This is a genomic window from Nonomuraea sp. B10E15 (assembly GCF_039871615.1).
In the GTDB taxonomy this organism is placed as follows: Bacteria; Actinomycetota; Actinomycetes; order Streptosporangiales; family Streptosporangiaceae; genus Nonomuraea.
On the sequence record NZ_JBDPMB010000043.1, the window covers coordinates 1 to 40,396 of the forward strand.

Below are 40,396 nucleotides of genomic sequence, written 5' to 3' on the forward strand. Positions count from 1 at the left end.
AACACACCCTCCACTGGTCGACCTGGCGACGCCGCCATCAAGCCCGCGCCCGCTGGTTCCATCACCGAGCCCGCCTGACCACCGCCTATCTCCAGGTCAACTAACGAATGGCGGCTGCCGTACTAGGTGTCCGCGCGCTCAGCCCTTGCGGGCCGTACGGGATCTGTATTCGCGAGGCGACTCGCCATAGGCGGTGCGGAAGGCACGGCTGAAGTCGCCCGCGCGGCCGAACCCCCAGCGGGCCGCGATCTGGTGGATCGGCACGCTGTCCAGGGCTGTGTCGGCGAGGTCACGACGGCTACGCCTGAGCCGCTGGTCGCGTATCCATGCTGAGACAGTCTCGCCTTGCTCGCGGAACAGCCGATGGAGGTAGCTGATGGAGATGTGGTGCTCCGCCGCGACTGCGCGGGGGGTGAGCGTGGGATCGTGCAAATGGCGCTGGATGTAGGCGCGTATACGAAGGGTCAGTGCCTGCCGGTGGGAGCCTGATCCCGGGCCCTGCCCGGATTCCAGCAGACTGGAAAAGCAGGCGGCCACGAGATCCACCAGCACGGTTCCCAGCCGTTGTCCGTCCTCAGGCTTCAGCGACAGGTTCTCGTCGGACAAATCCTCGATGAAGCCCTTGAGCAGCCTGCCCACTCCACCGTTGACGGGCACGCCGCGCCCGAGCACGTGATCCATCGCGCCGCTCCGCAGCGGCAGTAGCGGTTTAGGGATGGCGACCAGGGCCAGTTCCAGGGCATCCCGCCCGTCGCACTGCAGATTTATCTCGTCGAGTTGGGCGAGGTCGTGCGCGTAGAGGTCGCCCACGGCCACGGTGTTGTGCCGTCCGGCCCACGTCGCGTCGACGGTGCCGCACATCGGCATGATGAGCTGGACGATGTCCTCCTCTTCTGCCCGCTCCGAATAGTCCTTTCGCCGCAGGTATGCCGGGCGGAATCGCTTCACTTCCAGTGCGGCCACGCCGAGTTCGACGACCCGCCCGGAAGCGGAAACACCATCCGTGAAGGTGGCGGCGATCTCACGACACACATCGATCACGCAATCCGCCCCTTTCCCGCGCGGTGCCTGGACGTCGAAGCGATCAACGGTTGTCGTGCCGCGAGGGTGCGGCTCGTGGTTGACGGGGCCCCATGTCCTGGCGGGGTGCGGGTCGGCGGGCTCGAACGGCTGATGTGCGTCGAGGGCGGGGGTGGGGCATCACCGTTGGGCGTGCCCTGCCAGGGCGGGGTTGCGGCTTTTGCCTCCGTACTTGTGCTGGATGTACGCCTCTGCGACGACGAGGTTGACGACGAGAGCGATCCACGCGCCCGAGCTGGCGATGTCGTGGATCATCGCGACGGTGTTGCCCTGGTAGGCGGGGGAGTCGGCTTGGGCCATGACGATCAACGCCATGACGGTGCCCCACGGGCGGGAGGCGAGGATGGCGATCGTGACGGCGTAGTTGCGGATCATCCATTTGCGGTGATCGTTGAAGCGGCGTGACCTGGCGGCGCGTAGGCCGGCGACGCCGGTGATGGCCCACAGGACGAGCATGGTGTCCAGCGCGGCGACGTTGGATACGCCGGACTCGCTCATGACGGATACGGGCACTGCGAGGATCATCGCCGGGAAGATCCCGGCGTAGAAGTAGACGCGGCCCGTCCATCGATGTATGCGGGGAAACCTGTTGCGCAGCCCGGCCCAGAGCTGCAGCAGGCCGGTCACGGTGGCGACCGTGCCGAACGCGATGTGTCCTACCAGTAGCCAGTAACGCACCTGGTCGCCGTGCATGTCGGCCCGGCTCGTACGAATGTCCGGCGGGATGTACGCCGACAGCATGAAAGCCAGGAGCGCCAGCGTGGTCACCGATAGCGGGAGCATCCACCAGGCGGGACGCCGCCGCTTTCGCCGCGGTCGTGCCATCGGTGTGTCGTGCTGTGCCATTTGAGCCATCTCGTGCCGCCCCTCTCCTCTGATTAGCATCCCATGGATACTATCCCATGGATATTAATCGTGGGCGGTAGAGTCTACGAGCGTGCGCAGCAAGCCGTCCGGCAAGCCAGAACCCGAGGTGCCCGCACCGCTGAGGCGGCTGTGGCGGCTCCCCACCGGGTCGCACCGTGGCCGCCCGGCGGGGCTCGATGTCGACCGGGTGATCGGCACCGCACTGGAGCTCGCCGACCGCGGCGGACTGGCCGGCGCGACCCTGCCGAAGGTCGCCGAGGTGCTGGGCGTCACCAAGATGTCGTTGTATCGCTACGTGGGATCGAAGGAAGAGCTGTTCGATCTGATGAGCGACCTGGCCATCGGCCCGCCTCCCGAGATCAGCGAACGTGCCGGCTGGCGGGCCGGCACGCAGCAGTGGATCCTGGCCAACCGGCAGGTCTACGAGCGCCATCCCTGGCTGGCGCACCTTCCGATCAGCGGCCCGCCGCGTGGGCCGCACGCGATCGCCTGGATGGACGCCATGTTCCGCGCTCTGCGCGGGACGGGCCTCGGCTGGCAGGCGAAGGTGGGCATACTCAACCTCGTCGGCGGGTACGTCCGCTCCTCCAGCGCTCAGGAGCAGCAGCTCGCGCACGCTCGCCAGGAGATCGGGCTCGATCAGGCGCAGAGCGAGCAAGATTACGGCAGGGCCCTGGCCGGGCTCGTGGAGCCTGACCGCTATCCCGAGGCGGCCGAGCTCTTCGCCTCCGACGTCTTCGAATCACCCCTGCCTCAAGGGACGGACGGCAGCTTCAGGTTCGGGGTCGAGCTGATACTCAACGGCATCGACACCCTGATCACCGCCACACGGACACGATGACGGACCCGAGCGAACCCGTCTGGTCGGCCTGCACGAGAACGAGCTGCCGGCCGGCGGCGAGCCTGCCCCGAACATGCCGGCCGAGGCGCCGGCGTGCCGCCCGTCCACGGGACGGGCTCAGACATGCAGGGTGGGCCGGTAGACGAGCTCCTGGATGTCGCCGTCGAGCGTCCGGCTCCCGATCAGCTCGAGGTCGAAGTCGGCCGCGCCCTGGAAGATCGGGTCAAGCCCGGTCTGACCGGTGATCACGGGGAAGAGCGTCACCTGGACGCGGTCGACCAGGCCGGCGGCCATCAGCGCCCGGTTCATCGACAGGCTGCCGTGGGAGCGCAACGGCACCTCGGACTCCTCCTTGAGCCGGGCGACGACGTCGACGGCGTCACCGCTCACGAGGGTCGCGTCCGGCCAGTCGAGGGGCCCTTCCAGCGTGGTCGACACCACCGTCGCCGGCAGGTTCCGCATCCGGGTGACCCACGGGTCACGCACCTCGGAGTCCTCGGTGCTCGTGGCCAGCATCTGCGCGAACGCCCGGTACGTGTGGGCCCCGAAGACCATCCGCTGCTCCTCGCCGTACAAAGCGAGACGGTGGCCCAGCAGCTCGGGGCCCTGCTTGCCCCAGTAGCCGGTCCAGTCGCCGCCGGCGGCGCCGAAGCCGTCGAGGCTGCTGAAGACGTCGAAAGTGTAGGTGGCGGTCACGCTGCTCTCCTCGAGTGCGGTGGATCGGTGTGTGTGAATGCAGACGGGACACCTCGGCGAAACTCATCGCCGTCGCACACCTGCAACCGCGCGAACGGGATGACCTGGATCAGACCGTCCTTCCCGCCTCCTCGCCTGGCTAGATCCCGAGGACCATGCGGATGACGTCGCGGTCCTTCTCCTTCTCGGCCTCGGAGAGCAGTTCGTACGGGCGGCGCTGCTCTTCTGGGGCCCAGTCGCGGTTGCGGACGAGCCACTTGTCGTGCACCACCGAGCTCGCCTCCTCCATGAACCGCTCGCCTCTGACGTCCACGCCGCTCACCCGCGCCTCGTCGACCAGCTGTACCCCGACGCGCGCCGACTCCTGGTTCTCGCGCTTCCAGTCGGCCGGCAGGTCGCGATAGCGCGTGTTGGCGATGTCGACCTGGTCGGTGTCGTGCTTCTTGATCCAGGCCGCGTCGGTGGTGGCCTTCACCCTCGGGTCGTACGTGCCGTCGGGCAGCCTGCGCGGAGCGCGCCACGCGTCGTGGAAGCGGTCGGCGACGCTGTCGACCCTGCGGTTGGTCAGGTTCGTGGACATGCCGCGCATCAGCGCCCCGAGGCGGGCGGTGATCTCGCGCAGCCTGGTGGAGAGCTTGACGGCGATGGCTCTCAGCCGGGGCAGCAGGTGGGGCGCGTACGCGACGGCCGCCACAGCGAGCGCGGCCAGCCCGGTCAGCAGGCCGCCGACCAAGACCAGCGTCTCCCTGGTGAAGCGCAACGTGCCGGCCAGGTTGGAGAGGCGGCCGGCGAGGTCACCCGCGGTGAAGGTGATGCCGTCGCGGCCGGTCACGTGGCCGTCCACCGCGTCGGCGGCCGGGCCGCTGTTCGCCCCCGCCAGCCGGTGGGCGCGCCCGCTCTCCGCGGCGAGCCCTCGGTGGTGGGCGACCGCCGCGTCCAGATCGGCGATGTGCCTGTCGATGCCGTCCAGGTCGGGCAGCGGCGGGACGCCGAGCAGCGCCAGCCCGCCCGCCGATGCCTGTTCCGTCATACGTGCCACCCGCGGGAGTTGGCGAGTTCCGTGCTCGTGTTGGTGGCGGCCATGGTGACCTGTCCCGTTCCGGCCCGGTCGAGCGAGCCGGACAACCCTTCGCAAGCGGCGCGAAGGCCGGCCGTGAGCTCCTGGTAGCCGGCCGCGAACTCCTCGTACGGCAGCGGACTCTCGCCCCGGCCCCACCCGCCGGCTTGCCCGGGGTATTCGTCGGCCAGCGTGCCGAACGCCCGGCCCGCGGAGTCGCGCCCGCCGGCGTCGATCGTGATCCCGGTCGAGAGCCCGCTCATTCCGTGAGCCCTCTGAGAGCGTCGTCAAGCCTGCTGTTCACGTAGTCGAAATCCCTGTCCGCCCGGGCCTCGAGCTCGTCCAGCCGCTGGAGGAGTGCGTCGAGGCCGGGGGAGTCCTGGGGCGGCTGCTCGTGCTCGCGCTGCGCCGTGCGTACGGCCTCGACGACGTGTCCGGCCAGCTCCGCCGAGTAGAGCCGCATGGCCCGCGGCTCGATGTGGACGGCGGCCAGCAGCCCGTCCTCGCCCACCTCCGCCGTCACCGGCCCGTCCATCTGCACCTCCGGAAGTTGGGATCTTCGGGAGTCTAGGCACGTACCCCGCCGCTGTCGAGCGCGCACGGAACGCCACATACCGGCACCGGCAGGGCAGCCGCCGACAACATCGACGTGGGTCATCCGCGGGAGGAGACGACCTCGTCCGCGGCGGGTGCGGTGGCGCGGGTCCGCAGGGTGGTGGCGGCGACCAGGACGCCCGCGAGGGCGATGGCGGCGGCGCCTATGAAGGCGGCGGAGAAGCCATCGGTCAGCGCGGGCAGGTCGCCGAGCCGGCCGGAGCCGTTGGCGGCGGCGACGGCGGTCATCGCGGCCAGGCCGAGCGCGGAGCCGACCTGGTAGCTGGTGTTGACGATGCCGGAGGCGAGTCCACCCTCTTCCGGGCGGGCGGATGAGATGGCGGTGCCGAGGGAGGGGATGAAGGCCAGCGACATGCCGAGGGCGGCGACGAGGCTGGCAGGCAGGACGTCGGCGGCGAAGCTGCCGTCCGGGCTGATCAGCGAGAGCCAGGCCATGCCCGCGGTGAGGAGGACCAGGCCGGTGACCGTGGTCGCCTTGGGGCCGAATCGGTTGATGGCACGGGGGGCCAGGACGATCATGCCGATCATGATGAGGACGGTCATCGGCAGCAGGGCGGCGCCGCTGGGGAAGGCGCTGTAGCCGAGGACCTGCTGCAGATAGAGGTTGAGGAAGAACCACATCGGGATCCAGGCTCCGCCCAGCAGCAGCTGGGTGAGGTTGGCGGCGGCGAGGTTCGGTGTACGGAAGATCGACAGGCGCATCAGCGGCTCGCGGCGGCGGGCCTGGACGGCGACGAACGCGGCGAGCAGTGTCGCGGCGGCGGCGAGGACGATCCACGTCTCGGCGGAGCCCCAGCCGGCTTCCGGTGCGCGGACGATGGCGTAGACGGCGGCGCCGAGGCCGAGGGTGACGGTCACCGTGCCGAGGATGTCGATGGATCCGCGCCGGGGCTGGGCGGCGGGCATCAGCGGGCCGGTGGCGAGGAGCGCGATGAGGGCGATGGGGATGTTGATGTAGAAGACCCACGGCCAGCTCAGGTATTCGGTGATGACGCCGCCGAGGAAGACGCCGGCGGTGCCGCCCGCGGGCGCGGCGGCGCCGTACAGGGCGAGGGCCTTGGTCAGTTCCCTGGGGTCGTGACCGAACAACATCATCAGGAGGGTGAGGGCCGATGGGGCGATCAGGGCCGCACCGACTCCTTGTACGGCGCGGCCGGTCAGCTCGACCCACACGTCGGGGGCGATGCCGGCGAGGAGCGAGCCGGCGAGCAGGATCAGCCAGCCGGTGCTGAAGAGCCGCCGGGCGCCGAACAGGTCGGACAGGCGGCCGCCCAGGAGCAGGAGGCCGCCGAAGGCGACGACGTAGGCGTTGAAGACCCAGGACAGGTTCTCCTGGGAGAAGCCCAGGTCTTGCTGGATGCGGGGAAGGGCCACACCGATGATCGACGTGTCCATGATGACGATGAACTGGGCGGTGGCGATCAGGGCCAGAGCGGCCCAGCGTCGAGGTGATGGCTCAGACATGAGCTCTCCAGATCTTTCTCATACCCGGGAGGGGTATATAGCGGGCTCTCCTATACCCCTAAGAGGTATGTAGGGGCAGAGGTCAATCAATACCAGTGGGGGGTATATGTCAAGTCCGCTGGGGTCCGCGTCCGGCTTCCTGAAGATCGAGGGCCACGAGTGGACGGTCTGGCTCTTAGGAATTGCGAAATTTCGTAATCCATTGGTCTATCATTGTGCGAAGTGAGCTACCGATCGGAAGACATGCGAGGACAGGTGTGGTTGAGGCATTTGCCGCGGCGATCCGCCGTCGGGCCGGTGAAGCGGCAGACGCGCTGCGCACGGCCGAGCGGGATGGAGACGCCGAGGCGGCGCTGGCGGCGGCAGGGGCGCTGGACGAGATGCTGCGCATGGCGCGTGCTCACGGGGTGAGCACCGGTCCAGGCCACGAGACAGGCTCCGGATCGGGCACGATCGCGGATCCCGGCTCGCCGGACGTGGTGGCGGGGGAGGACGCACGTTGATGTCGGTGCCCTTGTATGAAGCCAAGGCCGAGTTGTTCCGGCTGCTGGGACATCCGGTGCGGATCCGCGTGCTGGAGCTGCTGCAGGACGGGCCGATGCCGGTTCGTGACCTCTTGGCCGAGATCGAGGTGGAGCCGACCGGGCTGTCGCAGCACCTGGCCGTGTTGCGCCGCTCGGAGCTGGTCACCGCGCGCCGTGACGGCTCCACCGTGGTATACGCATTGTCCGGTGGGGACGTGGCCGAGCTGCTGCGCGCGGCCCGCCACCTGCTGCAGGCCAAGTTGTCGGGCCGGCACGCGCTGCTGAACGAGCTGCTCGAGTCGGAGGCCGGCGGCCGGTGACCTCTGTGCTCCTGGCGGGCTGGGCCCGCCTGCGCTCAGTCCTGCCCGCCCGCGCCGACCTCGCCGCCTTCAACCGCCATCCGCGCCGTGATCTGCTGGCCGGGTTGACGGTGGCGGTCGTCGCGCTGCCGCTGGCGCTCGGCTTCGGCATCTCCAGCGGGCTGGGCGCGGAAGCGGGGCTGGCCACCGCGGTGGTGGCCGGCGCGCTGGCCGCCGTATTCGGCGGCTCCGCCTTGCAGGTGTCCGGGCCGACCGGGGCGATGACGGTGGTGCTGGTGCCGATCATGCACGCGCACGGCGCCACCGGCGTGCTGACCGTGGGTGTGCTGGCCGGGCTGCTGCTGCTCGGCCTCGCGCTGGCTCGGGTGGGCCGGTTCATGATGCTGGTGCCCGCGCCGGTGGTGGAGGGCTTCACCCTGGGAATCGCGTGCGTGATCGGCCTGCAGCAGGTGCCCGCCGCGCTCGGCGTTCCCACGCCTGAAGGCGACAAGGCGCTGGCCGTGGCCTGGCAGGCGGTGCTCGACTTCGCCGCCCGCCCCAACTGGGCCGCCATCGCCCTGGCCGCGGCGGTGGCGGCGGTGATCCTGGCCGGAGGGCGCTGGCGGCCCGCGGTGCCGTTCTCACTGGTCGCCGTCGCCGCCGCCACCCTCGCCGCCGAGCTGGCGGGATTGCCGGTGGCGCGTATCGACGCCCTGCCCGCCGGGCTACCCGCCCCGTCGCTCGAATTCCTGGACGTGTCCGCGCTGAGCTCCCTGATCGCTCCCGCGGTCGCGGTCGCCGCGCTGGCCGCGCTCGAATCGTTGTTGTCGGCCGCGGTCGCCGACGGCATGAGCGTCAACCACCAGCACGACCCTGACAAGGAGTTGTTCGGCCAAGGCCTGGCCAACCTGGTCGCCCCGCTCTTCGGCGGCGTGCCGGCCACGGGTGCGATCGCGCGCACCGCCGTCAACGTGCGTGCGGGTGCCTCTTCCCGGCTGGCCGCGCTCGCGCACGCCGTGATCCTGGGCGTGATCGTGTTCACCGCCGCCGGTGTGGTGGCCCGCATCCCGCTGGCGGCCCTGGCCGGGGTGCTGCTGGCCACCGCGGTACGGATGGTGGAGGTCGGCTCGGTGACGGCGATGATGCGCTCCACCCGGGCCGACGCCGTCGTCCTGGCACTGACCGCGATCGCCACTCTCGCCCTGGATCTGGTCGCCGCCGTCATCCTCGGGCTGATCGTCGCCGGCGCGCTCGCGCTGCGCGCCATCGCCAGGAACGTCCGTCTGGACACCGTGCCGCTGCAAGCGGACCTGCCGGGTGACCACGACGCCGAAGAGCACGCGTTGCTGGCCGAGCACATCGTCGCCTACCGGCTGGACGGGCCGCTGTTCTTCGCCGCGGCGCACCGGTTCCTGCTGGAGCTGTCCGAGGTCGCCGACGTCTCGGTGGTCATCCTGCGCCTGTCGCGCATCACCACGATCGACGCCAGCGGCGCGCTGGTGCTCGGCGACGCGATCGCCCGCCTCCAACGACGCGGCATCACCGTGTACGTCTCCGGCATCCGCGACGGCCACCACCGGCCGCTGCACGCCCTGGGCGTGATCGCCCGGTTGGACGAGGCAGGGCAGGTGTTCGCCTCGACCCCGGAGGCCATCGCGGCAGCCCGCCGCCATCTCCACCAGGCCGGAATCCTGCCCTCCTCCGCCGGCCCGGCCCAGGCCGCCTGCTGACTGTCGGCGCGGGTTCGGGCGGTCAGCGCAGGCGGCGCAGCAGCGGTGAGGGCGGCGGTTCGCAGGGCGCCACCCTGATGCGCGCGTCCACCGTGGTCGCGCCGTCCGGGGTGACGATGACCGGGTTGAGGTCGAGCTCGGCCACCTGCGGCAGGTCGTCGAGCAGCTGGCCGACGCGCACGATCTGGTCGGCCAGGGCGCCGGCGTCGGTGGGGGGCGAGCCGCGGTAGCCGTGGAGCAGCGGGGCGCAGCGCAGCTCGTCGATCATGTCGGCGGGGTCGGTGACGGGTGGCACCCGGAAGGTACGGTCGGCCAGCAGGCCGGCCATCACCCCGCCCATCCCGACCATGACCAGAGGCCCGAACGCCGGGTAGTTGACGCCGCCCAGGATGATCTCGACGCCCTTCGTCAGCATGGGCTGGACGATCGCGCCGGTCATCTCCTGACCGATATGGGCCGACATTTCGTGATACGCCAGCCGTACTTCGTCGTCGGTTCGCAGGTCGAGCCGGACACCGCCGACGTCGCTCTTGTGCACGGGACCGACGGCCTTGAGCACCACGGGCAACCCGGTACGCGCGGCAGCCCTGGCGGCGGCCTCGGGGCCGTTCACGTGGATCGACTCCACCAGCCTCACGCCGTAGCAGCCGAGCAGCCGTGCGGTTGTCGCGGGCGACAGCCAGCCGCCGTCCGGGAAGGCATCCAGCTCGGCCTCGATGATCTCCCGTGCTGATCTCTCGTCCGCTGGGAGCGGTGCGGCGGGTGGGCCGATGGGACGGCGTCGCCACTCGGCGTATCGCGCGACACGGACGAGGGCTTCGACGGCCTGCTCGGGGAAGGCGTAGCTGGGGACCCGGCCGTCGATCAGGCCGTCGTGGCCGACGACGCAGGCCAGCACGGTCCTGTCCACGTTCCTGGTGGCGTCCGCGATGGCCTGACGGGTCGCCTCCAGGCCGTCGCCGAAGGGCGGCGTGTACACGACGAGGAGCGCGTCCACCTCCGGCGAGGCGGCGAGCGCCGACACCGCGGCGCCCATCTCGGCGGCGGTGGCGTCCGCCGTCAGATCCACCGGATTGCCCAGCGCGGCGGCGGCGCGGGCCTCCAGCAAGCCGTGCGGCAGCTCGGGTACGACGAGGCCGCGGCGCTCGCAGGCGTCGGCGGCCATGGCCTGAGGGCCGCCCGAGTTGCCGACGATGGCCACCCGGCGTCCCCGCGGGAAGGGCTGGCCGGCCAGGAGCCTGGCGGTGTCGATCAGCTCATGGACGCTGTCGAGCCGGATGACGCCGGCGGCCTGTGCGAGCGCGTCCACCGCCACGTCAGGCGTGGCCGCGGCGGCCGTGTGCGAGCGCACCGCCCGGTCACCGGCTCCGCCACGCCCGCTCTTGACCAGCAGGATCGGCTTGCGCGCGCCGACCCTGCGGGCGATGCGGGCGAACTTGCGCGGATTGCCGAACGACTCCAGATACAAGGCGATCACGTCGGTGCCGGGGTCGTCCTCCCAGTACTCGAGGAGGTCGTTGCTGCTGACGTCCGCCTTGTTGCCGACCGACACGAACGACGACACGTCGAGCCGCTGCAGCAGCGCCGCTCCCACCGCACCGGACTGCGACATCAGTGCCACGCGCCCCTGGACAGGACGGTCGGGCAGGAAGCTGGCATTCAGCCGCGCTCCGGTGTTGATCACGCCGAGGCAGTTCGGGCCGATCAGCCGCATCCCGGCCGCGCGGCAGATCGCCAGCAGCTCCGTCTCCACGCCACGCTGCCCGGCTTCGGCGAAACCGGCGGTCAGCACCACCAGTCCGGCCACGCCGGCGATCGCGCAGTCGCGGGCCACCTCCAGTACGTGCCGGGCGGGCACCGCCACCACCGCCAGATCGACCCCCTGAGGCACCTTCGCCTGGCAGGGCAGCCCGGCCACCAGCGTGGCGTTGGGGTTGACGGGGTGGATCGGCCCGGGGAAGCCGCCGTCGAGCAGGTTGCGCAGCACCTTGTGCCCGATGGCCCGTTCGTTGCGGCTCGCGCCGATCACCGCCACCGAGCGGGGAGCGAGCACCCGCGCCAGCGATGTCCGCCCTGCCTCGTGATCGCGGGCCGCGACGGCCTCGCGCAGCCTGGATGTGGGCACCGCGGCGATGTCGAGGTGCAGCGTGCTCCCATCGAAGTGCTGGGACACGTCCAGGCCGAGATCCCGCAACACCCGCAGCATGGGCCGGTTCTCGCCCAACACGTCGGCCACCAGTTCGTTCACCCCATGCGCCGCCGCGTTCAGCACGACGTGCTCGAGCAGCAACGTGCCCAGGCCGTGCCCGTGGACGGCGTCGTCAAGGAGAATGCCCAGGTCGGCCCGGCCATCGTCGAGGGGAATGTACTCGGCGACCGCGACGAGCCGGCCTTTCAGGTGGGCCACCAGCGCGTGTCCGCGATACTCCGCGCCGGTGATGCGGTCCATGTAGGAGTGCGCGGTGTTGCGGCCGCCCGTGAAGAAGCGCAGGTACGCCGAGCGTTCAGACGCGCGCTCCACCAGCTCGTGCAGCGCGTCCCGATCGGCGGGACGCAGCGGGCGCACGTGGGCGATCCCGCCGTCGCGCAGCAACACGTCGTAACCCTCAGACATGCTTTGTCCCCCTGTCGGCCAATCAGCCGGGTTCCATCCGAGGCCGCCGGAACCGCCAGGACACGTTCGGCTCAGGCGGATGAACAGCATCGAGCGCGCGGGCCAGCGTCTGCTCCGGGGCGGTCCCCGTGTCGATCTCGATCGCGTCAGGCCACGGCGCCATGGCCGCGTCCATGGCGGAGCGCACGGCCTCGTCCGCGTCGGAGAGCTCGTGTCCCCGGGCGGTGAGCCTCGCAACGGCGATCTGTGGCATGACGGTGCACCGCAGCGGGATCAGGCTGCTCGAGGTCCGGCCGGCAACGTCCGCGGCCATCGCCCGGTGCCGCTCATCGCCCCAGGACGCGTCCAGGACGACCGACTCCCCTTGCCCGAGCAACCGTTCGGCCCGTGACAGCAGCTCGGCGTACGTGCCGGCGGTGTGCACCGGGTCGTAGATCCCCTCCTGGTAAGACGCGCTGGCGGCCTGCAGAGGGTCGAGTCCGGCCAGTTCCTTGCGGATGCGGTCACTGCGTAGCAGCGTGTAACCGAGCCGGTCGGTCAGTGAGCCGCCGACCGTCGTCTTCCCGCTACCGGGCGGCCCGCCGACCAGCACCAGAACGACCGCTCCGACCCGTAGATGACGTAGCGCGAGCTCGGCCAGCCGCCGCGTCTCCCACCCGGCGTCCACGTCGCCCTGCCAGTGGCGCAGGCAGGCCACCTTGGCGCGGACGAAGGCCCGGTACGCGACGTAGTGGTGCCACAGTGCCGTCGGCGCCGGGTCACCGCTGAACTCCACGTACCGGCGGAGGAACAGCTCGGACAGCCGCGGCGCGCCGAGCCGTTCCAGATCCATGGCGAGGAAGGCGGCGTCGTCCAGCCCGTCGAGGAAGCGCAGGCGCTCGTCGAACTCCAGGCAGTCCAGGATCCGCGGCCCGTCGTCCAGGCAGAAGATGTCCTCGGCCAGCAGGTCGCCGTGTCCGTCGACGATGCGGCCCTCGGCGACGCGTGTTTCGAGCAGGGGTTGTCTGCCGTCCAGGAACCGCAGCGTGAGGCGCTCGGTCTCGTCCAGGACGCCGGGCTCGATCGTGTGGCCGGGCAGGGCGCGCACCTGTTCGAAGCCGGCCGTCCAGCGGGCGCGCAGCGCCTGCGGGGCGCCCTCCCGATCGATCCGCGGGCCGTGCGGGGCCTTGGCGTGCAATGCGGCGATCTGGCGCGCGATCGCCCGCAAGTGCTCGTCAACGGGTCTCCCCTCGCTGACCATGGTGGCCAGGCGCCGTTCGCGCGGCATGCGGCGCATCACGACGAGATGCTCGCAGACCTCACCGTCCGGGCCGGTCACATGCGCCACGCCCTCGTAGACGTCGGGGGCGAGCCTGCGGTTGAGCTCCACCTCCCGACGGCAGGCCGCCTCTCTGGCGCGCAGGGTGCCGAAGTCGAGGAAGCCGAGGTTCACGGGCTTCTTCAGCTTGTACGCGTGCTCGCCCAGCAGGAACACCACGGCGGTATGCGTCTCCTTCGTCGTGGCGAACATGACACCATCTCCTCCGGTGCGGGAACGCATCAGGGTCGGCGGCACGGTCAAGGTCTTCCTCACACCACCGCGACAGGGCAGGGCGCGTGTTGGAGGAGGAAGTTCGCGGTGCCGAAATGCGCCGCTTGGCCGCGTCCGACGACCGTGAGGGTCGCGCGCTCGTGAGCATCGCCACGCTGCACCCGGATGCCCGGGTGGCGCGCCGCCCAGTCGGTCAGATCCGCCTGTGCGGTGACGGGGACCTGGCGTATGGCCGCCTCGCCGAACGCGAACTCGAGGACGGACGCGTCGGGTTCCTTGTCGGCCACGACGATCGGCCCGGGAGTCGCCGACGCGGGCAGCGGACCAGGGCCGCGTACGATGATCACCGGGCATTCGGCGTGGGCGGCGACATAGCCGGCCACCGAACCGACGACCACCCTGGGCAGCGCGCTCAGGCCGCGGGAGCCGACGATGACGAGTTCGGCGCCGCTGGAGAGCTCGACGAGGCGCTGGGCTGCGGACCCTTGGTGGAGGTCGGTTTCGACGCGTACACCCGAGCTGCTGGCGCGGGCGCAGTCGGCTCCGTGCCACAACACGTGCTCGGCCGCCTTGCGCAGATGTGCTTTGGCCTCCTCCTCCGCCTCGCCGTAGGGCCATTGCCAGGCGTGCGAGACGGTCAGGGGAAGTTTCCTCAGCTCTGCCTCGTCGAGCGCCCAGTCCAGGGCCTGCATCGCGAAGTCCGAGCCGTCGTAGCCGAGGACGATGTGCTTCATGTCAGTGGCCTCCCTGCGCCCAGTCTTCGCTCCGGCAGCTCCCTCTCGTAGGGCTGAGCGACCCTGGCCTCGAAGGACCTTGGTCCCGACGGAAGCCCACGAAGACCAGCAGCACGATCGTCACGGCCCGGAGCAGAAGCCGGCTGCCCAGCAGCGCGGACGGCTCAGCGGGTCGCTGGTGGGGCCGGGTGACGGCGTAGTGCCCAGCGGCGGAGCTCGTCGGTGCCCCAGACGACGAGGGGGAAGACGGCGATGAGGGCGAGGACGTCGAGAGGCAGGGCCGCGGTGCCGAACATGTGCTGCAGCGGGGGCACGTAGATCAGGGCGGCGGTGAAGGCCAGCTCGAAGGCGATGCCGCCCAACAGCAGCGGGTTGCTGGTAAGACCGACCTGGCGGAGGGAGGCATGGTCGGTGCGGGCGGCGAAGGCAGTGCCGACCTGGCAGGTGACCAGTCCGGCGAACGTGGCCGTGGTGGCGGTCAGGTAGGCGTGATGGAGCGGATGGCCGGGCCCGGTGGGGTCGCCCGGATGCCAGCCGGCCCTCCACAGCACGTAGAAGAACGCCGCCATCGCCAGCACGGCGGAGACCAGGCCGAGACAACCCCAGGCGCGGACGAGCATGGCCCGGGAGATGACGCCCTGGGACGCGGGCCGGGGCGGGCGGTTCATGAGGCCGGGCTCGGCGGGCTCACGGCCCAGCGCCAGCGCCGGGAGGGTCTCGGTGCCCAGGTCGATGGCCAGGATCTGCAGTACGGTCAGCGGCAACGGGATCAGCCCGCCGCTGAGCGCGAAGACCAGGAACGGGACGATCTCGGGGACGGCGTGGGCGAAGATGTACAAGATGAACTTGCGCACGTTGTCATAGACACGGCGGCCCGATTCGATCGCGGTGACGATGGTGGCGAAGTTGTCATCGGTGAGCACCATGGTGGAGGCCTCCCGGGCCACGTCCGTGCCCGACCGGCCCATCGCCACGCCGATGTGCGCCCGGTGCAGAGCGGGGGCGTCGTTGACGCCGTCCCCGGTCATCGCCACAACCAGCCCGTGCGCACGCAGCGCGTCAGCGATCTTCAACTTGGTCTCCGGAGAGGACCGGGCGAACACGATCTCAGCATCGCCGGTCAGCAGCTCGTCCAGATGGCGGTCGGTGAGCCGCTCAGCGTCCGCGACCACGTGCTGGCGCGGGACACCGATGCCGACCTGCGCCGCGACGGCGGCGGCGGTGGCGCCGTTGTCACCGGTCACGATGTGGACCCGCAGCCCAGCGGCGTGGCAGCGGCTCACCGCGGCCGCCACCTCCGGGCGCGGAGGGTCGTACAGGCCCACCAGCCCGATCAGCCGCAGCCCGGTCTCGGCATCCGCACGCCGTGCCGGTGGCGTGACACCGGCGGGTATGGGGCGGTCGGCGATCGCCAGCACCCGTAGCCCGCCACGGGCGAGCCGGTTGACGGCCGACAGCACGCCGGCGCGCTCGGCCTCAGGCAGGCTACTGCGCGCGAGGACCGCCTCGGGCGCGCCCTTGACGTTGACGTGCATGCCCTGCCCGCCGGCAGGAGGGCCCCGCGTGATGGTCGACATCAGGCGTAGCCGAGGATCGAAGCGGAACACCGTGACCAGCCGGGCGTCCCTGTCGGCAAGCCGGTGCGCGAGCCGGGAGGCGGCGCCATCGGTCCCGGCGTCCGGCACCGCGCCGTCCACGGCCTCGATCAGGGCGGTCTCGGTCGGATCCCCCCGCAGCCGGCCGTCCCCGTCACAGGTGGCCGTGGTGCAGTCGATCATCACCCGGGCCAGCTCGCCGGGCAACGGGAGCCGGTCCGCGTCGGTCACGACGCCGGTTTCAGGGGTCCAGATCGCCTCCAGGTGCATCCGGTTCTGGGTCAGCGTGCCTGTCTTGTCGGTGCAGATGACGTTCGTGGATCCCAGAGTCTCCACCGCACTGAGCCGTTTGACGACCGCCCCCTGGCGAGCCAGGACCCGTACGCCGATCGCCAGTGCCAGGGTGATGGTCGGCAGCAACCCTTCGGGGACGTTGGCGACCAGCAACCCGATCGCGAACATCAGCGCGTCCCGCAGCGGCAGTCCCACCCACATGCCCACCAGCAGGAACACCGCGCCCATGCCGATGGCGACCGCGGCGATCAGCCACGCCACCTTTTTGACCTGGATCTCCAGCGGACTGGGCTGGCGGCGGGTGCGCTGGCTGAGCGTGGCGATACGACCCAGTTCGGTGTGCCCGCCTGTGGCGAACACGATCCCGGTGGCCTGTCCGCCGACACAGGTCGTGCCGGAGAACACCAGGTTCGGCTCGCTCAGCAACGCCACCCCCTCCTGGGCCGGGCCGGCGACCCGCTCCACCGGCATCGACTCCCCGGTCAGCATGGACAGGTCCACCTCCACCGCCCCGTCAACCAGTCGAGCGTCGGCGGGCACCTTGTCGCCCTCCTCCAGCAGCACCAGGTCGCCCGGCACCAGCTGGCCGGCCTCCACTGTCCGGTGCTGGGCGTCGCGGATGACCGTGGCATGCTCGGGCAGATACGCCGCCAGAGCCTCCACCGCCCGCTCGGCCTGACGCTCCTGCAGCAGCGCGAACGCCGCGTTCACCGCTATCACCGCCAAGATCGCCCAGCCCAGCACCGGCATGCCCGCCACGAACGCCAGCGCACCCGCCGCCCACAACAACAACGCCAGCGGGTGAACCAGCTGGCGCGTCAACTCGCCGGCCAGCGACGTGCGCTCGCCCCGCCGGACCTGGTTGAGGCCGTACACCGCCAACCGCCGGGCCGCCTCCCGCCCCGACAAACCGCCGGGCCCGGTCCCCAGTTCCTTGCGCAACAACGGCAATGGTTCACGCGGGTCAGCAGCCTCACGCGCCGCTGACTCGCGAGACGGACGATCCCCCATACCCATCCACACTGCCCACCGTCGGCTGTCGCTAGCCGGCGGCCGTCGCGGACGCGTGCCGCTTCGAGCGGCAGCGTCTCCAGGCCAGCGGAGGCGCCGGTGGCGGCGAGCCGCGTTCACCGGTGTTCGTGACGGCAGCCTCATCAGGATCTCCACCGCATCCCGGTACGGCGCTCGCCGGCGTCGTTTCGTCGATGCCCGGCCAAAGTTCGCGCGAAAGAATGCGAAAGCTTCTAATTCGGACAAGTGTGTCCCTGTCGTCCTGCGGTGCGATCCGCCGAGAGTGGACAGGTGAACGAGACATTGGGCGTGGTCAGCGGCTATGACGGCTCCGACCACTCGATGCAGGCGCTGGACTGGGCGATGGACGAGGCCGAGCTGCGAAGGCTGCCGCTCACCGTCTGTCACGCGTGGCAGTGGCCGTACGATGACGGGGATCCGGCGGCCCGCGAGTCGCTGCGCCGCGCGGCCGAGCACGTGTTGTGGCACGGCGCCGACTGCGCGCGCGCCAGTTCCAGCGGCCTGCACGTGCGAACGGACCTGTACGAGGGCTCGCCGACCAGCCGTCTGGAGGAACTGTCGGCCGATGCCGCACTCCTCGTGGTCGGCTCCCGCGGGCTGGGCGCGATGGCGAGGGCGGTCGTCGGCTCCGTGGCGGCGCACGCCGCGTCCAACGCGCGGTGCCCGGTCATCGTCGTCCGCGGTATGGGTGCTCTGCCGCGAAAGCCCCACCCGGGGCCGATCGTGGCGGGTGTGGCGACCGACGACAAGGCCGACGCGGTGCTTGGATTCGCCTGCGCGGAAGCCGCCATGCGCGGCCTTCCCCTGGTGGTCGTGCACGCCTGGCGCCAGCCTCCGGTGGCCTGGGGAGGGATGACGTTCCCGGTCATGGATCCGCTGGCCGTTCAGCATGCGGCCGAGAGCTGGTTGGCAGAGACCCTCGCGCCATGGAGGCAGAAGCAGCCGAAGGTCGCCATCGAGGCGCGGACGCCGCAGGAACGCGCGGGCGAGGCGCTCGCCGCCGTCTCCGACGCGACCCTGGTGGTGGTCGGCAGCCCGGGCGGCAGGTTCGGCTCGGTGGCGGCGGCCATGCTGCGCAAGGCGCCCTGCCCGGTCGCGATCGTCCGCTGAGAAATCGGGGAGGCGATGATGGGACGGCCCGTACTGGTCGGCTACGACGAGTCACCCGCGAGCGCGGTGGCGTTGCGCTGGGCGGTCGAGGAGGCGCGGCTACGCGAGTCCTCCGTTCTGGTGTGCCATGCCTGGCACTGGCCGTATCCGCGCCGGCCCGTTGAGCGTGAGGTCCTGGCCCAGGTCGAACGGGTCGCCGCCCAAGTCGTGGACGAGGGCGTGCACCGTGCTCGTGGCCTGGCCCCCGGCGTGGACGTCCTTCCGCGTCTGGAGAGAGGAACGGCTTCCACGGCGCTCCTGCGGGTCGCACGCGAGGCGGAGCTGACGGTGCTGGGCCTGCGGGGGCAAGGTGGTTTCGAAGACCTGCAGGTGGGATCGGCCGCTGTGCAGGTGCCCGCGCACAGTGCCCGGCCGGTCATCGTCGTCCGGTCTGACGCGATGCCGACCGGCGACGCACCACGCGTCGTGGTCGGTGTCGATGGCTCGCCTGCCAGCCTGGCGGCGTTGGGTTTCGGCCTGGAGGAGGCCGCGCTCCGCGGCTGCGCCGTGACCGCCATCTGTTGCTGGCGAGACTACGGGCTGCCGGCCGGGCCTGACTGGCAGCCGTTCGTCGACTCCCAGGCGATCCGCAGTGGGGCGGAGGCACGGTTCCGCGACGCGACGTCCCAGCTGACCTCCAGGCACCCCACGGTTTCCGTCACCACAGAATTCGTGGCCGAACGGCCACAACGGGCGCTGATCGACGCGGCGAAGGACGCGACCCTCCTCGTGCTCGGCACCCGGGGGAACGATTCGCCTCCTCGCCTTCTGCTGGGACCAGTGACTCAGATCGCCCTGGCCGAAGCCCGATGCCCGGTGGCGGTGACCCCGCCGCCTTGATCCGCCGCCGCGCCCGCTTCGCGTCCGGCGACGTGATACCGGTGCCCCCCCGAGTCGGGCTGTGCGGGTTCTCATTCTGGTGTGTCCGATATCAAGGAAGCGGGCATGGAAAATATGTGAAGCAGCCCTTTCGATGGATTTCGTGCCCTCGCTGAACGGCGCGGGCGGCCAGGCGCCCGGCTGGTCGAGGCGCTCGCCGTCGCTGCCGCGGAACACGCGGAACCGCCGGAGAGATGGGCGCCCGAGGTGGCCCGGCGGTTCGGACTGCCCGCGGCGGCCGGGCTGGGTCCCGCGACCTTCTACGCGGATCTGGCGGCCCCGCACGGGCGTCGTCACGTGCGGCTCTGCGGCGCGACGGCGTGTTTCGCGGCCCAGGAGGGCCGCCACCTGAGCGCCGTCGAGGGCGTGCTCGGCGTCAGGGCCGACGATGATCGCAATCCGGACCCTGAGGTGTCCCTGCAAACCGTCCGCTGTCTCGGATACTGCTACGGAGGGCCGGCCGCACTGGACGGTACGACGCCCTGCGCGGGACCGGACGTCGTCGATCAGGTGGCGGGACGCGTCCGACCGCACGCGCCGCCCATCCCCGTGGCCGATGCCACGAACGATCCGGTGGTGCTCGCCGGAATCGCGGCCGGTGAACTCCCGTGGCGGACATGGGTGGAAACCGTCGGCCGGCGGACTCCGGAGCTGGTCCGGTCCGAGGTGGCGGCCTCCGGACTGCGAGGCAGGGGCGGCGCGGGTTTCCCCGTTGCGGCCAAGTGGGCGGCGGCGAGTGGTTCCCCGGACACCGTGGTGATCGCCAACGGCGACGAGGGAGATCCGGGGTCCTTCGCCGACCGGCTGCTGATGGAGGTCGACCCGGCGCGGGTGCTGGAAGGGCTGGCACTCGCCTGCTTCGCCTGCGGGGCGCGTCGCGGTGTGGTGCTGGTGCGCTCGGAGTATCCGCTGGCGCTCGCGCAGATGCGGGAGGCCGCGGAGCGGGCGCACGCGGACGGTCATCTCGGCCGAGGGGTGCATGGCAGCGGCACCGACCTGGAGGTCGAGGTGGTGGCGGGTGCCGGCTCGTACGTCGCGGGCGAGGAGACGGCGTTGATCGCGGGAATGGAGGGCGGCAGGGGCTGCGCGCGGGCGCGCCCGCCGTACCCGACCGACCGGGGGTTGTGGGATGCCCCGACCGTGGTCAACAACGTCGAGACACTGGCCGCTGTGCCGTGGATCGTCAGCCGTGGCGGCGCGGCCTACGCTCGCCGCGGCGCGCCCGGCGAGGCCGGCACGAAGCTGGTCTGCCTGTCGGAGCGTTTCGCCCGTCCCGGCTGCTACGAGGTCGAGCTCGGCACTCCGGTACGCCGGATCGTCTCGGAGCTGGGCGGCGGGCTGCGGGACGGGGCAGAGCTGGGCGTCCTGCAGGTCGGTGGCCCGCTGGGCGGGTTCTTGCCGGAGCAGGACCTTGACGTGCCTCTGACCGAAGCGGCGTTGGAGCGCCATGGTGCGGCGCTCGGCCATGCCGGGTTGGTGGCCATCGACCAGCGGATGGAGCCGCTGGAGGTGCTGCGGCACGTGTGGGCGTTCGCCGCCGCGGAGAGCTGCGGCGCCTGCTCGCCCTGCCGGGTCGGCTCCCGCCGCGGGCTGGAGCAGGCCAGGACCGGCGAGCCGCCCGGCGACGCCTACGCCCGGATGCTGCGCGTGATGAGCGAGGCCAGCCTGTGCGCGTTCGGCCGCCGGCTGCCGCCCGCTGTCCGGAGCCTGGCCCGCGCATACGGAGACCGTCTGCGGGGGTGGGGCGGATGAGGGTCACCGTGGACGGCGTGCCCGTCGACCTGCCGGAAGGGGCGACGCTGCTGTCCGCCGTACGTGCCGCCGGACTCGACGTGCCCACGCTCTGCCACGACGACCGGCTGACACCCGTCGGCTCCTGCCGGGCCTGCCTGGTACGGGTCGACGGGCGCCTGGCGGCGGCCTGCGTGACCCCGGCGGCGGAGGGCACGCACATACGCGTCGAGCAGGAGGATCTGCGCGGGTTGCGGCGCGACGCCGTGGAAGTGATCGTCTCAGCGCTTCCGCCCTACGCGCTGGAAGGGGACGGTGAGCTGGCGCGGCTCTGCCAAGAAATCGGCATCGAACCGGAAGCCGCTGAAGGAGGAGCCGGAAGGGGCCGCGACGACAGTCATCCTTTCGTCCGTCTCGACCGGGACCTGTGCATCGCCTGCGGCCGATGTGTACGCATGTGCGCCGAGGTCCAGGGGACGTTCGCGCTCACACTGGTAGGACGGGGCTCCGAGACCATGGTCGCGCCGGGCACGGGCGGCCACTGGGCCGAATCCGATTGCGTCGCGTGCGGAGGATGTGTCGACACCTGCCCCACCGGCGCTCTCGCCGAGCCGGGACTACCCATCGGGACTCACCTGGCCACGCTCACCCGCACGCGCACCACCTGCGGATACTGCGGCGTCGGCTGCGCACTGGACGTGCTGGTCCGTGACGGCGAGGTCGCCGCGGTACGGCCGGCCAGAGGCGGCCCGGTCAACCGTGGCCACGCCTGCGTCAAGGGCCGTTTCGCCCACGGATACCTCCGGTCCCCGGAGCGGCTCACCCAGCCCTTGCTGCGCCGACGTTCCGGCCTGGAGCCCGTGAGCTGGGCAGAAGCACTTGACCATGTCGCCCGTGGGCTCCGGGCAGCCATCGCCGAGGCCGGCCCTGACACGGTGGCGGCGATCTCCTCGGCACGCGCCACCAACGAGGAGAACTACCTGATCCAGAAGTTCATGAGAGTGGTCGTGGGCACCAACAACGTCGACAACTGCTCGCGGTTGTGCCACTCCCCGTCGGCCGCCGGGCTCACCGCCGCGTTCGGCCTGTCTGGGGGCACCGACGCCTTCGACGACGTCGAGCGGGCCGACTGCCTGCTCGTCGTGGGCGCCAACCCCGTCGAGGCGCACCCGGTCGTCGGCGCACGCCTGCTCCAGCAGGTGTTGCACGGCACGCGGCTGATCGTCGCCGACCCGCGCTCCGTCGGGCTCGCCGAACACGCCGACGTGCACCTGCGACCGCGGCCGGGAACCAACGTCGCCCTGTTCAACGGGCTCGCTCACATCCTGTCCGCCGAAGGCATGGTCGACGGCGAGTTCCTGCGCCACCGCGCCACTGGGCTGCCCGAGCTCACCGCGACCCTCAAGGACTACACACCCGACCATGTCGCCGCGATCACCGGCGTGCCGGCGACGGATCTGGTCGCCGCCGCACGGCTCTACGGACGGGCCGAACGTCCCGCGATCGTCTACGGGCTCGGCGTGACCGAACACCGGCACGGCACCGACGGCGTACGGACCCTGGCGAACCTGGCGATTCTGCGCGGGGCGGTCGGCACCGACCGCGGCTACGGCGTCAACCCGCTGCGCGGCCAGAACAACGTCCAGGGCGCCTCCGACATGGGCGCTCTGCCGGATCTGCTGCCCGGCTACGGAAAAGTGCGCGATCCGGTGGCGCGCGGCCGGGCCGAGCAGGTGTGGGGCACCCGCCTGCCGGAGCAGGACGGCCTGCGCATCCCGCAGATGTTCGCGGCGGCACGCTCAGGACACCTGCGCGTCCTGTGGATCGTCGGCGAGGACGTGGCCACCACCGACCCCGACGCCAACCGTGTCATCGAGGCCCTGGACGCCTGCCCCCTCGTCATCAGCCAGGAGCTCTTCCTCTCGGAGACCGCCCGTCACGCCGACGTGGTGCTGCCCGCCGCGTCCTGGCTGGAGAAGGACGGCACTTTCGTCAACTTCGACCGTCGTTTCCAGCGGGTGCGCCCCGCGCTCGCCCCGCCCGGTCAGGCCCGGACCGACTTCGCCATCGTGCACGCGCTCGCCGCAGCCTGTGGAGCCGACCTGGGCTGCGCGACACCAGCGGCGGCGCTCGCCGAGTGCGGGCGAGTAGCTCCCGTCTTCGCCGGGATCTCCCACGAGCGGCTGGACCGGGAAGGCGCCGTCCCCTGGCCGTGTCCCGAGCCCGGCCGTCCCGGGCAGGCCAGGCTCTATCAGGACCGGTTCGCCACCGCGGACGGGCTGGCGCACCTCGCCGCCCGCCCCTACCTGCCCCCTGGCGAGAGCACGGACGACGACTATCCACTGACCCTCATCACGGGCCGACGCTGGGCCCATTACAACTCCGGGAACATGACCCGGCGATCCGGCGCCATCGAGCTCGACCCCGTGGATCGGCTGGACGTCCATCCCGCCGACGCCGCCCGCCTGGCCGTCCGCGACGGTGCCCCGGTGGTCGTGGAGAGCCGGCACGGGCAGGCCGTGCTGCCGGCGCGCATCACCGAGGACGTCTCGCAGGGCCAGCTCTTCTGCGCCTTCCACTTCCCGGCCAGCCGGGTCAACGCCCTCACCTCAAGCCACGCGGACACCGTCACCTCATGCCCGGAATACAAGGTCACCGCCGTACGGCTGCGCGTCCAACCGGAGTCCCAGGAATAGCGTGACCCCGTCGCCCCGTGTCATGCACCGCCCCACACGGGCAGGTCCACGATGTCGTCGTGCTTCCACGTCAGGTTGTTGATCACGTCGACGACGCCGTTGACGCGGGCGGTCATGCGCGCCGCGACCCTGGTTTCGGTGCGGCGGTCCATCTGACCGGACAGCGTCACGACACCTTGGCGAACCTCCACTCGTACGCCGGAGGTGTCCACCCACAGGCTCTGGTCGAGGACGTCGTCGCGAACCTCGGCGGCGATCTCCTCGTCGCCGCGCAGGAACACTTTGACGAGGTCGCGGCGGCTGACGATGCCCCGCAGGCGGCCGTTGCAGTCGACGACTGCGAGCCGCTTGACGCCGTGGGCGTCCATGAGGCGGGCGGCCGAGACCGTCGACGCCTCGGGAGAGATGGTGATCGCAGGGCTGGTCATGAGGTCGGCGGCGGTGTCGCCCTCGGCCTTGCGCCGGCCTTTGGGATGGCGGAGCCGGGCACGCAGCGGGGGCCGGTAGCCCTCGCGGTAGAACTCCTCCCGGAACTCCTCCTTGCACAGCAGGTCGGCCTCCGACACCATGCCGATCACGTGGTTGTCGTCGTCTGTCACCGGGACGGCGCTGATGCCGCCGTCGATCAGCGTTTGGGCGATGTCCTTGAACGGGGTGGCGGCGGTGATGGAGACGACCTTGACGGTCATCACGTCCGCGACGGTCATGCGCATGGCGGTCAGCTCCTTTATGGCCCTCGTGCGGCGAGGCGCCTTTTCTGGTTGCTTCCATCGCATCTCGCGGGAAGGCGAGGTTTCAGGGCCGGAAGTCCCGAGCCGGGCAGTCGTTGGTCAGCGGACGCGACATGGCCGGCGGATGGATGGGACCAATGGCGCCGTCGTTGAGGACTTCCGCCTCCGGCGCTCGGTTCCCCGCTTCGCGAGAGTGGAGCCAGGAACGCGACCCGCGTAAAGGACGACGCACCGGTCACGCGACCAGGGCCGAGGAGGAGTCATGAGGATCGAGTCGCTCACGGCGCGGCAGGTGATGAGCCGCGTTCTGGTGGCGGTCAAGCTGGACGAGTCGCCGCTCATGGCCTGGGAGCTGATGCGCCGAGCCCAGGTGCACCACCTCCCCGTCCTGGACGGTGCCGACGTGCTCGGGATCCTCTCGCGGGAGGATCTGGCGGCCTCCTGGTCAGGCAGCCTGCGGGAGCAGTCGAACCGTCAGGTGCGGGAGCTGCTGACGGGTGAACGCCGGCCGCGCGTCCATCCGGACACGCCGCTGGAACGCGTCGCGGCGGTCATGGTCGACGCGGATTGTGATGCCCTGCCCGTGCTGTCCGGTGATGGCCTGGTCGGGCTGATCACCGCCAGGGACGTGTTGAGGGCCGTGGCGGGCCATGTTCGGCCGGAGAAGCCGTCGGATGAGGTCATCACGGGGATGTTCCGCCTTGAGCCGGTGCTGCCGGTGCAGGGCTGACCTCGTCGTGACCGGCACCGTCGGACGCAGCCTGGTGGGACCTTCGGCCCGCTCATCGGGGACGTTCGCCGCTGACCGGGCGGGCCGCCGTACGTGAGCCTGGGACGTGGGAAGCGAGGTGGACATCATGTCGATCGAAGTCAGGGAGATCATGGGACGCGTTGCCATCGCGGTGCTCGCGGACGCGTCGTTCGCCGAGATCGTGGCCGCGATGAAGCGGTTCGCGGTCGGCGCGGTCACCGTGATCGACGCCGACCGGCGGCCGATGGGCGTGGTCTCCGAGGACGACCTGCTGCTCAAGGAGATCGAACCGGTACGTCACGGCATGTCGATGTTCGAGTCCCGCCACCGCCGGCGCGAGCACGAGAGGGCCACAGGAGCCACGGCATCCCAACTGATGACCTCCCCGGCGATCACTGTGACGCCGGACACCAGCGTGCGCGACGCGGCCCGGCTGATGCACGCCAAGCACATCAAGCAACTGCCCGTGATCGACGTGGTCACCGGGCGGATCATCGGCACCCTGCATCAGCGGGACGTGCTGCGGGTCTTCACCCGCCCGGCCGCCGAACTGGAGGCCGACATCCGGGCAGCGCTTCCTGCGGGCGGTCCGTTCACGATCGGGATCGACGCGGGCGTGGTGAAGGTCGGTGGACGGGTGCGGTCGAGGTCCCAGGCCATCGCCCTCACCGAGGCGGTCCGCAACGTCGAAGGCGTCGTGGACGTGCTGTGCGAAGTGGTCCCTGACAACGACGACCTCATGGCCGTCCCGCCGCTGCTGTAGCGCCCGCGCGCCCCGGCGAGGCAGGGAGCCGTCACGCTTCTCACGCGGGTCTGTCACGACGCCGGGGTACGACCATGACCGGCCGGTGGGCGTGATGCAGGGTCGCCATCGCCACGCTGCCGGTCAGGATCTCCCGCACCGCCGATCGCCCCCGTGATCCGACGACGAGCGCGGCCGCGCCGCGGCTGTGGGCGTGCCCGCCGAGCGCCTCGGCCACGGCGCGTCCGGGCGGGCCGTACCCGCTCGCGAGGTCCACCCGCTCCACAGTGAGGTCCTCGGCCGGCCGCGGGCTGTCCGCTGGTGACGCGATTTCCGCGCCGTCCACGGACGCGACGATCAGGTTCCGTCCAGGAAACAGCCGCGCCGACGCTGTGAAGGCGGCTTCGGCTCCGGGCGAGCCGTCCCAGCCGATGACCACCGGCCCGTTCGCCAGCGCCGCCTGCTCGGCGGTCAGCAGGGGGTCCGGCACGATCAGGACGGGGCGTGGCGAGTAGTGCACCACCATGTCCGAGACGCTGCCCAGGATCGCTCGGGCGCCGCCGAGGCCACGCGAGCCGACCAGGACCAGATCGGCCTCCATTTCCTGCGCGAGCTGGGCGAAGACCAGTCCTTCGCCGCCGTAGGCGCGCCGCACCAGTGGTTCGGCGTTCCATCCGGCCGTGCGCGCGAGCCTGACGCCTCTGTCGGCGAGCCGGCGGGCCTCTGCTTCGCCCTCGCGTTCGATCGCCTCGATGAAGGAGTTGAGGCCGGCGGTGCCCGTCCACAGCCGCCGGCGCAGGCTCTCGCTGGCGAACGGCGGGGTCCACAGATGGGTGATCCACACGTGTGCCTGCGGAAACAGCGCCGCACCGGCATCGATCGCCGCCGCCGCCATGGGCGACCCGTCATAGCCCACGATCGCATCGATCGCCATTGCGTACCTCCTTGGTGTCCGGCTGACCTGCGAAACCAGGTATGCCCCCATCAGATCGACCGCACCGCTTCACCGTCAGCCTCACCGGTGTCCGATGCGCGTGGACCGTGCCACGTTCGAGGAGGAGAGCCCTCGCACTACTCCCCAGGTCGTAGAGTTCCTGCCCGCTAAGACCGGCGAGGTAGCCGGGAGAGCCGTCTATGGGCCGACGACGGAGAGGGATCCGGCGCGGAAGCATTTCCACTGATGGACCCTCTCTTCGAAAAGGACATAGCGACGATGCTGTTCGTTGAGCTACTGGTGCCCAAGGGTGTTTTCGATGCGCAAGAGCGACGAAGCCTCGCCGGGCGGCTGACCGGGCGGCGCCTGTTGTCGGCCGTGGACGGGGAGCCGGTGTCCGCCGATCCCGGGGTGCACGTGATCAGCCTTCCCGAAGGCGGTTACGGCCTGCACGGGCGGGCCCAGCGCTCCTCCGACGTCCTGCAGCTGATCGAGCGAGCCAAGATCGGCCCTGCGGCCCCGGTCCCGGACGACTCGATCGTCGATCCGGTCTGCGGCGCCACCGTCCCGCTCCAGGACGCTGTCATCCTGGAGCGCGGCGGGAAGACCTACGGGTTCTGCTGCCCCCACTGCCGCGGGCACTTCGTCAAGCAGTTGAGCGATGCGGAGGCGTCCTCATGACACTCGTGGCCAATGTCAGGCAGGAGGAGGAGTGGAACGGCGAGGAAGGCAGGGCCTGGGCCGATCACCATCAACGTCTGGATCGCATGGCCGCACCTGCCAACGAGCACCTGTTCGCCGCCGCGGGCATCGGCGAGCGTGACCGGGTTCTGGACATCGGCTGCGGCACGGGCGACACCACGAGGATCGCCGCACGTCAGGCGGCCGGCGGGCATGCCGTCGGGATCGACCTGTCGGCTCCGATGCTGGAGATCGCCCGACGCCTCTCGGCAGAGGAAGCCATCGGCAACATCACCTTCGAGCGCGGGGACGCCCAGGTCCACCCGTTGGAGGACGCGCACTTCGAGGTGGCCATCAGCCGCGCCGGGGTCATGTTCTTCGACGACCCCGTCGCCGCGTTCGCCAACATCAGACGGTCGCTCCGCCCCAAGGGCCGCCTGGCGTTCCTGTGTCACCGCGCAGGTGAGAACCAGACGGACGTGATCCTCGACACGCTGGCCCGGTATCTTCCCACCCCGGACCCCCAAGAAAGCCTGGGAGGGGTCGCGGACTTCACCGACCCGGCCCACATCCGCGACGTGCTCGACGACGCGGGCTTCACGGCCATTGCGACGTCCCCCGTGGAGTACCTCACCGAGCTGGGCGACGATGCCGCCCACGCTGCGGATTTCCTGCTCGACGTTCAGCTGGCCGGCTTCGTCTCCGGTGCTGAAGAGACCGCCATGGCAAGAGCCCGGTCCGCGTTGGCAGAAACGTTGCGCCGCTATGAGCGCGACGACGCCGTACGACTGCTTGCCTCGGCCTGGCTGGTCACCGCCCGAACCGAGTGACGCGCGGGCATGCGCTCGCCCCTCGACCCGGCGGGGACCAGCCCATTATCGCCAGATCATCCACCTCCCATGGCCGGTGATCGGGCCGGCCGGTGTGGGTGCAGGATCCGGTCGAGGCGGGCGGCGGCATAGCCGAGGACCGACAGCGCGCTGACGATCAGCAGATCACCCGGGGCGAGGGGTTCGGTGCCGAGCAAGTCCTGCAGCAGCGGCAGGTACAGGCCCGCGAGTTGCAGGACGAGCGCACCGGCGACGGAGAGCAGCAGCAAGGGGTTGGCCCGCGAGCCGGGCCGGGTGCGGGAACCGAGCGCGACGCCGAGTTGCGTGGCGCCGAGGGCGAAGAAGGCCATGCTCTGCCAGGGGCGGCCGGTCTGGTGGGCCCAGACGGCGACGCCGAGGGTGACGGCCGTGAGGACGACGGCGATGCGGATCAGGCGCTGCCACAGTCCCGCGCCGAGGATGCTCTCGCCGGGCGGCCGCGGCGGGCGGGTCATGGATCCGGGCACGGAGGGTTCGCCGCCGAGAGCCACGCCGGGCAGTCCATGGGTGAGCAGGTTGATCCACAGGATCTGGGCGGGGAGGAGCGGGACGGCGAGACCGGCGAACGGTCCCAGCAACATCACGGCGATCTCGGCCGCTCCGCCGGACAGGCCGTAGACCAGGAACCGGCGGATGTTGGCGTAGACCCGGCGGCCTTCCTCGACGGCCGCGACCACGGTGTCCAGGTCGTCATCGGCGAGCACGAGGTCGGCGGCCTGGCGGGCGACTTCGGTCCCCCGCTCGCCCATGGCCACGCCGATGTCGGCGCGGCGCAGCGCGGGGCCGTCGTTGACGCCGTCTCCGGTCATGGCCAGGGTCTCGCCGCGCGTCCGCAGATCCTCGATGATCTCGAGCTTCTGCCCGGGGGTGGCCCGGGCGTACACGCGGGCCTGGGGCTGGTCGGGCGTCCCGGGGGCCCGGAGGTCCACAACCGGATCGCCGGTGCCGATGATGCCCAGGTCGGCGGCGATGGCACGGGCGGTTCCTGGGTGATCGCCGGTGATGAGGAGCGGTCTGATGCCGGCCCGCTTGCAGTCCGCGATGGCGGTGGCCGCGGCCGGGCGCGGAGGGTCCAGGAGCGCGACCAGCCCGAGCAGGGACAGCCCGCTCTCCGGCGCCGTCTCCGGGACGGCGTCCAGATCGCGGCCGGCCACCGCCAGGACCCGGTAACCCTCCCGGGCGAGTTGCTCGGCGCGTTCGGCGGCGCGGGCCGCCGACTCCGGGTCGCCGGCCAGAAAGGGCGGGCGGAGCAGCACCTCGGGGGCGCCCTTGCAGATCACCCGGCCACGTCCGCCGGGCAGGCGATGCACGGTGCTCATCCGCTTGCGTTCGCTGTCGAAGGGACGTTCGGCCAGCCGTGGAAAGCGCTCGTGCAGGTGCTCGCGGTCGAGGCCGAGCTTGGCGGCGGCGGCGAGCAGGGCCGCCTCGGTGGGATCGCCCAGCGCCGCCCACTCCCCGCCGTCGTCCTGCGGCGGCGACAATCTGGCGTCGTTGCAGAGCACGCTCGCCACGAGCAGGCCGGTGAGGTGGGCGTCGTGGAGGGAGCCGTCGCGTACGATCTCGCCGTCGGGTGCGTATCCGGAGCCGGTGATCGTGGCTTCTCCCGAGGGAGTCCAGAGGCGCCGCGCGACCATCCTGCCTTCGGTGAGGGTGCCGGTCTTGTCGGTGGCGAGCACGGTCACCGCGCCCAGCGTCTCCACGGCGGGCAGCCTGCGTACGAGAGCGTTGCGCGCCGCCATCCGGCGGGCTCCCAGGGCCAGGCTCAGAGTCACGACCGCGGGAAGGGACTCGGGCACCGCCGCGACCACCAGGCTGATCGCGGTCACCACCATCAGCTCGACCGGTTGCCCGCGGACCAGACCCAGCGCCAGCACGAGCGCCGACAGCGCCACCGCGACGCCGGCCAGCAGGCGGCCGACCCCCACCAGGCGGCGTTGCAACGGCGTCAGACCGGCTCCTTTGACCATCATGGACGCGATCCGGCCGCTCGTGCTCGCCGCCCCCACGGCGGTGACCGTCGCCGCGCCACGTCCTCGCACCACGACGGTGCCGGACGAGACCTGGTCGTCGACGGCCTTGTCCACCGGTACGGACTCTCCCGTCAACGACGACTCGTCGACGAGCAACGCGGCCGATTCCGCCACCGTGGCGTCGGCCACGACGATGTCGCCCTCCGCCAGGGCCAGCAGGTCTCCGACGACCACGTCGGCCGCAGGGATCTCCTTCTGCGAGCCGTCGCGGATCACACGCGCTGTCGGGGCGGTGAGCTGTGACAACGCCGTGATCGCCCGGTCGGCGCGCACCTCCTGCACGACCCCGACGGAGGTGTTGACGAGGACCACCAGCATGATCACGGCGGTGTCGGTCCAGTCACCCGTGGCGACGGTCAGCGCCGCCGCCACGAGCAGGACGATGATCAGTGGATCGCGCAGGTGGACGGCGACCCTCCGCCACAGGGGGACGGGCGGCTTCTCCGGGAGCAGGTTGGGCCCGTCCCGCTCCAGACGCGCCTCGGCTTCTCCGGACGACAGACCGGGCCGTGTGGGAACCACCACGTCGTCCTCCCCGCTCCTAGCTCGGCAGAACCGCCGCATCGTTTCGCATACCTGTTTTCGCAGGAAACGAACACGCAGCCCAGGGACGAAGGTCCAGGAAGGGGAAGCAGGACGGCAGGTGCGTGACCGGGGCTGCCGTCCTGGGTGGCTCAGCGGCGTATCGCCGTTTCAGCCGTTGTCGATTGGTTCGTGGTCGCGTACCTGCGCGGCAGTGATCGCCACGGTGGTGACGATGTCGGCGACGGTGGCACCGCGGGACAGGTCGTTGACCGGCTTGCGCAGCCCTTGGAGCACCGGTCCCACCGCGACGGCGCCGGCGCTGCGCTGGACCGCCTTGTAGAGGTTGTTGCCGGTGTTGAGGTCGGGCACCACGAAGACGGTGGCGCGCCCGGCCACCTGGCTGCCGGGCATCTTCGTCCGCGCCACCGCGGGGTCGACGGCCGCGTCGTACTGGATCGGCCCTTCCGCCGGCAGGTCAGGACGGCGCCGGCGGACCAGGTCGGTGGCGGTGCGGACCTTGTCGACATCGGCGCCGGCGCCCGAGACGCCCGTCGAGTACGACAGCATGGCGATCTTGGGATCGACGCCGAACAGGGTGGCGGTGCGGGCTGAGGAGATCGCGATGTCGGCGAGCTGCTCGGCGGTGGGATCGGGATTGACCGCGCAGTCGCCGTACACCAGCACCCGGTCGGCCAGGCACATGAAGAACACGCTGGAGACCAGCCCCAGGCGCAGGATCTCGAACGCCGGCCTGATGGTGTGGGCGGTGGTGTGCGCCGCGCCCGAGACCATGCCGTCGGCCATGCCCGTGTGCACCATCAGCGTCCCGAAGTAGGACACGTCGGTGACGGTGTCGCGGGCGAGTTCGACGGTCATGCCCCGGTGCTCCCGGAGTCGGGCGTACTCGCGGGCGAACCGCTCGCGCAGCTCCGCGTCGAACGGGCTGAGCACCCTGGCGTCGTCCAGGTCCAGGCCGAGCTGGGCGGCCTGCACCCTGATGCGCTCCTCGTCGCCGAGCAGGGTGAGCTCGGCCACGCCACGGCGGAGCAGGACGTCGGCCGCCCGCAGGACGCGCGGCTCCTCACCTTCGGGCAGCACGATGTGCCGGCGGCGGCCACGCGCCCGTTCCAGCAGCTCGTACTCGAACATCAGCGGCGTGACGACGTCGGTCTTGGCGATCGCCAGCCGATCGAGCAGCAACCGCCCGTCGACGTGCTCGGCGAACAGCCGCAGAGCCGTGTCGATCTTCCCGCCGGCCTCGGGGGTGAACTGGCCGTCCACGGCCGACAGGCGGGTCGCGGTGTCGAAGGTGTCGTGGTCGGTGCCGATCACCGGCAGGGGAACGGCCATGCTGCCGAGCAGCCGGTCCACCGGGCCGGGCAGATCCGTGCCACCCGTCATGATCACCGCCGACAGGGCGGGGAAGCCGGGCGCCGCATGCGCCGCGATCAGCCCGGGCAGGAGCGCGGCGGCCCGATCAGACGGGATGATCACCGCGGCGCCTTCGGTGTAGCGGTCCAGAATGCCGGGCAGCGACATCGCGCCCACCATCAGCGCGCTCGCCTCCCGGCCGAGCCCGTCGCGCTCGCCGAGGAAAAGCCGGCCGTCGCAGGCGTTCAGCAGGTCGGCGACGGTGGGCGCGCGCAGAGAGGGGGTTTCGGGCAGGGCGAACACCGGTGTCGGGTGGTCGATCGCGACGGGCTCGGCAGCCGCCCGGGTGACCACGACCGCGAGCTCCCTTGCGTGGTGTTGCGCCAGTTGCCGGGACGACAGCTCGACCGCGGCGGCGATCTGCGGGGCCGTCCTGCCCTTCCCGCTCACCACGTTCAGCACCGGCGTTCCCAGATCCGCTGCGAGCCTGGCGTTGAACTCGAACTCGGTGGGCGCGCCCACGTCGGTGTAATCGGTTCCGACCACGACCACCGCGTCGCACCGCCTGGCGAGCGCGCGGTAGCGGGCCACGATGTCGCCGGCGGCACGCTCGGCGTCGGCGTGCACCTCGTCGTAGGTGACGCCCGCGTACGTTTCGTACGGCATGGCGAGCTGGAATCTGCTCCGGATGGTGTTGATCAGATTGTCCTCGCGCCCCGTACGCACGACCGGCCGGAACACGCCCACGGTCTCCACCTGCCGGGACAGCAGCTCGACCATGCCGAGGGCGACCGTGCCCTTGTTGCTTCCCGCCTCGCCCGCCGCGACGTACACCGCACGTGTCATGTTCACCATTGTCGGCAACCGCGGCAGTTCCACTCGCCGAGGGGTCGCCGCGCCGCCTGTCAGGAGATGACGGCGAGGGCCTGGCGGGCGATCTCCCACTCCTCGTCGGTGGGGATGACCAGCACCGGCACCTCGGCGCCGGGAGGCGAGACAGCCCGTTCACCGGCAGTGTCCGGCTCGTTGAGCGCGGGATCCACGGTGATGCCCAGGCGGTCGAGGCCGGTCAGGGAGTCAGCGCGGGTGGCGGCGTCGTGCTCGCCCACGCCGCCGGTGAACACGATCGCGTCCACCCGGCCGAGCAGCGCGTAGTAGGCGCCGACGTACTTGCGGATGCGCCGGGTGTAGATGTCCAGGGCCAGCCGGGCCGCGTCGTCGTGGCGGCCGCGCACCTCACGCATGTCGAGGCTCCCGGCCAGGGCGAGCAGGCCGCTGCGATGGGTGAGCGCATGCTCGGTCCGCTGGGCGTCGATGCCGTCCGTCCGGGCGAGGTAGCCGGCGATGGCGGGGTCGACGTCGCCGGAGCGCGTCCCCATGACCAGCCCCTCCAAGGGCGTCATGCCCATGGAGGTGTCGACGCTGTGGCCGCCGGAGACGGCCGTGGCGCTGGCGCCGTTGCCCAGGTGCAGCACGATCAGGTTGAGGCCGGCGAGGTCGCGGCCGAGCAGGGCGGCGGCGCGGCGGGAGACGTAGGCGCAGGAGGTGCCGTGGAAGCCGAAGCGGCGCACGTCGAGCCGTTCGCGCCAGTCCCGGGGCACGGCGTAGGTGTACGCCTCGGGTGGCAACGTGCGATGGAAGGCGGTGTCGAACACGGCCACCTGGGGCACGTCGGGAAACACCTTGCGCGCGAGCCGGATCCCGGCGAGGTTGACCGGGTTGTGCAGGGGAGCGAGCGGAGCGAGCTCCTCGATCGCGGCGATCACCTCGTCGTCGACGACCACGGCCTCGGCGAACCTGGTCCCGCCGTGCACGACCCGGTGCCCGACCGCGACGGGGGCCGGCTCGGGGCCTGCCGCGGCGAACGCCTCCATCATCGTCTCCAGCCCTTCGCCGTGCCCGGAGAAGGTCCGCTCCCTCACGTACGGCGGCCGGCCGCCGGCCCGGTGTGTGAGCCGCCCGATCTCCTCGCCGATGCGTTCGACCAGGCCGCGGGCCGGGCGTTCGCGGGTCTCGACGTCGATGAGCTCGTACTTGATCGAGGAGGATCCCGTGTTCAGGACGAGAATGCGGCCGGCCATGTCCAGGAGCCTACGTCCGGGGGGCTTCGCCGAAGGGCTGCCAACCGCCTGTGAGGCGCGTCAGGGCGGCCTTGAGGAAGGGCGCGAGCAGGGGGTTGCCATCGCCTGCCCGAGTGGCGAGGGCGACCTGGCTCGGCTTCACTCCCTCCAAGGGGATGCTGGTGAGGCCGGGGTGGAGGGTCTCCGCGCGTAGGCCGGCCGAGACGATGGCCACGGCCTGCCCGGCCGCGACGATCTCGAACTTCTCCTCAGGCGCCTCGACGAGCGGGCCGTCCGGCGCGGGACTGCCGTCCGGCCGCGGGTCGATCCGCCAGTAGGCGTTCCAGGCCGTGTCGGGCAGGCGCGGCAGGGCTTCGTCACCGATGTCGTCGAGGGTCACCCGTTCCTTGCCGGCCAGGCGGTGATCGCGGGCGACGAGAAGGACCCGCGGCTCGTCGTAGAGAGTCGTCACGCGGAGCCCCTCGTCACGGAGCGGCAGCCGGCACACCACCACGTCCACCCGGCACTCCAGCAGCGCGGCGCGCGGTTCGTTCCAGGCCAGCTGCACCACGCGCACGTCGGCGTCGGGATGCCGATGACGCAGCTCGCGCACGGCGGGCATGACGGGCACGTGCAGGGTGTGCCCGACCGCGATCCTGCTGGGGTGGGCCGCGGCGCGGGTGGCGGCCACCGCCTGCGCCGATGATCGCAGCAACGCCTTGGCGCGGGGCAGGAACACCTCGCCCGCCTCGGTCAACCTGGTGCCGTGCGGGGTGCGGTCCAGCAGAGCGGCGCCGAGCTGCCGCTCCAGGCCGCGGATCTGGCGGCTCAGGGAGGGCTGGGTGATGTGCAGGGCTTCGGCGGCCCGTCCGAAGTGCCGGTGCTCGGCGACGACCGTGAAATAGCGCACTGATCGTAGGTCCAGATCCGGCGCTGATTCCGCCATGCCTGCAGCATAGCCCGCGGCTGACGTCGGGTGATGCCTCGAACGTATGGCGATGCCGCGCAGGCTTTGGACTTCGCGCGCCGGCCTTCCGACGATGGGGGCGTTGATGCGTGATCCTGCCGGCTCGGCGGAGCTGCGCACCCCCGTCCGACCGGGGCCCTGCCGTACCAGAAGATGGAGAGCCACATGCCTGAAGCAACTCGCCGCGCCGTGCTGGGAGCGGCGGCCGGACTGTCAGCCATCCCGCTCCTGGCGGGTACGGCGAGGGCCGCGTCGACGGCCCCCGACGAGGACCAGATCCTGCAGCAGATGGCCGACGCGTTCGGCAACCAACTCCGCTCGCCGATCATGCATTCGCCGGAGGAGCAGGGCCTCGACCACGAGGACGTTTCCTTCCAGGCGGTTGACGGCGTGCCCATCGAGGGCTGGTTCATCCCTGCTCGGGGATCCGACAAGCTGATCATCGCCAATCACCCGATGGGATTCAGCCGGGCCGGGCTGCCCGGCCAGTTGGAACCGTGGAAGTCCATCTGGAGTTCCAGCGACAACGACATCGAGGTGGACCTCCTACCCGACTACAAGATCCTGCACGACGCCGGGTACAACGTGCTCGCCTACGACCTGCGCAACTACGGCCTCAGCGGAGCCGCCAACGGCGGCATCGCCTCCAGCGGGATCTTCGAGTCGCGTGACGTCCTCGGCTCGCTGCGGTACGCACGCGAACGCCCGGACACGCGACGCATGCGGATCGGCCTGTTCAGCCGCTGCCTGGGCTGCAGCGCCACGTTTCACGCGATGACCAGGGACCCGCGGGCGTTCGAGGGCGTGCGCTGCCTGGTGGGGCCGCAACCGGTCACCATGGAGGTCATCATGGCGCGGCGGCTGGTCATGGCGGGCGTGCCCGCCGACCGCATCGGCGAGCTGGAAAGGCGGGTGGTGTTGCGCACCGGCATCCCGTTCGCGGCGCGGCAGCCACAGGAGTGGGCCAAGGGGGTCCGGGTCCCGACGTTCCTCTACCAGGTGCACGACGACACGCTGACCCACCCGAGCGACGTGCAGACGATGTTCGACAACATTCCGGTCGCCGACAAGAAACTCCAGTGGATCCGCGGTACCAACCGCCGCTTTGACGGCTACCTGGAGTTCCAGAGACGCCCGCAACCGATGCTGCAGTGGTTCCAGTCCCACATGGAGTCCTGAGAGGGGCATGGCCGGCCGGGCACGCTTCGCGAGGTGAACGTCAGGTCAGGTAGCGCAACCAGAGGTACGGCGCGGTCAGCGTGATGGTCACCATGGTGACGACCAGGCCGTACTTGGTGAACTGCCAGAAGCTGATCGGGGTGCCGTTGCGGGCGGCGATGCCGAGGATGACGACGTTGGCCGCCGCGCCGACGGCGGTGGCGTTGCCGCCCAGGTCGGCGCCGAAGGCCAGCGCCCACCACAACACCTGGGCCTGGTCGTTGCCGCCGCCCGCCTGGACCAGTTCGGCGACGATGGGGCTCATGGTGGCGACGTAGGGGATGTTGTCGACGATGGCCGACAACCCGGCCGAGGCCCAGAGCAGGCCCATGGTGGTGAGCTCCGGCCGGCCTGCGGTGGCGGCCGTCGCGGCCTGGGAGATCTGGCCGATCACGCCGGTCTCCACGAGCGCCCCGACCATGACGAACAGCCCGGCGAAGAACACCAGCGTCGGCCACTCCACCTCTTCGATCGCGTCCTCGGTGGTCACCTTCGTGGCGGCCACCAGGACGCCCGCGCCGAGGATGGCCACCACCGACGGCTCGTAGTGCAGCACGGGATGGAGCACGAACCCGATCATGACCAGGGCCAGCACGGCGAGGCTCTGCCAGAGCAGCCGCCGGTCGGCGATGGCCTCCCGCTCGTCGAGCGCCATGATCTCGGCCGCGCGGTCCGGGTCGTAGTGGAAGGACCTCCTGAACAGGATCCGGCACAACCCGATGAAGACGATCATCAGCACGATGACGAGGGGCGCCATGTGGATGAGGAAGTCGTTGAAGCTCAGGCCCGCGCGGCTGGCGATGATGATGTTCGGCGGGTCGCCGACCAGGGTGGCGGCGCCGCCGATGTTGGAGGCCATGGCCTCGGCGATGAGGAACGGCGCCGCGTTCAGCGCCAGCCGTTCGCACACCAGGAAGGTCACCGGCGCGATCAGCAGCACGGTGGTGACGTTGTCCAGCAGCGCCGAGGCGGCGGCGGTGATGACCACCAGCAGCACCATCAGCCGGTACGGATGGCCCTTGGCGCGTTTGGCCGCCCAGATCGCCAGGTATTCGAAGATGCCGGTCTGTTTCAGCACGCCGACGATCACCATCATGCCGAGCAGCAGGAAGATGACGTTCCAGTCGATGCCGGTGTGCTCGTCGAAGAACGCGGCTCCGGCGTCGGTGGCGTGGATCAGCAGCATGAGGCCGGCGCCGCCGAGCGCGGCGGCGACGCGGTGGATCTTCTCGGTGGCGATCAGCGCGTACGCGCACAGGAAGACCGCCACCGCCAGCCATGCGGTGACGGTCACGCGGCCACCGCCCGGTCCAGCAGCGCCTGCAGCGTGACCGCGCCCAGCAGCCGCCCGTCGTTCACCACGGCCACGAGCGGGCTGTGCGTGCGCGCCATCAACGCGGCCAGCTCCAGGATGGTGGCATCGGGGTCGCTGATCGGCAGTTCGCGCGGCTGTGCCGGTAGCGCCTCGCGGACGGTCCGGCCGGTCAGAGCGTGCAGGAACCGGTCCGCGTGTGGTTCGTCGACGACCCGCGCCAGCGCCGGATCGTCCTGGCAGTAGCCGGGCACGGCCAGCCTGAGCACCTGCGTGCCGGGCAGGATGGTGACGGGCAACCCGTGCTCGTCGACCACGATGAGGCCCGGCAGGTCCTGCTCGGCGAGGAGCCGGGCGGCGGCGTACACCGAGGTGTCCGCGGTGACGGTCGGAAAATCGCATGCGAGATCGCCTGCGCGCATCTTCGTGCCTCTTTCGTGATCGACGATGAGAATCGCCGACCAGACTTCCCGGCACACCTGCCATCAACGTATCAACTATCCGCGAACGGTGGCGACCGGTGGAGAACGGGAACGATCACCTCCCGCCCGTTCCGGCGAATGGAGGACAACGTGGCCAGGAAGCGTTCGTGACGGGCCTCCGCGGTCACCAGGCCCAGGTGGGGTGGCCGGTGGCGGCCTGGGACACCGTCCAGAGGCGTTCGCGCGCGGCTTCGTCGTAGGCGAAGGCCGGGGCGCGGACCGGGCGGAGGTCTTCGTCCACGTAGGGTCCCGGTAGGTTCCCGTCCCAGGTGGCCAGCCGGGCGTAGGTCTCGCCGAGACGTTCGGCGGGGGCGGCCATGCGGTTCTTGGGGGCGTACAAGGTGCGCTGCAACCAGGGCATGGCCGCCACGCGGTCCGGGTCGAGACGTACGGCGGGGACGCGCACGCAGGTCGTCTCCAGGTGTCCTGCGGCCCTCTCGGCCAGGGTGAACGTGGTCATGATCTGGGCGAGTTTGGCGTGGTAGTAGGCGCGGGTGGGGCTGTACCAGCTCGGGTCGTCGAGCTGGTCGAAACGGATCCGGATGCGTGGCATCGAGAGCAGGCCCTTGCTGGCGACATTGATCACGCGAGGCCTGTCCGCGGCGGCGAGCAGCCGGCTGAGGCGTGCGGTCAGCAGGAAGGGACCCAGGTGGTTGGTCGTCCACGACAGTTCGTGCCCGTCCACCGCGAACTGGGGCGCGCGGAGCGTCTGGTCGAAGACGGCGGCGTTGTTGATGAGCACGTCGAGGCGACCGGCGGTCCGCGCGAGCTGCTCGGCGGCGGCCTCGATGGAGGCGGGCGCCGACAGGTCCGCCTGGACCAGGTCGGCCGGGTGCGCGGCGCGGGCGTTGATGTCGGCCAGCGCGGCGCGGCCCCGGTCGGGGTCTCGGCACAGCGCCAGCACGTGGTGGCCCGCGGCGGCGAGGGCGCGGGCGGCGCGCAGGCCGATCCCGGAGCCGGCGCCGGTGATGGCGATGGACAACATGCACAGATTCTAGTCTGTTCGGAACAATCCGAACAGACTAGAATCTGTGCGTGACCGGTGCCGAGGAGTTCGTGGAAAGTGCCGGGCTGTACTTCGAACGTCTGGGGCTCAGCCGTACGGCAGGCCGCGTCATCGGCGCGCTCCTGGCCGATCCGGACGACTCCGCCGACGCCCCGACGTTGTGCGAGCAGCTCGGCGTGGCCAAGAGCAGCATGAGCGTCGCCCTGGGCCAGCTCGAACGGGGCGGGCTCGTCGAGCGCTTCCGCCCGCCGCGAGGCCGCCGCGATCACTACCGGCTGACCGAGGACGTCTTCGGACGCGCATTCAGGGCCAAGATGGCCGAGTTCACCGCGTTCGCACAGCTCGCCGAACAGGGCCTCGCCGCCGTCGGAGACAACCCCAAGAGCCGGGCCAGGCTGGAGCTCATGCGCGACATGTACGGCTTCATGGGCCGTGAGTTCCCCAAGCTCCTCGACCAATGGGACCGAGAGCACCGCCGACGGCCGAGTGGCGCCTGACGGCACCGCCGGCTCGGCGCGCCGCACGATCGTGTCCACGGGCGACCGCGTGTCCCAGGCCGAGGCGCGCCGGTGGCGGGCCCTTCCCCCGTCCCTGTCACACCGGCAGAGGCTCGGCGCGGGAGGCGATTTCGTCGCGTACGCGGCGCCGGTAGCGCAGCGGGGATTCGCCCACCTTGCGTTTGAACGCGGTGCTGAACGCGCTTTCGGAGGCGTACCCCAGTTCGGTCGCCGGCGACCCGACGCGGACGTCGCCGTCGCGGAGTGCCCGCCGGGCCGGCAGCATCCGCCACCGGTTGAGGTAGGTCAGCGGCGGCACGCCCGACACGGTGCGGAAACGCTCGGCGAACGACGTCCGCGATATCGCCGCGGCCCGCCTCGACATCGGCGTGGCCCGGCGTCGGCGGCCGGGCACAGGGAACCCGCGCTCAGCCAGCCGGGCCTGCGCAGCAACACACGACACCGGCCAACCGCAGACCGAACGCCATCGAGACCTGTTGGGGCCGGAACGGCTGGCCGACGCGCTCGGCCCTCGAGGACGCTCTGTCCGAGTCCACGGTCTCGACCATCTGCCAGGCCATCGTGGCCGGGGCTATTGCCAACTCTCTTTCCGACCGCGCGCTGAGTTGTGGCTCGATGGGCCGCGGTGTGTCCCCGTGACATGCACGGCGGCGGCGACGGCGGTGGACACGTCGGGGTGGAAGACGCTCGGGATGATGTAGTTGGGGCCGAGCTCCTCGGGCGTGACGACGGCGGCGAGCGCGCCGGCGGCGGCCAGCAACATCTCCTCCG

Annotated in this window: 35 protein-coding genes and 2 pseudogenes; 15 read left to right on the forward strand and 22 right to left on the reverse strand. The window is 71.0% G+C overall.

What is annotated here, in order from left to right:
* Positions 1-138 precede the first annotated feature (138 nt).
* Positions 139-1,041: an AraC family transcriptional regulator gene (locus ABGB14_RS48890; RefSeq protein WP_347650743.1), complete on the reverse strand. Its 903-nt coding sequence runs from the start codon at positions 1,039-1,041 to the stop codon at positions 139-141.
* Positions 1,042-1,200: 159 nt separating this feature from the next.
* On the reverse strand, positions 1,201-1,848 hold the full coding sequence (locus ABGB14_RS48895) for a DUF2306 domain-containing protein (protein ID WP_347650744.1): 648 nt from the start codon (positions 1,846-1,848) through the stop codon (positions 1,201-1,203).
* Positions 1,849-2,017: 169 nt separating this feature from the next.
* Between ABGB14_RS48895 and ABGB14_RS48900 the strand changes: the two genes are divergently transcribed.
* Positions 2,018-2,788, forward strand: a complete 771-nt coding sequence (locus ABGB14_RS48900) for a TetR/AcrR family transcriptional regulator (protein WP_347650745.1) — start codon at positions 2,018-2,020, stop codon at positions 2,786-2,788.
* Positions 2,789-2,905: 117 nt separating this feature from the next.
* Here ABGB14_RS48900 and ABGB14_RS48905 read toward each other — a convergent pair whose 3' ends face one another.
* The 5 genes from ABGB14_RS48905 to ABGB14_RS48925 all read right to left on the reverse strand — a co-directional run bounded on the left by ABGB14_RS48905 (position 2,906) and on the right by ABGB14_RS48925 (position 6,620).
* Entirely contained in the window at positions 2,906-3,484 is a 579-nt protein-coding gene (locus ABGB14_RS48905) for a dihydrofolate reductase family protein (RefSeq protein ID WP_347650746.1), read from the reverse strand.
* Between the two features lie 139 nt (positions 3,485-3,623).
* A complete protein-coding gene (locus tag ABGB14_RS48910; protein ID WP_347650747.1) occupies positions 3,624-4,514 on the reverse strand; it encodes a hypothetical protein in 891 nt (296 codons plus the stop codon).
* Positions 4,511-4,804, reverse strand: a complete 294-nt coding sequence (locus ABGB14_RS48915) for a hypothetical protein (RefSeq protein WP_347650748.1) — start codon at positions 4,802-4,804, stop codon at positions 4,511-4,513. Before ABGB14_RS48915 ends, ABGB14_RS48910 begins: the two co-directional genes overlap by 4 nt.
* Entirely contained in the window at positions 4,801-5,076 is a 276-nt protein-coding gene (locus ABGB14_RS48920) for a hypothetical protein (protein ID WP_347650749.1), read from the reverse strand. Before ABGB14_RS48920 ends, ABGB14_RS48915 begins: the two co-directional genes overlap by 4 nt.
* Before the next feature lie 119 nt (positions 5,077-5,195).
* Positions 5,196-6,620, reverse strand: a complete 1,425-nt coding sequence (locus ABGB14_RS48925) for an MFS transporter (protein ID WP_347650750.1) — start codon at positions 6,618-6,620, stop codon at positions 5,196-5,198.
* A gap of 257 nt (positions 6,621-6,877) precedes the next feature.
* Here ABGB14_RS48925 and ABGB14_RS48930 point away from each other — a divergent pair, with 257 nt between their 5' ends.
* Genes ABGB14_RS48930 through ABGB14_RS48940 form a run of 3 tightly spaced genes read left to right on the forward strand, consistent with a single transcriptional unit; the run spans position 6,878 to position 9,173 of the window.
* A complete protein-coding gene (locus ABGB14_RS48930; RefSeq protein ID WP_347650751.1) occupies positions 6,878-7,123 on the forward strand; it encodes a hypothetical protein in 246 nt (81 codons plus the stop codon).
* Complete coding sequence (locus ABGB14_RS48935) at positions 7,123-7,464, forward strand: metalloregulator ArsR/SmtB family transcription factor (protein ID WP_347650752.1); 342 nt, start codon at positions 7,123-7,125, stop codon at positions 7,462-7,464. The genes ABGB14_RS48930 and ABGB14_RS48935 overlap by 1 nt, the downstream gene beginning before the upstream one ends.
* Entirely contained in the window at positions 7,461-9,173 is a 1,713-nt protein-coding gene (locus ABGB14_RS48940; protein ID WP_347650753.1) for a SulP family inorganic anion transporter, read from the forward strand. The genes ABGB14_RS48935 and ABGB14_RS48940 overlap by 4 nt, the downstream gene beginning before the upstream one ends.
* A 22-nt stretch (positions 9,174-9,195) precedes the next feature.
* Here ABGB14_RS48940 and ABGB14_RS48945 read toward each other — a convergent pair whose 3' ends face one another.
* The 4 genes from ABGB14_RS48945 to ABGB14_RS48960 form a co-directional block, all read right to left on the reverse strand.
* Entirely contained in the window at positions 9,196-11,787 is a 2,592-nt protein-coding gene (locus ABGB14_RS48945; protein ID WP_347650754.1) for a GNAT family N-acetyltransferase, read from the reverse strand.
* A gap of 22 nt (positions 11,788-11,809) precedes the next feature.
* The gene (locus ABGB14_RS48950; protein WP_347650755.1) at positions 11,810-13,297 is read right to left on the reverse strand and encodes an AAA family ATPase; all 1,488 of its coding nucleotides are present in this window, start codon (positions 13,295-13,297) and stop codon (positions 11,810-11,812) included.
* Between the two features lie 59 nt (positions 13,298-13,356).
* A complete protein-coding gene (locus ABGB14_RS48955; RefSeq protein ID WP_347650756.1) occupies positions 13,357-14,052 on the reverse strand; it encodes a universal stress protein in 696 nt (231 codons plus the stop codon).
* Between the two features lie 164 nt (positions 14,053-14,216).
* Entirely contained in the window at positions 14,217-16,883 is a 2,667-nt protein-coding gene (locus ABGB14_RS48960; RefSeq protein WP_347650757.1) for a cation-transporting P-type ATPase, read from the reverse strand.
* A 360-nt stretch (positions 16,884-17,243) separates the two neighbouring features.
* On the opposite strand from ABGB14_RS48960, the gene ABGB14_RS48965 reads away from it, so the two are divergent.
* The 5 genes and pseudogenes from ABGB14_RS48965 to fdhF all read left to right on the forward strand — a co-directional run bounded on the left by ABGB14_RS48965 (position 17,244) and on the right by fdhF (position 23,428).
* Positions 17,244-18,083 (forward strand): universal stress protein, encoded by an 840-nt coding sequence (locus tag ABGB14_RS48965; protein ID WP_347650758.1) that lies wholly within the window; start codon positions 17,244-17,246, stop codon positions 18,081-18,083.
* Between the two features lie 18 nt (positions 18,084-18,101).
* On the forward strand, positions 18,102-18,962 hold the full coding sequence (locus tag ABGB14_RS48970; protein ID WP_347650759.1) for a universal stress protein: 861 nt from the start codon (positions 18,102-18,104) through the stop codon (positions 18,960-18,962).
* Between the two features lie 168 nt (positions 18,963-19,130).
* Positions 19,131-20,165, forward strand: a pseudogene (locus ABGB14_RS48975) (NAD(P)H-dependent oxidoreductase subunit E); the annotation flags it as partial.
* Between the two features lie 330 nt (positions 20,166-20,495).
* A complete protein-coding gene (locus ABGB14_RS48980; RefSeq protein WP_347650778.1) occupies positions 20,496-20,753 on the forward strand; it encodes an NADH-ubiquinone oxidoreductase-F iron-sulfur binding region domain-containing protein in 258 nt (85 codons plus the stop codon).
* Positions 20,750-23,428, forward strand: coding sequence for a formate dehydrogenase subunit alpha (gene fdhF, locus ABGB14_RS48985; RefSeq protein WP_347650760.1), 2,679 nt, complete (start codon positions 20,750-20,752; stop codon positions 23,426-23,428). Before ABGB14_RS48980 ends, fdhF begins: the two co-directional genes overlap by 4 nt.
* A gap of 20 nt (positions 23,429-23,448) precedes the next feature.
* On the opposite strand, the gene ABGB14_RS48990 is transcribed toward fdhF, so the two are convergent.
* Complete coding sequence (locus ABGB14_RS48990) at positions 23,449-24,141, reverse strand: CBS domain-containing protein (RefSeq protein ID WP_347650761.1); 693 nt, start codon at positions 24,139-24,141, stop codon at positions 23,449-23,451.
* A 280-nt stretch (positions 24,142-24,421) separates the two neighbouring features.
* Here ABGB14_RS48990 and ABGB14_RS48995 point away from each other — a divergent pair, with 280 nt between their 5' ends.
* On the forward strand, positions 24,422-24,889 hold the full coding sequence (locus tag ABGB14_RS48995) for a CBS domain-containing protein (RefSeq protein WP_347650762.1): 468 nt from the start codon (positions 24,422-24,424) through the stop codon (positions 24,887-24,889).
* A 127-nt stretch (positions 24,890-25,016) separates the two neighbouring features.
* Positions 25,017-25,673 carry a CBS domain-containing protein gene (locus ABGB14_RS49000; RefSeq protein WP_347650763.1) on the forward strand — a complete coding sequence of 219 codons (657 nt, stop codon included), beginning with the start codon at positions 25,017-25,019 and terminating at the stop codon, positions 25,671-25,673.
* A gap of 40 nt (positions 25,674-25,713) precedes the next feature.
* Here the strand turns inward: ABGB14_RS49000 and ABGB14_RS49005 are convergent, their stop codons facing one another.
* Positions 25,714-26,586 carry a universal stress protein gene (locus tag ABGB14_RS49005; protein WP_347650764.1) on the reverse strand — a complete coding sequence of 291 codons (873 nt, stop codon included), beginning with the start codon at positions 26,584-26,586 and terminating at the stop codon, positions 25,714-25,716.
* A 279-nt stretch (positions 26,587-26,865) separates the two neighbouring features.
* Here ABGB14_RS49005 and ABGB14_RS49010 point away from each other — a divergent pair, with 279 nt between their 5' ends.
* Both ABGB14_RS49010 and ABGB14_RS49015 read left to right on the forward strand, forming a co-directional pair.
* Positions 26,866-27,267, forward strand: coding sequence for a hypothetical protein (locus ABGB14_RS49010; RefSeq protein WP_347650765.1), 402 nt, complete (start codon positions 26,866-26,868; stop codon positions 27,265-27,267).
* Positions 27,264-28,097: a methyltransferase domain-containing protein gene (locus ABGB14_RS49015; protein WP_347650766.1), complete on the forward strand. Its 834-nt coding sequence runs from the start codon at positions 27,264-27,266 to the stop codon at positions 28,095-28,097. The genes ABGB14_RS49010 and ABGB14_RS49015 overlap by 4 nt, the downstream gene beginning before the upstream one ends.
* 56 nt (positions 28,098-28,153) lie before the next feature.
* On the opposite strand, the gene ABGB14_RS49020 is transcribed toward ABGB14_RS49015, so the two are convergent.
* The 4 genes from ABGB14_RS49020 to ABGB14_RS49035 all read right to left on the reverse strand — a co-directional run bounded on the left by ABGB14_RS49020 (position 28,154) and on the right by ABGB14_RS49035 (position 35,068).
* Entirely contained in the window at positions 28,154-30,691 is a 2,538-nt protein-coding gene (locus ABGB14_RS49020; RefSeq protein ID WP_347650767.1) for a cation-translocating P-type ATPase, read from the reverse strand.
* A 168-nt stretch (positions 30,692-30,859) separates the two neighbouring features.
* Positions 30,860-32,908 (reverse strand): phosphate acetyltransferase, encoded by a 2,049-nt coding sequence (gene pta, locus ABGB14_RS49025; protein WP_347650768.1) that lies wholly within the window; start codon positions 32,906-32,908, stop codon positions 30,860-30,862.
* Positions 32,909-32,967: 59 nt separating this feature from the next.
* Positions 32,968-34,143, reverse strand: coding sequence for an acetate kinase (locus ABGB14_RS49030; protein WP_347650769.1), 1,176 nt, complete (start codon positions 34,141-34,143; stop codon positions 32,968-32,970).
* A 10-nt stretch (positions 34,144-34,153) separates the two neighbouring features.
* Positions 34,154-35,068, reverse strand: coding sequence for a LysR family transcriptional regulator (locus ABGB14_RS49035; RefSeq protein ID WP_347650770.1), 915 nt, complete (start codon positions 35,066-35,068; stop codon positions 34,154-34,156).
* Positions 35,069-35,254: 186 nt separating this feature from the next.
* On the opposite strand from ABGB14_RS49035, the gene ABGB14_RS49040 reads away from it, so the two are divergent.
* Complete coding sequence (locus ABGB14_RS49040; RefSeq protein ID WP_347650772.1) at positions 35,255-36,268, forward strand: hypothetical protein; 1,014 nt, start codon at positions 35,255-35,257, stop codon at positions 36,266-36,268.
* Between the two features lie 40 nt (positions 36,269-36,308).
* On the opposite strand, the gene ABGB14_RS49045 is transcribed toward ABGB14_RS49040, so the two are convergent.
* From ABGB14_RS49045 to ABGB14_RS49055, 3 genes are all read right to left on the reverse strand, one after another.
* Positions 36,309-37,601, reverse strand: a complete 1,293-nt coding sequence (locus tag ABGB14_RS49045) for an ArsB/NhaD family transporter (protein WP_347650773.1) — start codon at positions 37,599-37,601, stop codon at positions 36,309-36,311.
* Positions 37,598-38,041: a CBS domain-containing protein gene (locus ABGB14_RS49050; RefSeq protein ID WP_347650774.1), complete on the reverse strand. Its 444-nt coding sequence runs from the start codon at positions 38,039-38,041 to the stop codon at positions 37,598-37,600. Before ABGB14_RS49050 ends, ABGB14_RS49045 begins: the two co-directional genes overlap by 4 nt.
* A 184-nt stretch (positions 38,042-38,225) precedes the next feature.
* Positions 38,226-39,086: an SDR family NAD(P)-dependent oxidoreductase gene (locus ABGB14_RS49055; RefSeq protein ID WP_347650775.1), complete on the reverse strand. Its 861-nt coding sequence runs from the start codon at positions 39,084-39,086 to the stop codon at positions 38,226-38,228.
* 50 nt (positions 39,087-39,136) lie between these two features.
* On the opposite strand from ABGB14_RS49055, the gene ABGB14_RS49060 reads away from it, so the two are divergent.
* Positions 39,137-39,604, forward strand: coding sequence for a MarR family transcriptional regulator (locus tag ABGB14_RS49060; RefSeq protein ID WP_347650776.1), 468 nt, complete (start codon positions 39,137-39,139; stop codon positions 39,602-39,604).
* A gap of 97 nt (positions 39,605-39,701) precedes the next feature.
* On the opposite strand, the gene ABGB14_RS49065 is transcribed toward ABGB14_RS49060, so the two are convergent.
* Entirely contained in the window at positions 39,702-39,989 is a 288-nt protein-coding gene (locus ABGB14_RS49065) for an AraC family transcriptional regulator (RefSeq protein WP_347650777.1), read from the reverse strand.
* Positions 39,990-40,196: 207 nt separating this feature from the next.
* Positions 40,197-40,396: pseudogene (locus tag ABGB14_RS49070) on the reverse strand (hypothetical protein); the annotation flags it as partial.

Excerpts from the sequence above, each read along its gene's own strand:
- ABGB14_RS49050 (WP_347650774.1), bottom strand. The coding sequence starts at position 38,041 with ATGCGCGCAGGCGATCTCGCATGCGATTTTCCGACCGTCACCGCGGAC.
- ABGB14_RS48990 (WP_347650761.1), bottom strand. The coding sequence starts at position 24,141 with ATGCGCATGACCGTCGCGGACGTGATGACCGTCAAGGTCGTCTCCATC.
- ABGB14_RS49030 (WP_347650769.1), bottom strand. The coding sequence starts at position 34,143 with ATGGCCGGCCGCATTCTCGTCCTGAACACGGGATCCTCCTCGATCAAG.
- ABGB14_RS48910 (WP_347650747.1), bottom strand. The coding sequence starts at position 4,514 with ATGACGGAACAGGCATCGGCGGGCGGGCTGGCGCTGCTCGGCGTCCCG.
- ABGB14_RS48980 (WP_347650778.1), top strand. The coding sequence starts at position 20,496 with ATGGAGCCGCTGGAGGTGCTGCGGCACGTGTGGGCGTTCGCCGCCGCG.
- ABGB14_RS48945 (WP_347650754.1), bottom strand. The coding sequence starts at position 11,787 with ATGTCTGAGGGTTACGACGTGTTGCTGCGCGACGGCGGGATCGCCCAC.
- ABGB14_RS48970 (WP_347650759.1), top strand. The coding sequence starts at position 18,102 with ATGGGACGGCCCGTACTGGTCGGCTACGACGAGTCACCCGCGAGCGCG.
- ABGB14_RS48955 (WP_347650756.1), bottom strand. The coding sequence starts at position 14,052 with ATGAAGCACATCGTCCTCGGCTACGACGGCTCGGACTTCGCGATGCAG.
- ABGB14_RS48915 (WP_347650748.1), bottom strand. The coding sequence starts at position 4,804 with ATGAGCGGGCTCTCGACCGGGATCACGATCGACGCCGGCGGGCGCGAC.
- ABGB14_RS49000 (WP_347650763.1), top strand. The coding sequence starts at position 25,017 with ATGTCGATCGAAGTCAGGGAGATCATGGGACGCGTTGCCATCGCGGTG.
- ABGB14_RS49005 (WP_347650764.1), bottom strand. The coding sequence starts at position 26,586 with ATGGCGATCGATGCGATCGTGGGCTATGACGGGTCGCCCATGGCGGCG.
- ABGB14_RS48950 (WP_347650755.1), bottom strand. The coding sequence starts at position 13,297 with ATGTTCGCCACGACGAAGGAGACGCATACCGCCGTGGTGTTCCTGCTG.
- ABGB14_RS49065 (WP_347650777.1), bottom strand. The coding sequence starts at position 39,989 with ATGTCGAGGCGGGCCGCGGCGATATCGCGGACGTCGTTCGCCGAGCGT.
- ABGB14_RS48995 (WP_347650762.1), top strand. The coding sequence starts at position 24,422 with ATGAGGATCGAGTCGCTCACGGCGCGGCAGGTGATGAGCCGCGTTCTG.
- ABGB14_RS49040 (WP_347650772.1), top strand. The coding sequence starts at position 35,255 with ATGCCTGAAGCAACTCGCCGCGCCGTGCTGGGAGCGGCGGCCGGACTG.
- pta (WP_347650768.1), bottom strand. The coding sequence starts at position 32,908 with ATGACACGTGCGGTGTACGTCGCGGCGGGCGAGGCGGGAAGCAACAAG.
- ABGB14_RS49015 (WP_347650766.1), top strand. The coding sequence starts at position 27,264 with ATGACACTCGTGGCCAATGTCAGGCAGGAGGAGGAGTGGAACGGCGAG.
- ABGB14_RS49055 (WP_347650775.1), bottom strand. The coding sequence starts at position 39,086 with ATGTTGTCCATCGCCATCACCGGCGCCGGCTCCGGGATCGGCCTGCGC.
- ABGB14_RS48920 (WP_347650749.1), bottom strand. The coding sequence starts at position 5,076 with ATGGACGGGCCGGTGACGGCGGAGGTGGGCGAGGACGGGCTGCTGGCC.
- fdhF (WP_347650760.1), top strand. The coding sequence starts at position 20,750 with ATGAGGGTCACCGTGGACGGCGTGCCCGTCGACCTGCCGGAAGGGGCG.
- ABGB14_RS48935 (WP_347650752.1), top strand. The coding sequence starts at position 7,123 with ATGTCGGTGCCCTTGTATGAAGCCAAGGCCGAGTTGTTCCGGCTGCTG.
- ABGB14_RS48925 (WP_347650750.1), bottom strand. The coding sequence starts at position 6,620 with ATGTCTGAGCCATCACCTCGACGCTGGGCCGCTCTGGCCCTGATCGCC.
- ABGB14_RS49035 (WP_347650770.1), bottom strand. The coding sequence starts at position 35,068 with ATGGCGGAATCAGCGCCGGATCTGGACCTACGATCAGTGCGCTATTTC.
- ABGB14_RS49010 (WP_347650765.1), top strand. The coding sequence starts at position 26,866 with ATGCTGTTCGTTGAGCTACTGGTGCCCAAGGGTGTTTTCGATGCGCAA.